This is a genomic window from Rothia sp. 88186D007BW, from assembly GCF_053544215.1.
This window is the reverse complement of the sequence record NZ_JBPPTR010000006.1, coordinates 1-57,671: the sequence shown is the minus strand read 5'-3', so window position 1 is coordinate 57,671 and position 57,671 is coordinate 1. Positions and strand designations below refer to the sequence as shown.

At 57.5% G+C, this 57,671-nt stretch carries 50 protein-coding genes and 3 tRNA genes (1 of these 53 running past the window's edge); 40 read left to right on the top strand and 13 right to left on the bottom strand.

From position 1 onward, the window contains the following. Positions 1 to 984 carry the 5' portion of an acetolactate synthase AlsS gene (gene alsS, locus ACEE09_RS04665; protein WP_449082520.1) on the bottom strand. Its footprint begins 687 nt before the window's first position, so only the first 984 of its 1,671 coding nucleotides appear in the window; its start codon is at positions 982 to 984; its stop codon lies beyond the left edge, outside the window. A 628-nt stretch (positions 985 to 1,612) separates the two neighbouring features. After that, a tRNA-Arg gene (locus ACEE09_RS04660) sits at positions 1,613 to 1,685 on the bottom strand. Positions 1,686 to 1,806: 121 nt separating this feature from the next. On the opposite strand from ACEE09_RS04660, the gene ACEE09_RS04655 reads away from it, so the two are divergent. The 9 genes from ACEE09_RS04655 to ACEE09_RS04615 all read left to right on the top strand — a co-directional run bounded on the left by ACEE09_RS04655 (position 1,807) and on the right by ACEE09_RS04615 (position 13,918). Continuing rightward, a complete protein-coding gene (locus ACEE09_RS04655) occupies positions 1,807 to 2,721 on the top strand; it encodes an alpha/beta hydrolase fold domain-containing protein (protein WP_449082518.1) in 915 nt (304 codons plus the stop codon). A 10-nt stretch (positions 2,722 to 2,731) separates the two neighbouring features. Then, positions 2,732 to 4,393: an arginine--tRNA ligase gene (gene argS, locus ACEE09_RS04650; protein ID WP_449082516.1), complete on the top strand. Its 1,662-nt coding sequence runs from the start codon at positions 2,732 to 2,734 to the stop codon at positions 4,391 to 4,393. Next, the gene (locus ACEE09_RS04645; RefSeq protein ID WP_449082514.1) at positions 4,394 to 5,878 is read left to right on the top strand and encodes a diaminopimelate decarboxylase family protein; all 1,485 of its coding nucleotides are present in this window, start codon (positions 4,394 to 4,396) and stop codon (positions 5,876 to 5,878) included. Positions 5,879 to 6,011: 133 nt separating this feature from the next. Next, positions 6,012 to 7,349, top strand: coding sequence for a homoserine dehydrogenase (locus tag ACEE09_RS04640; RefSeq protein ID WP_449082512.1), 1,338 nt, complete (start codon positions 6,012 to 6,014; stop codon positions 7,347 to 7,349). Between the two features lie 11 nt (positions 7,350 to 7,360). After that, positions 7,361 to 8,377, top strand: coding sequence for a homoserine kinase (thrB, locus tag ACEE09_RS04635; RefSeq protein ID WP_449082510.1), 1,017 nt, complete (start codon positions 7,361 to 7,363; stop codon positions 8,375 to 8,377). A gap of 310 nt (positions 8,378 to 8,687) precedes the next feature. Continuing rightward, positions 8,688 to 10,820, top strand: coding sequence for a transcription termination factor Rho (gene rho / locus ACEE09_RS04630; protein ID WP_449082508.1), 2,133 nt, complete (start codon positions 8,688 to 8,690; stop codon positions 10,818 to 10,820). Between the two features lie 15 nt (positions 10,821 to 10,835). Next, complete coding sequence (gene prfA, locus ACEE09_RS04625) at positions 10,836 to 11,918, top strand: peptide chain release factor 1 (protein WP_449082507.1); 1,083 nt, start codon at positions 10,836 to 10,838, stop codon at positions 11,916 to 11,918. Between the two features lie 2 nt (positions 11,919 to 11,920). Continuing rightward, a complete protein-coding gene (gene prmC, locus ACEE09_RS04620) occupies positions 11,921 to 12,844 on the top strand; it encodes a peptide chain release factor N(5)-glutamine methyltransferase (protein ID WP_449082505.1) in 924 nt (307 codons plus the stop codon). A gap of 21 nt (positions 12,845 to 12,865) precedes the next feature. Further along, positions 12,866 to 13,918 carry an L-threonylcarbamoyladenylate synthase gene (locus ACEE09_RS04615; RefSeq protein ID WP_449082503.1) on the top strand — a complete coding sequence of 351 codons (1,053 nt, stop codon included), beginning with the start codon at positions 12,866 to 12,868 and terminating at the stop codon, positions 13,916 to 13,918. Positions 13,919 to 13,923: 5 nt separating this feature from the next. On the opposite strand, the gene ACEE09_RS04610 is transcribed toward ACEE09_RS04615, so the two are convergent. Then, on the bottom strand, positions 13,924 to 14,997 hold the full coding sequence (locus tag ACEE09_RS04610) for an NAD-dependent epimerase/dehydratase family protein (protein WP_449082501.1): 1,074 nt from the start codon (positions 14,995 to 14,997) through the stop codon (positions 13,924 to 13,926). A gap of 250 nt (positions 14,998 to 15,247) precedes the next feature. Here ACEE09_RS04610 and ACEE09_RS04605 point away from each other — a divergent pair, with 250 nt between their 5' ends. From ACEE09_RS04605 to ACEE09_RS04545, 13 genes are all read left to right on the top strand, one after another. Beyond that, positions 15,248 to 17,098, top strand: a complete 1,851-nt coding sequence (locus tag ACEE09_RS04605; RefSeq protein ID WP_449082499.1) for a glycosyltransferase — start codon at positions 15,248 to 15,250, stop codon at positions 17,096 to 17,098. Beyond that, positions 17,091 to 18,953, top strand: coding sequence for a polysaccharide biosynthesis protein (locus tag ACEE09_RS04600; protein WP_449082497.1), 1,863 nt, complete (start codon positions 17,091 to 17,093; stop codon positions 18,951 to 18,953). Before ACEE09_RS04605 ends, ACEE09_RS04600 begins: the two co-directional genes overlap by 8 nt. Next, positions 18,953 to 19,981, top strand: a complete 1,029-nt coding sequence (locus tag ACEE09_RS04595; protein WP_449082496.1) for an MraY family glycosyltransferase — start codon at positions 18,953 to 18,955, stop codon at positions 19,979 to 19,981. The genes ACEE09_RS04600 and ACEE09_RS04595 overlap by 1 nt, the downstream gene beginning before the upstream one ends. A gap of 4 nt (positions 19,982 to 19,985) precedes the next feature. Continuing rightward, positions 19,986 to 20,393 carry a hypothetical protein gene (locus tag ACEE09_RS04590; RefSeq protein WP_449082494.1) on the top strand — a complete coding sequence of 136 codons (408 nt, stop codon included), beginning with the start codon at positions 19,986 to 19,988 and terminating at the stop codon, positions 20,391 to 20,393. A gap of 6 nt (positions 20,394 to 20,399) precedes the next feature. Continuing rightward, positions 20,400 to 20,672 (top strand): hypothetical protein, encoded by a 273-nt coding sequence (locus tag ACEE09_RS04585; RefSeq protein WP_449082492.1) that lies wholly within the window; start codon positions 20,400 to 20,402, stop codon positions 20,670 to 20,672. 99 nt (positions 20,673 to 20,771) lie between these two features. After that, the gene (gene atpB, locus ACEE09_RS04580) at positions 20,772 to 21,575 is read left to right on the top strand and encodes a F0F1 ATP synthase subunit A (protein WP_449082491.1); all 804 of its coding nucleotides are present in this window, start codon (positions 20,772 to 20,774) and stop codon (positions 21,573 to 21,575) included. Between the two features lie 135 nt (positions 21,576 to 21,710). After that, positions 21,711 to 21,920, top strand: coding sequence for an ATP synthase F0 subunit C (gene atpE / locus ACEE09_RS04575; RefSeq protein WP_135011536.1), 210 nt, complete (start codon positions 21,711 to 21,713; stop codon positions 21,918 to 21,920). Between the two features lie 51 nt (positions 21,921 to 21,971). After that, positions 21,972 to 22,517, top strand: a complete 546-nt coding sequence (locus ACEE09_RS04570; protein WP_449082489.1) for a F0F1 ATP synthase subunit B — start codon at positions 21,972 to 21,974, stop codon at positions 22,515 to 22,517. After that, the gene (locus ACEE09_RS04565) at positions 22,517 to 23,329 is read left to right on the top strand and encodes a F0F1 ATP synthase subunit delta (RefSeq protein ID WP_449082487.1); all 813 of its coding nucleotides are present in this window, start codon (positions 22,517 to 22,519) and stop codon (positions 23,327 to 23,329) included. Before ACEE09_RS04570 ends, ACEE09_RS04565 begins: the two co-directional genes overlap by 1 nt. A 156-nt stretch (positions 23,330 to 23,485) precedes the next feature. Then, positions 23,486 to 25,111, top strand: a complete 1,626-nt coding sequence (gene atpA / locus ACEE09_RS04560) for a F0F1 ATP synthase subunit alpha (RefSeq protein WP_449082485.1) — start codon at positions 23,486 to 23,488, stop codon at positions 25,109 to 25,111. 79 nt (positions 25,112 to 25,190) lie between these two features. After that, positions 25,191 to 26,111: a F0F1 ATP synthase subunit gamma gene (locus ACEE09_RS04555; RefSeq protein WP_449082483.1), complete on the top strand. Its 921-nt coding sequence runs from the start codon at positions 25,191 to 25,193 to the stop codon at positions 26,109 to 26,111. 44 nt (positions 26,112 to 26,155) lie between these two features. Further along, positions 26,156 to 27,619 carry a F0F1 ATP synthase subunit beta gene (atpD, locus tag ACEE09_RS04550; RefSeq protein ID WP_449082481.1) on the top strand — a complete coding sequence of 488 codons (1,464 nt, stop codon included), beginning with the start codon at positions 26,156 to 26,158 and terminating at the stop codon, positions 27,617 to 27,619. Between the two features lie 2 nt (positions 27,620 to 27,621). Further along, a complete protein-coding gene (locus ACEE09_RS04545) occupies positions 27,622 to 27,879 on the top strand; it encodes a F0F1 ATP synthase subunit epsilon (protein WP_449082480.1) in 258 nt (85 codons plus the stop codon). A 68-nt stretch (positions 27,880 to 27,947) separates the two neighbouring features. On the opposite strand, the gene nucS is transcribed toward ACEE09_RS04545, so the two are convergent. After that, complete coding sequence (nucS, locus tag ACEE09_RS04540) at positions 27,948 to 28,664, bottom strand: endonuclease NucS (RefSeq protein WP_449082478.1); 717 nt, start codon at positions 28,662 to 28,664, stop codon at positions 27,948 to 27,950. 57 nt (positions 28,665 to 28,721) lie between these two features. On the opposite strand from nucS, the gene ACEE09_RS04535 reads away from it, so the two are divergent. After that, positions 28,722 to 29,063: an ATP/GTP-binding protein gene (locus ACEE09_RS04535; RefSeq protein WP_449082476.1), complete on the top strand. Its 342-nt coding sequence runs from the start codon at positions 28,722 to 28,724 to the stop codon at positions 29,061 to 29,063. A gap of 90 nt (positions 29,064 to 29,153) precedes the next feature. On the opposite strand, the gene ACEE09_RS04530 is transcribed toward ACEE09_RS04535, so the two are convergent. Next, entirely contained in the window at positions 29,154 to 30,440 is a 1,287-nt protein-coding gene (locus tag ACEE09_RS04530; RefSeq protein WP_449082474.1) for an AI-2E family transporter, read from the bottom strand. 149 nt (positions 30,441 to 30,589) lie between these two features. On the opposite strand from ACEE09_RS04530, the gene ACEE09_RS04525 reads away from it, so the two are divergent. The 5 genes from ACEE09_RS04525 (at position 30,590) to ACEE09_RS04505 (ending at position 36,412) form a co-directional block, all read left to right on the top strand. Next, positions 30,590 to 31,534 (top strand): co-chaperone YbbN, encoded by a 945-nt coding sequence (locus ACEE09_RS04525; protein ID WP_449082472.1) that lies wholly within the window; start codon positions 30,590 to 30,592, stop codon positions 31,532 to 31,534. A 53-nt stretch (positions 31,535 to 31,587) separates the two neighbouring features. After that, the gene (locus ACEE09_RS04520) at positions 31,588 to 32,499 is read left to right on the top strand and encodes an ABC transporter ATP-binding protein (protein WP_449082470.1); all 912 of its coding nucleotides are present in this window, start codon (positions 31,588 to 31,590) and stop codon (positions 32,497 to 32,499) included. Next, the gene (locus ACEE09_RS04515; RefSeq protein ID WP_449082468.1) at positions 32,481 to 34,100 is read left to right on the top strand and encodes a hypothetical protein; all 1,620 of its coding nucleotides are present in this window, start codon (positions 32,481 to 32,483) and stop codon (positions 34,098 to 34,100) included. The genes ACEE09_RS04520 and ACEE09_RS04515 overlap by 19 nt, the downstream gene beginning before the upstream one ends. 140 nt (positions 34,101 to 34,240) lie before the next feature. Beyond that, positions 34,241 to 34,528 (top strand): DUF3039 domain-containing protein, encoded by a 288-nt coding sequence (locus ACEE09_RS04510; RefSeq protein ID WP_185174469.1) that lies wholly within the window; start codon positions 34,241 to 34,243, stop codon positions 34,526 to 34,528. A gap of 96 nt (positions 34,529 to 34,624) precedes the next feature. Then, positions 34,625 to 36,412, top strand: coding sequence for a DEAD/DEAH box helicase (locus ACEE09_RS04505; RefSeq protein ID WP_449082466.1), 1,788 nt, complete (start codon positions 34,625 to 34,627; stop codon positions 36,410 to 36,412). A gap of 136 nt (positions 36,413 to 36,548) precedes the next feature. Here ACEE09_RS04505 and ACEE09_RS04500 read toward each other — a convergent pair whose 3' ends face one another. Both ACEE09_RS04500 and ACEE09_RS04495 read right to left on the bottom strand, forming a co-directional pair. Beyond that, complete coding sequence (locus tag ACEE09_RS04500) at positions 36,549 to 37,175, bottom strand: isochorismatase family protein (protein WP_449082464.1); 627 nt, start codon at positions 37,173 to 37,175, stop codon at positions 36,549 to 36,551. Positions 37,176 to 37,186: 11 nt separating this feature from the next. Then, positions 37,187 to 38,497 (bottom strand): nicotinate phosphoribosyltransferase, encoded by a 1,311-nt coding sequence (locus tag ACEE09_RS04495; protein ID WP_449082462.1) that lies wholly within the window; start codon positions 38,495 to 38,497, stop codon positions 37,187 to 37,189. A gap of 122 nt (positions 38,498 to 38,619) precedes the next feature. Between ACEE09_RS04495 and clpS the strand changes: the two genes are divergently transcribed. The 7 genes from clpS (at position 38,620) to ACEE09_RS04460 (ending at position 43,930) form a co-directional block, all read left to right on the top strand. Then, positions 38,620 to 38,934 carry an ATP-dependent Clp protease adapter ClpS gene (gene clpS, locus ACEE09_RS04490; RefSeq protein ID WP_449082461.1) on the top strand — a complete coding sequence of 105 codons (315 nt, stop codon included), beginning with the start codon at positions 38,620 to 38,622 and terminating at the stop codon, positions 38,932 to 38,934. Positions 38,935 to 38,939: 5 nt separating this feature from the next. Further along, positions 38,940 to 39,506 (top strand): DUF2017 domain-containing protein, encoded by a 567-nt coding sequence (locus ACEE09_RS04485; RefSeq protein WP_449082459.1) that lies wholly within the window; start codon positions 38,940 to 38,942, stop codon positions 39,504 to 39,506. Between the two features lie 139 nt (positions 39,507 to 39,645). Beyond that, entirely contained in the window at positions 39,646 to 40,599 is a 954-nt protein-coding gene (gene murI, locus ACEE09_RS04480; protein ID WP_449082457.1) for a glutamate racemase, read from the top strand. A gap of 32 nt (positions 40,600 to 40,631) precedes the next feature. Further along, entirely contained in the window at positions 40,632 to 41,495 is an 864-nt protein-coding gene (locus ACEE09_RS04475) for an MBL fold metallo-hydrolase (RefSeq protein ID WP_449082455.1), read from the top strand. Positions 41,496 to 41,645: 150 nt separating this feature from the next. After that, complete coding sequence (rph, locus tag ACEE09_RS04470) at positions 41,646 to 42,395, top strand: ribonuclease PH (RefSeq protein ID WP_449082454.1); 750 nt, start codon at positions 41,646 to 41,648, stop codon at positions 42,393 to 42,395. Beyond that, on the top strand, positions 42,395 to 43,027 hold the full coding sequence (gene rdgB / locus ACEE09_RS04465) for an RdgB/HAM1 family non-canonical purine NTP pyrophosphatase (RefSeq protein WP_449082452.1): 633 nt from the start codon (positions 42,395 to 42,397) through the stop codon (positions 43,025 to 43,027). Before rph ends, rdgB begins: the two co-directional genes overlap by 1 nt. 21 nt (positions 43,028 to 43,048) lie before the next feature. Then, positions 43,049 to 43,930 carry a phosphotransferase gene (locus ACEE09_RS04460; RefSeq protein ID WP_449082450.1) on the top strand — a complete coding sequence of 294 codons (882 nt, stop codon included), beginning with the start codon at positions 43,049 to 43,051 and terminating at the stop codon, positions 43,928 to 43,930. Positions 43,931 to 43,975: 45 nt separating this feature from the next. Here ACEE09_RS04460 and ACEE09_RS04455 read toward each other — a convergent pair whose 3' ends face one another. Further along, positions 43,976 to 45,127, bottom strand: a complete 1,152-nt coding sequence (locus tag ACEE09_RS04455) for an ADP-ribosylglycohydrolase family protein (protein ID WP_449082448.1) — start codon at positions 45,125 to 45,127, stop codon at positions 43,976 to 43,978. Here ACEE09_RS04455 and ACEE09_RS04450 point away from each other — a divergent pair. From ACEE09_RS04450 to ACEE09_RS04440, 3 genes are read left to right on the top strand one after another with little or no spacing between them, the layout of a single operon-like run. Beyond that, complete coding sequence (locus ACEE09_RS04450) at positions 45,126 to 46,322, top strand: exonuclease SbcCD subunit D (RefSeq protein WP_449082446.1); 1,197 nt, start codon at positions 45,126 to 45,128, stop codon at positions 46,320 to 46,322. The two genes, ACEE09_RS04455 and ACEE09_RS04450, sit on opposite strands and share 2 nt — an antisense overlap. After that, positions 46,323 to 49,487 (top strand): AAA family ATPase, encoded by a 3,165-nt coding sequence (locus tag ACEE09_RS04445; RefSeq protein ID WP_449082444.1) that lies wholly within the window; start codon positions 46,323 to 46,325, stop codon positions 49,485 to 49,487. It begins immediately after the preceding gene. Next, positions 49,484 to 50,872, top strand: a complete 1,389-nt coding sequence (locus ACEE09_RS04440) for an MFS transporter (RefSeq protein ID WP_449082442.1) — start codon at positions 49,484 to 49,486, stop codon at positions 50,870 to 50,872. Before ACEE09_RS04445 ends, ACEE09_RS04440 begins: the two co-directional genes overlap by 4 nt. Before the next feature lie 178 nt (positions 50,873 to 51,050). On the opposite strand, the gene ACEE09_RS04435 is transcribed toward ACEE09_RS04440, so the two are convergent. From ACEE09_RS04435 to bcp, 5 genes are all read right to left on the bottom strand, one after another. Then, the gene (locus ACEE09_RS04435; protein WP_449082440.1) at positions 51,051 to 52,169 is read right to left on the bottom strand and encodes a YihY/virulence factor BrkB family protein; all 1,119 of its coding nucleotides are present in this window, start codon (positions 52,167 to 52,169) and stop codon (positions 51,051 to 51,053) included. Positions 52,170 to 52,342: 173 nt separating this feature from the next. Then, positions 52,343 to 53,821 carry a malate:quinone oxidoreductase gene (locus tag ACEE09_RS04430; protein WP_449082438.1) on the bottom strand — a complete coding sequence of 493 codons (1,479 nt, stop codon included), beginning with the start codon at positions 53,819 to 53,821 and terminating at the stop codon, positions 52,343 to 52,345. Between the two features lie 191 nt (positions 53,822 to 54,012). Then, on the bottom strand, positions 54,013 to 55,743 hold the full coding sequence (locus ACEE09_RS04425) for an ABC transporter substrate-binding protein (RefSeq protein ID WP_449082436.1): 1,731 nt from the start codon (positions 55,741 to 55,743) through the stop codon (positions 54,013 to 54,015). Positions 55,744 to 55,878: 135 nt separating this feature from the next. Beyond that, positions 55,879 to 55,960, bottom strand: a tRNA-Leu gene (locus tag ACEE09_RS04420). Positions 55,961 to 56,033: 73 nt separating this feature from the next. Further along, on the bottom strand, positions 56,034 to 56,504 hold the full coding sequence (bcp, locus tag ACEE09_RS04415) for a thioredoxin-dependent thiol peroxidase (protein WP_449082434.1): 471 nt from the start codon (positions 56,502 to 56,504) through the stop codon (positions 56,034 to 56,036). Between the two features lie 138 nt (positions 56,505 to 56,642). Between bcp and ACEE09_RS04410 the strand changes: the two genes are divergently transcribed. Further along, positions 56,643 to 57,257: a MarR family winged helix-turn-helix transcriptional regulator gene (locus ACEE09_RS04410; protein WP_449082432.1), complete on the top strand. Its 615-nt coding sequence runs from the start codon at positions 56,643 to 56,645 to the stop codon at positions 57,255 to 57,257. A gap of 169 nt (positions 57,258 to 57,426) precedes the next feature. Continuing rightward, positions 57,427 to 57,499: transfer RNA gene (locus ACEE09_RS04405), tRNA-Lys, on the top strand. Positions 57,500 to 57,671 lie beyond the last annotated feature (172 nt).

Below are 57,671 nucleotides of genomic sequence, written 5' to 3'. Positions count from 1 at the left end.
GGCGCGGACGGTTGCGGGGATGTCACCGCGCAGTTCCAGCTCAGGCTGGAAAGCGTCGTCCATGTCGTCGCTGATCTCGTCAATGGAGATGATGCGGCGCTGGTCATCGGTGTTCCACAGGCGTGCATCGTATTCAATCTGGTTGTAACCAATGGTGACAACCAGGTCAGCCTGGTGCAGAGCAATATCGCCAGGCTGGTTGCGGAAGAGACCAACACGGCCCAGGAAGTGGTCTTCCAGGTTGCGACCGATCATACCGGCAGCCTGGAAGGTTTCTACAACGCGCAGGTCAGTTGCTGCCAGCAGTTCCTGCAGGGCGTCGGTGCCTTCGCTGCATGATGCGCGCATACCAACGAGCAGTACGGGGAAGCGGGCAGCCTTAATAGCAGCAGCAGCTTCTTCAATGGAGGCCTGAGGTGCCTGGCCCAGCTGGGGGTCGGTCAGCTTGGTGGTGATGGAACGAGTGGTCTCTTCGGTCAGCACATCGCTGGGGAAAACAACGGCAGTTGCACCGCGGGGCATCATTTCAGCGCGGCGGAAAGCGTTAACCATGGTGGAGGCAACGTTGTCAGCAGCGTTAACTTCACCGGCGAACTTGGTGACGGTGGAAAGGAAGGACGCTGCATCCAGGGACTGGTGGGTGAGCTTCAGGCGGTCTGCACGCTGCACAGCACCACAGATGGCGACCATGGGGTCACCCTCAGCAGTTGCGGTCAGCAGACCGGTGGCCAGGTTGGTGACGCCGGGGCCGGAAGTTACGATGGCAACACCGGGGGTGCCGGTCAGACGGCCAACAGCAGCAGCCATGAAAGCTGCGTTCTGCTCGTGGCGGCAGACAACCATGTCCATATCGCTATCTACAAGCGCGTCAAAAACGGGGTCAATCTTAGCGCCGGGAACACCGAAGATGGTCTTGACACCCTGGGCTTCGAGAACTTCTACAACGCGCTCGGCGCTACGACGAGAATCTGACTGAGTTGACAAGGTAAACATATCCTTCTGTTAGGGGAAAGGGCTCTGGAAACGAAAAGACTATACGAGACGATGAGTCATTTTCTTTACCAGAAATAACTGGACATGCAACGAAATGCTTTGAAGCTATGGCAGTCCGTGGTGGATAGTGCTCTTGCCGTGATGCCACTGTGAGTATGTAACCGAAAAAGGTTTACTCGCAATGACCCAGCTTGCTGCACTATCGGCCTCTCTGTCATGGGCGGTGCAGTTCTGCAATGTTCATGTTTCTAACTCTATTCGGTCAATCCTCAAGCGCATACACCATCCCCTGTGATTACACTAACCAAGGCATGTGACGCGGGACGGAAGAGGGTAGGGGCAGAGTCACAAAACCCTAGAAAAAGCACTGCACAAGAAGGACAAAGACAAAAAGAAGAGGAGACAAAGGCTTCCCTTGCCTTCCGCATTTATTCTGTTTTAGCCGCAACTAGTTGCGGGACTTTCAGAATAAATGCGGCGAGGACGGCGATGCGGGTGTGGCTTAGAATTTCTTTACTACGGACGTCCGCGGCCTCCACTAAGGCATTTCCTGACGCCGGGCACACAAAAAAGAAGGTAGGCCAGCGCTTTACGCATGCTGGCCTACCTTCTTTGTGTGTGCCCTCGAAAGGATTCGAACCTTCGACACCCAGCTCCGGAAACTGGTGCTCTATCCACTGAGCTACGAGGGCAACTCTGAAACGCTCACTTCACGGAGCGAAACTCAGACCTGATTACTCTACCAGAAACTCAGCCCCAGACCACAAACCCGTTACAGTAGAACAAACACCAGCGCACCGAAGGGCTGAATCAATGACCACACTCACCGGCAACTATGCGGGAAGCAGTCACCCCTCCCACACCTTTGACTTCTACCCGCCCAACGCCCCTACCGGTGAGAACCACCCCGCACCCCTTCTCATCTACGTCCACGGCGGAGCCTGGCGCTACGGCGACAAATCCTCCTTCCTGCTGGCCAATAACGGCCTACACCGTGTGCGCGAGCGATTCTCCCGCGCAGGTTTCGCCACAGCTTCCATCAACTACCGGCTCAGCCACGAAGCTCTCTTTCCTGCCCAAATCAACGACCTCAAAACAGCGATCCGCTACTTCAAAACCAAGGCCCAAGAATTTGGTATCGACCCGCAGCGCATCGTCCTTGCTGGCGGGTCAGCAGGCGGGCACCTGGTTCAACTCGCTGCGGCAACCGGTCATTTGAACGAGCCCTACCTTGAAGGGCTGACTGCCACCACGCTCGCTACCCGCGCTATGGCAGGGCAAGCAGACTCCTCCGTTTGCTGCGCTGTTTCTATCTACGGAGTGAGCGACCTGCGAACTATTTTTGAAGATCGCCTCACCTGGGGGTTCCCCTATGACCACCCCGAAGACGACGGGGCAGAATGGCGGTTGCTCGGCTCCACCTACCCGCCAGAGGCTGGTACCCCCGCAGAAATCAACTGGGCCAAGGCTCACCCCGTCGACTATGCCCGTGCCGCCCAGCGCACCGGGGAAAGAACCCACGCCCCGGTCTACTACCTTCACGGCACCGGTGATACCTGTGTGCCACCTAGCCAATCAATTGAGGTTCACCGCAGACTTTCAGCAGCCGGTGTAGCCACCGAACTGGCCCTCATCGGGGGAGCGGAGCACTCTGACCCAGCTATCTACGCCAGCGAGAGCACCTGGGAACACATCATCCGCTGGGTAGGTCTACAGCTGACCCTGTAGACTTGACCCTATGACTCCCGAAGAACTCTCAAGTGCAATTGACGGCGCGCTGACTGAAGCGTTTGAAGCCGGTGAACTGACCCTCAACGACGGCGAAACCGCCCCCGCTGTGCGCGTAGAGCGCCCCAAGAATCGCGACCACGGCGACTGGGCCACCAACATCGCCCTGCAGATTTCTAAAAAGGTGGGCAAGAACCCCCGCGAGGTAGCCCAAATCCTAGCTACCCGAATCAGCGACATTGCCGGTGTGGCAAGCATTGATATTGCAGGCCCCGGCTTCCTTAACATCACTCTAGATGCCGCAGCGGCAGGCGAACTTGCTAAGACCATCGTGGAGCAGGGTGCAGCTTTCGGTACCAGCCAGACCCTGGCTGGTCAGACCATCAATCTTGAGTTCGTCTCAGCTAACCCCACCGGCCCTATTCACCTGGGTGGCACCCGCTGGGCAGCTGTCGGTGACTCTCTGGCCCGTATCTTTATCTCCCAGGGCGCTCAGGTTGTGCGCGAGTACTACTTCAATGACCACGGCAACCAGATTGACCGTTTTGCCCGCTCCTTGCTGGCCCGTGCCAAGGGTGAAGAAGCCCCTGAGGATGGCTACGGTGGCGAGTACATCACCGATATTGCCAACCGTGTGCTAGAGGTTCGCCCTGATGCCCTGGAATCCGAAGACCCCCAGGAAGTCTTCCGCGCCACCGGTGTTGAGTTCATGTTCGAAGACATCAAGGCCTCCTTGCATGACTTCAAGGTAGATTTTGATGTCTACTTCCATGAGAATTCTCTCTTTGAAAACGGCAAGGTAGATGAACTTCTTGAGAAGCTCAAGGAGTCTGAGAACCTCTACTTTAAGGACGGCGCCTGGTGGCTTAAATCCACCGATTTTGGTGATGATAAGGACCGCGTTGTTATCAAGTCTGATGGCAATGCAGCCTACATCGCTGGGGACATCGCCTACTTCCAGGACAAGACCAAGCGTGCTGAGAACCCCGCTGACCTAGCTATCTACATGCTGGGTGCTGACCACCACGGCTATGTTGCCCGCCTCAAGGCTGCTGCTGCTGCCCTGGGTGATGACCCTGAGATGGTTGAGGTCATGATCGGCCAGATGGTCAACCTGGTTAAGGACGGCAAGCCTGTGCGTATGTCAAAGCGTGCCGGTACCGTCGTCACCCTTGAGGACCTGGTCGAGATTGTGGGTGTGGACGCAGCCCGCTACTCCCTGACCCGCTACTCGGTAGACTCCAACATCGATATTGACCTGGATCTGCTCACCAAGCAGTCCAACGAGAACCCGGTTTTCTACGTGCAGTACGCCCACGCCCGCACCTGCGCTATTGCCCGCAATGCTGAGGCTGCTGGCGTCACCACTGACTCTGTTGATACCTCCTTGCTGAACTCTGAGGCAGACTCAGCCCTACTAGCTTCCCTGGGCCAGTTCGTGGGAGCTGTCAAGGAGGCCGCTGACTTCCGTGAACCTCACCGCGTGGCCCGCTACCTCGAAACCCTAGCCGGTGCCTACCACCGCTGGTACGGTGTCTCCCATGTTGCCCCCAAGGGTGATGAGGAGGTTACCGATTTGCACCGCACCCGCCTGCTGTTGAACCAGGCAACCCGTCAGGTGTTGGCCAATGGCCTGGGCCTGCTGGGTGTTACCGCACCGGAGAAGATGTAAATGGGAGCAGAAGCCGCACTCTTTAAGCCTGACTGGCTGACCTACCCCTCCGCCCCGGCTGACCTTGACCCCACCATCTGGGCCCCTTCTTTCACCCGGGCACAATCTGGGGAACTAGAGGTCGATGGTATTCCCGTCAGCCGTTTGGTGGCTGATTTTGGTACTCCTGAGTACGTCTTTTCTGAGACGACTTTCCGCGCTCGTGCTGCTGAGTTCCGCTCAGCTTTTGAGACTGCTTTTGAGAAGCATGGGGCGCAGGTTTCGGTTTACTATGCAGGTAAGTCCTTTTTGGCGACTGCTGTAGCCAAGTGGGCTGAGGAAGAGGGCCTGTGCCTGGATACCGCTAGTGGCGGTGAGCTGGCGATTGCTATGCGCGCTGGTGTGCCCGGGGCCAAAATTGCCCTGCATGGAAATAACAAGTCGGCAGAGGAGATCGCCCGGGCTCTTTCTTACGGGGTAGGACGCCTGGTGGCTGACTCCGTGCCTGAGGTGCAGCTTATCGGGCAGGTAGCAGCTAAGCTGGGCGTGACTGCCCCGGTGATGCTACGTGTGACCCCCGGTGTGCACGCCTCTACCCACGACTATATTGCTACGGCCCATGAGGATCAGAAGTTTGGTCAGTCTCTGGCACCGGGGACCGCACCGCTAGCTGGCCTGCCTTTAGATGAGTTGGCTGAGCTGGGGATTACCGCTGATGATGCTTACGCTACTGTGGCAGCAGCCCTGGCTCTGGCTAGTGAGCACATTGATTTACGCGGTTTGCACTGCCATATTGGTTCTCAGATTTTTGAGGCTGATGGGTTTGGTAAGGCTGCGGAGAAGGTGCTGACCTACATGCAGCAGCTTAACGAGCGTTTTGGCGTGGTACTGCCCGAGATTGATTTGGGTGGCGGTTACGGTATTGGCTATACCGAGCAGGATGCCCCGCGTAGCTCAGCTGATATCGCAACTGAACTCGCTGATATGGTCTCTAAGACCTGCGCTAATGTTGGTATGGCTATTCCTCATCTTTCCTTTGAGCCGGGCCGTTCTATTTCTGGGCCCTCAGGTATCACCCTCTACACGGTGGGTACCATTAAGGATGTCGCTATTGAAGATGAACATGGTGATACCCGTGTACGCCGTTATGTCTCGGTAGATGGGGGTATGAGCGATAACCCCCGCCCGGTGCTCTATGAGTCAGACTATGCGGTCACCTTAGCTAACCGTGCCCCGGAAGGGGAGCAGGTACTTTCTCGTGTGGTGGGTAAGCACTGCGAATCTGGTGATATTGTGATTCGCTACTGCTACCTGCCTGCTGACCTAACAGCGGGGGATATTCTTGCTGTTCCGGCTACCGGTGCCTATAACCATGTGATGGCTTCCAACTATAATTACCTGACCCGCCCGCCGGTGATTGCTACGGCTCAGGGGCAGGTTGCGCGCGCTATTATTCGCCGCGAAACTGAAGAAGATATGCTGGCCCGCGACCTGGGTCTGGTGTAGGTTTCTTCGCGAGGACGCCGCCGCTCACTTTTCTTGCCGTCGGGCAGGGAGCGTGGTGGGTGGCGTCCTGTAATCAATCACTCCGTGAGAAAATAGAGTTCATACTCCGGGGTGTGCCGTTTTACCGGTTAGTATGGTGAGCGGAACGCTGAACAACATTCCTCATCTACGTCAGGAGACGCTCTTGGGCAAGACCACCATCAAAGTAGCACTATTGGGTGCCGGCAATGTCGGCTCACAGGTAGCTCGTATGCTCACCGAGGATGCCCAGTCCCTGCAGGATCGTATTGGCGCGCCGGTTGAGCTGATTGGTATTGCTGTTCGCAATACCTCAGCCAAGCGTCATTATGAGGCTGCACCCGAGCTGTACACCACCGATGCTCAGGCGCTGATTGAGCGCGCCGATGTGGTGATTGAGCTTACCGGTGGTATTGAGCCTGCCCGTACCCGTATCTTAGATGCCTTGAGCGCAGGTAAGTCGGTGGTGTCAGGTAATAAGGCTTTGTTGGCTAAGCATGGTGCTGAGTTGGCTGCTGCTGCTGCTAAGAGCGGTGCCCAGCTCTCTTATGAGGCCGCTGTGGCTGGTGCTATCCCTATTCTGCGCCCCTTGCGCGATTCCTTGGCTGGTGACCAGATTACCCGTGTGCTGGGTATTATGAACGGCACTACCAACTACATTCTGGATCAGATGGATACCACCGGTGCCCAGTTCGCTGATGCCCTGGCTGAGGCCCAGCGCCTGGGCTATGCTGAGGCTGACCCTACCGCTGATATTGAGGGCCATGATGCTGCCTCTAAGGCCGCTATTGTTGCTTCTTTGGCTTTCCATTCTGATTTCACTATTGATGATGTTCACTGTGAAGGTATTACTTCTGTCACCGCTGATGATGTAGCGGCAGCGGCTGCTGATGGTTACGTTATCAAGCTCTTGGCGGTCTGTGAGAAGGACGGGGCGGGTGTCAATATTCGTGTTAATCCCACTTTGGTTCCTCGTCAGCACCCGCTGGCTTCTGTGCACGGGGCTTTCAACGCTGTCTTTGTGCAGGCAGAAAATGCTGGTGAGCTCATGTTCTATGGCCCTGGTGCTGGTGGTGCCCCTACCGCTTCTGCTGTGCTCGGTGACTTTGTTTCTCTTGCCCGCCGCCTGGTGCTGGGTGGGCCCGGTGTGCCTGAGTCTTCTTTTGCCAAGCTGGCCGCTACCCCCATGAATGATGTGATTTCCCGGTATTCTGTGGGTCTTCTCGTGGAGGATAAGCTGGGTGTTCTGGCAAATATTGCCCGTATCTTTGCTGACCACGGTGTTTCTATCGACACCATGCGCCAGACTAAGGGCGCAGGCGATGGCACCAGCGCTTCGATCCGTATCGTCACCCACCGCACCACTGACGCTAACCTGCGTAAGACCATGGCCGTGGTGGGTGCCCTTGATACCCTCCGTGAGATCACCTCCGTTATCAGCGTAGAAGGCTAACACCGATTCTTATGTCACTTCCCATGATTGACGGCTCAAACGAGCCTCTTATCCAGCCCCATGACATTCCTGTAGGTGCGCGGGTGACCGTGAAGGTCCCCGCTTCCTCAGCCAACCTGGGCCCCGGTTATGATTCCTTGGGGCTGGCCCTGGCCTACTACGATGATTTGACGGTCACTCGTATACCCGGGGTGGGGGAGCTGACCTTTGATCTTACGGGGGAGGGTGCACACGAGGTCCCCCAGGATGCCAGCCACCTGGTGGTACGAGCGATGGTGGAGGCCTGGAAGGCTGCTGGTCTTCTAGAGCTACCTTCCTTGCATATTCAGGCCCACAACCGTATCCCGCATTCTCGCGGCATGGGCTCATCGGCCTCAGCTATTGTTGCGGGTGTCAGCGCAGCGAATGGCCTCTTGCCTGCTGCCCGCCAGCTCGATGCGAAGGCTGTGTTACAGGTGTGTTCAGGTTTGGAGGGGCACCCCGATAACGTGGCACCCTCTCTCTACGGGCAGGTAGTCATCTCTTATGGGGACGAATCTGGTTGGCATTCTCTGCCTGTACCTGCCCACCCGGAGGTCCTGCCGGTTATCGCTATTCCCGACTATGAGGTGCCCACTAAGGTGGCTCGTGAGCTTATCCCGCAGACTGTTTCTCACCGGGATGCTGCCGCTAACTCAGGGCGGGCTGCGCTGCTGACCCAAGCCCTGGCGTCCTACCCTGAATATTTGCTGCCTGCTACCAGCGACCTTTTGCACCAGCCCTACCGGGCAGTTGCTATGAAGCCCTCTGCCTCCCTGGTAGCTTATCTGCGCGACCAGGGTTTTGCCGCGGTCATTTCGGGGGCCGGGCCCACCGTCATGGCCCTAGCTAAGGGGGCGGACGAACGCGCCCGAGTTCGCCAGGCCATTGAGGCCTTCGCCACTGAAAGAGAACCTAATCAGCACGAGAACCGACCTGTCAGCTGGCGAGTGCTTGATATCGACATCGATACTAAAGGTGTTATGCTTACCTATGAGGAAACCGCCTAACCTTGCCTGGCATCTTGTGCCTGGGCTTGCTTGAGTCGGCCTCATCTCACGGTTTAACTGGTCTGTAGAAGCCTCAGGATGTTTAACCGTTCACTTTTCGCCTGGCCTAGGTGTGCTAAGGCGTCCCTAGCAAAGAGCACCACCTACCTATATGAAGGTGGGGCACTGGCACTGGCCACCCGCTTCTTTCGCCACACGGCGAACGGGGCACCTGGCCCCCTGAACCAATACTCGCCCGCTCTGGGCATGGCGCATCTGTTGCGCCAGAACAATCCGCGAAATCAACGATATTTCGAGAGAAGGAACCTTCGTGGCAGAAAAAACCGACCTGACCGCAGGTACGGAGGCCGCAGCAGCGGCTGAACAGAAGTCCCCTAGCCTGAGCAGCCTCAAACTTGCTCAGCTTCAATCCCTAGCCTCCCAGCTAGGTATCACCGGCGCCCGCCGTCTGCGCAAATCAGATTTGGTGGAAGCTATTTCAGCCCACCAACGCGGTTCTGCTGTAGCCGATCGTCCTGCTGAGACTGGTGAGCAGGCAGAGAAGCCCAAGCGCACCCGTACCCGTAAGACCGCAGCTGAGAAGGCTGCTGAATCAGAAGCCCCCACAGAGGCTCAGGCTGAGGCAGAGAAGCCTAAGCGCACTCGCACCCGTAAGACCGCAGCCGAGAAATCCGCTGAAGCTGAAGAAGCTAAGGGGCAGGAAGCTACTGAGGCTCAGTCTGAGACTGCACCTGAGAAGCCGGCGACCGAGCGCCGCGGTAACCGTCGCGCAAGCAGTGCAACTGTGGCTGCTGAACCCCAGGGTGAGAACAAGCCCGACACCTCAGCCCTTGAAGCAGTCGAAGCTGCCCTAGATGGTCTGGAGTCGCAGAAGGCTGCCCGCAGTGACCAGAATGAGGGCGAAGAGGGTAACAAGCGCACCCGTACTCGCACCCGCACCGACCGCCGCCGCAAGAACGAGGGCGAGAACACCGAGTCTGCTGAGCAGGGCGAGAACTCATCTGAAAACGGTGAGAAGAACGACCGCTTTGAGCGTAAGAACCGCCGTGACCGCAACGACCGCGATAACCGTCAGGACCGCGATAACCGTCAGGACCGCGGCGATAAGCAAGAACGCGATACCCGCGACCGCGGTGGCAAGAACGAGCGCGATAACCGTAGCGAGCGCAACGACCGCCAGCACAACAACGGCCCCGACGAGGACCGCCGCAATAACCGCAAGAACCGCCGCGACCGTCAGGCTGAGCGCCGCGAACGCCGTAACAACCGCCGTGACGACTACGAGCCTGAGATCAGCGAAGATGATGTGCTGATCCCTGTAGCTGGTGTGCTCGATGTGCTAGATAACTACGCTTTTGTGCGTACCTCTGGCTACCTGCCCGGCACCAACGATGTGTATGTTTCTCTGGCTCAGGTCAAGCGTTATGGTCTGCGGAAGGGCGATGCCATTGTTGGTACTATCCGCGCACCCCGCGAAGGCGATAACAACAACCGCCAGAAGTTCAACGCCCTGGTACAGCTCACTTCTATCAACGGTCTGACCTCTGAAGAGTCTAAGGGCCGCCGTGAGTTTAATAAGCTCACCCCGCTCTACCCCAAGGAGCGTCTGCGCCTGGAGACTGAGCCCAAGAAGCTGGGCACCCGCGTTATTGACTTGATTGCTCCTATCGGTAAGGGCCAGCGTGGCCTGATTGTGGCGCCTCCCAAGGCCGGTAAGACCCTGATGTTGCAGTCCATCGCTAACGCCATTACCACCAATAACCCTGAGGTTCACCTCATGATGGTCCTGGTTGATGAGCGCCCCGAAGAAGTGACCGATATGCAGCGCACCGTCAATGGTGAGGTAATTGCCTCTACCTTTGACCGTCCGGCAGATGATCACACCACTGTCGCTGAGCTTGCCATTGAGCGTGCTAAGCGTCTGGTGGAGCAGGGCCGTGACGTCGTTGTGCTGCTGGACTCCATGACCCGCCTGGGCCGTGCCTACAACCTGGCAGCACCTGCTTCAGGCCGTATTCTCTCCGGTGGTGTAGATGCAGCAGCCCTCTACCCGCCCAAGAAGTTCTTTGGTGCCGCCCGTAACATTGAAGAGGGTGGCTCACTGACCATTCTGGCTACTGCCCTGGTTGAGACTGGCTCCAAGATGGATGAGGTGATCTTTGAAGAGTTCAAGGGCACCGGCAACATGGAGCTGCGCCTTTCACGCCAGTTAGCTGATAAGCGCATCTTCCCCGCGATTGATCTCAACGCATCTTCTACCCGCCGTGAAGAGGCCCTGCTCTCACCTGATGAGGTCAAGATTATGTGGCGTCTGCGCCGCGTCCTAGCTGGTATGGATCAGGAGCAGTCCCTGTCTGTTCTGCTCTCTAAGCTGCGCGAGACCCAGTCCAACGTCGAATTCCTGCTCACCGTTGCTAAGAGCGGCTTGGGCCACGGCGAATAAGGAAAGGACATCACCATGATTGAATCTATCCAGGGTCTGCTCGATGAGCACGCAGACCTGCAAAAGCAGCTAGCTGACCCGGCCGTCCACGCTGACCAGGGCAAGGCCCGTAAGCTGGGCCGCCGCTACTCAGAGCTCAACGGTATCGTTGAGGCCTACAATCGTGTCAATACTCTGCGTGATGATATTGAAGCTGCTCGTGAGATGGCAGCTGAAGACCCTGACTTTGCTGAAGAGGTCAAGGAACTTGAGGCTCAGCTGCCTGCGGCTGAAGAGAAGCTACGTCGTCTGTTGATTCCTCGTGACCCGGACGATGGCCGCAACGTCATTCTTGAAGTCAAGGGTGGTGAAGGTGGCGATGAGGCTTCCCTCTTTGCTGCAGACCTGCTGCGTATGTACACCCGTTACGCTGAGTCTAAGGGCTGGAAGACTGAGATGATTTCCTCTCAGACGACCGATGTGGGCGGTTACAAGGACGCCCAGGTGGCTATCAAGGGCAACTCGAACGATCCCGCTGAGGGTGTTTGGGCCCACCTCAAGTACGAGGGTGGTGTGCACCGCGTCCAGCGTGTCCCGGCGACCGAGTCCCAGGGCCGTATCCACACTTCAGCAGCTGGTGTGCTGGTTTTCCCTGAGGTTGATGAGCCTGAGGAAATCGAGATTAACCAGAACGATTTGAAGATTGACGTCTACCGTTCGTCTGGTCCTGGCGGTCAGTCCGTGAACACCACTGACTCTGCTGTGCGTATTACCCACCTGCCCACCGGCATCGTGGTTGCTATGCAGAATGAGAAGTCTCAGATTCAGAACCGTGAAGCTGCGATGCGCGTGCTGCGTGCCCGTCTGTTGGCTTGGCAGCAGGAGCAGATTGATGCTGAGAACGCTGAGAAGCGTCACTCCCAGGTGCGCACCATGGACCGTTCTGAGCGTATCCGCACCTATAACTTCCCTGAAAACCGTATTGCCGATCACCGTACTGGCTATAAGGCCTACAACTTGGAGGCTGTGCTCAACGGTGACCTTGAGGCTGTGGTGCAGTCTGCTATTGAGATGGACGAGGCCGCCCGCCTTGAGAAGCTCGGTCAGGAAGACAAATAAGCGTGGCTGATTTTAGCCTGCAGCCCGGTGAAGAGCTCGATTCGGCCCTTCGCCGGGCTGCGCTCTATCTTGGTGCAGCCGGTATTGAGTCGGCTGCCGCTGACGCCCAGCTACTTGCCGCCTACTTGTTAGAGAAGGACGCCGGTGAGCCGGTCTCGCGGGGGCGGGTGCAGTCTTTGGCCTTGCTGGGTTACCCGGTACCGGAGGGCTTTGAGCAGCTGGTTAACCTGCGTGCTGAACGCCTTCCTCTACAGCATTTGACCGGTCAGGCCTTTTTCCGGGGCTTGACCTTGTCGGTGGGCCCTGGGGTTTTTGTACCCCGCCCAGAGACGGAGTTGTTGGTGGAGCATGCCCTGGCTGCTTACCGCAGGATGGGGCAGGTGCTGCCCGGCCGGCCGGTGGTGGTTGATTTGTGTACTGGCTCAGGTGCTATTGCAGCATCTTTGGCTACTGAACTTGCTGCTGATGGGCAGGTGCCAACCCCGCGCGTCCTTGCTGTTGAGCTTTCTACTGAGGCTGCTGCCTGGGCTGAGCGTAACCTGGGCCCGGCCGGGGTGGAGCTAGTAACCGGGGATGCCCGTACTGCCTTACCCGGCTATGAGGGTACTGTGAGTATGGTTGTTTCTAACCCGCCTTATATTCCTGCTGGTGCGATCCCTAAAGACCCCGAGGTGCGAGATCACGACCCTGACCTGGCCCTGTATGGTGGGGGAGAGGACGGCATGGAACTGCCCAGGGCAATTGCAGACCGGGCCTATGCCCTTTTGGCCCCCGGTGGTTATTTGATCATGGAACATGCTGAGACTCAGCGGGAGCTGATGCGCCAAGTGCTGGGGGCTGCTGGGTTTGAGCGTATTGACTCTATTGATGATTTTGCAGGTAAACCCCGTCACACCTCTGGCTTTAAACCGCTACCAGGTATCTAAGAATGTGAAAGAATGATGAGTGTGAAAGCAACCATTGTTAGTGCAACCGACTCCGCGACCCTTGGCGATGCGATTGAAACCGCCAACGCGGCAATCGGCGAGGCCAAAACTATCGTGATTCCTACCGATACTGTCTACGGTATCGCTACTGATGCCTTTTCGGTGGAGGGTGTGGGTAACCTGCTGGCAGCTAAGGGCCGCACCCGGCAGATGCCCCCGCCGGTGCTGATTTATGACCAGTCTGTTCTTCCGGGGCTGGCTGATGAGATTTCTGAGGATGCCCGCGCCCTGGCAACCGAATTCTGGCCGGGTGCTCTGACCCTGATTTTTTACTCTCAGCCCTCCTTGAACTGGGATTTGGGTCAGACCCAGGGCACTGTTGCTTTGCGCGTACCCAATGATCCGGTGGCTATCGAACTCTTGAAGAACCTGGGGCCTTTGGCTGTTTCTTCGGCTAATAAGACGGGTCGGCCGGCAGCTACGACCGCCCAGGAAGCCATGGCCCAGTTGGGTGATGAGGTGGCTCTTATTTTTGATGGTGGCCCGCGCCCTGAGAACCGCCCTGAGGGTTTTGAAGCTAAGGACGCCCTGCCCTCAACTATCGTGGACTGTACCTCTAACCGCCTGGTGGTGGTGCGTGAGGGGGCTATTTCTGTTGAGCGCCTGCGCGAGGTGGTGCCCGGTGTGCTGACCCGTGCTGAGTTTGAAGCCCAGGAACAGGCCCGCCGTGAGGCTGAAACCGCCCTGGCCGCTACTTCAGAGGCCATGGAAGATACCGAGGTTTCGCCCCGATCTGTAGCGGATTCTGAGCTAGATGAAACTGAGACTGGGCGTCAGGCTGCTGCTCCTGCTGCTGGCTCACTGGCAGCAGACCTCATCGCTGATGCTCGCCAAACGGTGGTAGCCGTTGACCAGCGCCGCACCGCAAACGCCCATACTCCGGCAATCCGCCTAGTGAAAGATAATACTAAGCCCTACTCGGTAGCTCATGCCCGTTCGCTGGTCTTCGGCACCCAGAGCAGTGCCCCCGCCGAACCGTTACTTGATACGGACGACGAGGGCACCAAGAACTAGGCAGTTTAGTTCTTAAAGCGACGATCTTTGGCCAATCCCAGTGCACTATGGGCGGTCCGTAGCACCTCACTGACCCGAGCCTGGGGCACGAGGCCATTCTCTCGTGCCCAGGAATCGTCAATATCCTGCCCAAACCACATCACCTCTACCCGGCGCACCGGCCCGGTGAGCCGGTCACCCAGTAGCTCAGAAACCTTATAACCGGTAGCAACCAGAGCGCGGCAAAGAGGGGCCGGTAAGTGCAGGGGGTAGCGGCGTCCTGCATCGATAAGAACAGACTCAGTCGTTGCCCCCTCCCAGGGCTGCATGACAATAGCCGGTAGAGAGCCTGTGAAGCTAGCAACCTGATAAACAAATTCTGCTAGGGCAAAGTTAGAGGAGACCGGGGTCCGGCGCGGGGTACGCCCTGCAACAGAGGCCAAGGCAGATGAAGCAATCTTTGCAAAAGCCTCAGTGGTGCGCCGTCCGCGGCCCTGCACACTGGTGGCTCGAATAATGCAGATTTCAACGGCATGATCCTGGGCAACCTCAACGGGGTTATGGGAGGGCGCTGCCGGGAACTCTGAATCTTCAGACCCCGGCGCCTGGCCCCGTGCCGCTGTTTCTTCAATGAAGGAGCGCAGCTTCAGGAGCACTTCTTCGCCCAGAGCTTTGGAGAAAGAATAGGCCGAGAAAGGCTGGGTCTCTTCGCTCGGCGTGAGCGTAGCAACCTGCCCTAGCACGGCAGCGGAGCTGAGGTGGATAACCCTACTGACGCCGGTACGCTGAGCTGCAATGGCGATAACAGCAGGAAGTAAGGCGTTGCCCCCCAGCAGGGGCACTAAATCTTCTTGGTCAGGTGCTGCCAAACCTGAAGCATTAATGACGACATCACACCCGGCAAAAGACTCAGCTAGGGAATCGATAATGCCTTCTAACTGCCGGGCTTCCTCAATGAGCTGGTTTGCCTCAGCGGTGCGTGTGAGTAAGCGGGGAGCTTCCACAGCATCGACCCGAATACCTTCAGCAGCTAGCCGGGCTACAATTGATGAGCCTACAAAACCGCTTGCCCCAATTACTTTCCACGTGGTCTTTACCATGCCTCTACTCCCTCTATGCGGTGGTGACTGGTGGGCCGTCTATGACCCTACCCCTAGGGTGTCATAGGCTGGGCAGAATTACACGTAGGCCATGCCACGATGAGCTAAGGTTTGGTGGTTGGGTAGCAGGTGATGGGCTAATCTCCAGGTGAGTTCGGTAAACTTGAGTAGAATTGTGTGCACTGCGCCCTGATAGCGGGGTAAATGCATGTATGCAGGTGGCCTCACCCACGAAAGGACCTGTCTGCCCATGGTATCTGTCCCAACGCCCCAGCCGCGCCCTCAGGAGCGCATTGTTGCTGTAGTGGTGACCTATAACCGCCGTGAACTTTTGGCGCAGACCCTGGCAGGAATAGAGGACGGGGCGCTAACACCCGATACGGTCATCATTGTCAATAATGCTTCTACTGACGGCACTGAAGAGTTTCTAAGAAACTATCAGAGCTCTCTGGCGACCGATATTGTGAACCTTCCCCAGAACGTCGGCGGGGCAGGGGGCTTTACTGTAGGTATCGACCGGGCCCTGAGCCGACACGCAGCAGACTTAGTCTGGGTCATGGACGATGACACCGAACCCACCGAAACAACCCTCTCAGAGGCCTACCGGGCCTGGGCCGATTACTCCCAGGTACGGGCAGAACGCCCCGCGGTGGTGGCCTCAAAAGTAGTGTGGACCAACGGCCAAGACCACCCCATGAACACTATGCGCACCATGTTCGCCGCCGGGCCTGAACGTACCGCCCGAGCCGCCGCAGTAGGTGCCCGGCCCATCCGCTCAGCCTCCTTTGTCTCCATCATGATGGACGCTGCGGCCATGCGAGCCACCGATTTGCCACTGGCAGATTTCTTCATCTGGAACGACGACTTCGAATACACCACCCGCCTGATTCACCACAGCAACGGTATCGCCACCGACCGCTCAGTCGCTTACCACCACACCAAGACCTTCGGCACCACCGATACCAAACCCGGCCCTCGTTTCTACAACGATGTGCGCAACAAACTCTGGGTTTTTTGCGCTCGCCGCACCCTCACTCCGCTTGAAAAGCTACTGTACGGTGGATCAACGGCGCGGCTGTGGCTGAACACCCTAGTGCATACTGATGAGAAGAAGACCTATGCCGGTTATTTCTTCCAGGGTGTTAAGGACGCGGCGGCTGGCTACCGCCCCAATAGTGAGGTACTCGATGGGGTGTACCAGCTTGAGACACCCCAGGTAGCGCACAAGGTACGGGCTAAGTACAGTACAGATACCGCCTTTTCCTTGCTGATGAGCGTCTATGCAAACGACCAGCCAGAGCATGTGCGCCTGGCACTAGCCTCTAATACCCAGGAACAGACCCTCAGCCCTCATCAGGTGGTCTTGGTAGAAGATGGGCCTTTGAGCCCTGCCCTTTCTCAGGTGATTGCTGACTTTAAAGAGCAGAGCAAGCTGCCGGTGACGGTGATATCCCTTGAACGGAATCATGGGTTAGCTGCTGCTTTGCGGGAGGGGCTACGCGCCTGCACCTACGATATTGTTGCCCGGGCCGATGCAGATGATATCTCCACCCCTGAGCGATTCGCCCAGCAGATACCTCTGGTTGCTAGCGGGCAGTATGACGTCTTGGGTAGCGCCATGTATGAGTTCACGGACGACCCCGCCCACCCCGAAACTGAACGGAAAGCAGTTACCGGTGAGCAGGCTATCTGCGATACCTTACCCAAACGCAACCCCATGTTGCACCCCACCGCGGTCTTCCGCAAGAGTGCTGTAGACGCTGTGGGTAGTTATGTGGAAGTTCCGGGGGCCGAAGACTACTGGCTCTGGGCGCGGATGAGCCGGGCCGGGTTCGTCCTGGGGAATCTGGCTCAGCCTCTGGTGAGCTACCGGGTAGCTAGCGCCTACACCCGCCGCGGTGGGGTAGCGGCCCTGCGCAAAGATTTACAGGTTCAGCGTAGGCTCTATACAGGGGAGGTTCTGAGCCCTCTCCGTTGCGTGCAGAACCTTGCCGTGCGTGCTCTTTACCGCCTGGCACCAGAAGCAGTGCGTACGAAGGCTTTTAGAGCTATGACCGGTCGCGCCCCGCAGGGGGAGAAAGAGAAGGGCAATAATGTCTAAAGAACCGTCCCTGCAGACCACCTCTATTCCTCTCTTGACCTCAAGCTCTGACCGGAAAGTCTGGTGGAAGTATGTGCAGATGGGTTTGGACTCATTTGCTTGGTTAGCGGCCCTCCCTGCGGCTTTCGTTCTGCGCTATGGCATGGATCTGAGCCAGATTGATACACGAGGGCTAGCTGCTGTTGTGCTAGTTATGGTGGCCCTTCACCTGGGCGGTGGCCTGATAATAGGCCTCTACCGTGGTGTTCATAGCTACGGCACCTTGCAAGAAGGCAGTAAGCTCTACCCTCTGCTGTTTACGAACCTCTGCATTATGCAGATACTGCTTCTGGCGTCCTCTCGAGCCTTTGGTGTTCCTCGTTCTGTGGTGCTGATTGCTTTCCCTATCGCTATTTTGCTGATGATGGGCTTTCGTTATAGCAAACGAATCTACGAGGAAAATACCAACCGGCCCAAGGGCGAGGACGTACAGAAGGTTATTGTCTATGGCGCCGGTTTCTTGGGGAGGAACGTGGTGTCTTCCCTGATGACAGACCCTAAGGCCAAGTATCTGCCGGTGGCGATTGTTGATGATGACCGCTCGGTACGCAATGCCCGCATTCACTCGGTCAAGGTTGAGGGCACTAGTGCTGACTTAGCTGCTTTGGTGAAGCATCACCAAGCCAGCAAGGTGCTGATTGCCATTGGCGAGGAAATCCCTGAACGGCGCCTGGTTCGCATAGCCCAGAGCATGAAAGAGCTGGACGTAGAAACCATACGTATCAACTCTGCGGTTCCTGATATGGGGCAGACCCGTAAGCGTAGCGATGAAAATAATGAACGTGAGCTTCTTGAGAAGATTCGCGGAAAGATAGATTACAAGATCGATCACGAGTTGATTCGTAGCTATGTGCAGGGCCGCCGTGTGCTGGTCACCGGTGCTGGCGGGTCGATTGGGTCAGAGCTGTGCCGCCAGATTTCAGCCTATAGCCCTGCTGAACTGATGATGCTAGATCACGATGAGTCCTTGCTCATGGATACCCGCTATTCGTTGACGGGTTTGTCGAGCCTGGATGATCCCAGTGTGATTCTGGCAGATGTGCGAGATGCGGAGGCTCTCGAGGCAGTTTTTGTTGAACGTAAACCTGAAGTTGTATTTCACGCGGCTGCTCTCAAGCATGTCTCTGCCCTAGAGGCCTACCCCAAGGAAGCCTACAAAACCAATACCCTGGGGACCGCTAACGTCCTCAAGGCTTCAGCTGAGGTTGATGTTCAAGTTTTTGTGAATATCTCTACCGATAAGGCAGCTGACCCCACCACCGCACTAGGCCAATCCAAGCGGAGCGCCGAAATGCTGACCAGCTGGTACGGCCAGCAGACCGGGCGTAGCTATGTTTCGGTACGATTTGGCAACGTCTTTGGTTCACGAGGGTCCATCAAACCCCTCTTTACCAAGCAGATTCTAGACGGCGGCCCCCTGACCGTCACCGACCGCAACGCAACCCGCTACTTCATGCTCATTCCCGACGCCTGCCTGCTAGTCATGCTAGCTGGAGCTATCGGCCACAGTGGTGAGGTGATGGTCCTTGATATGGGTGAACCCGTGAAGATTCTCAAGGTCGCTGAACACATGAGAAGTCTCTATGAGCGCTTTGACGTAGCGATTGAAGTGATTGGTTTACGCGCCGGTGAAAAGCGTGATGAAGTACTCTTTGGCCAGGACGAGGTGCACCAACGCTGCCACGAAAACGAAAATATTATGAGGGCTCAAGCCCCCACCTTTGACCCTGCTGAACTGAACTACGCTGGGTGGCTGGAGAACTACCGGAGCCACCGTGGCTATGACCGCACCGAACACCCTGGGCAGGAGGCCTAATGACTACCTCAGAACTGCTCACCCTCCTTGTGGTTCCTGCCACCCTTGCTTTTCTTGCAGGTCTGCTCTTACCCCTTGCTGTGCGTCCGCTGCTTCACCGCTGGAACTTAGTTGATATCCCCACGGCACGCTCTTCCCATAGTTCCCCGGTCTTCCGAGGCATGGGGCTGGCAACCGCACTGGCCGCCACGCTGGGGTATCTGGTGGCCCTGATCGACGGGCAGATTTTTACTGATCGTTCTATCGCCCTCTTCGTGCTCTTTGGCATGGTTACATCAGGTGCTTTGGGGTGGGCAGAGGACTACCGCGGGGTTTCCATTAAGGTTCGTTTTGCAACTCAGCTACTCATTGGTCTTATCGTCACCTTGGGCATGACTGCCATGCTAGGAACCTCCATCTTCTGGGTTCCCTTGGGTATCTTCGCGATTGTCGCCTATATCAACGTGGTGAACTTTATGGACGGCATCAACGGTATTTCTGGGTTGCACGGCCTTGCGGTGGGGGCCACCTACGCCTATGCAGGCTGGGTTAACCAGATGCCTTGGCTACTTGCTGGGGGAGCGGCTGTGGCAGCAGCCTACCTGGCCTTCTTACCTTGGAATGTGCGTACCGGCAAAAATGTTTTCCTGGGGGACGCCGGTTCCTACTTCCTGGGAGGTGCTATTGCTTCCATGGCGGTAGGGGCCTTCCTCTCCGGGGTCTATGTGGAGTACATTCTGGCCCCTCTGCTGGTTTATCTGGCAGATACTGGAACTACCCTCTTACGTCGTATCGTGCGCGGAGAGAAGTGGTATACCCCCCACCGGACCCATGTTTATCAGCGCCTGACAGACCAGGGTCTAAGCCACCTGGGCAGTGCAGTTCTGGTGACAGTGACGACAGGTACGGTAACGGTAGTGACCGTACTAACCCTACCCTTTGAAACCCAGAACGCTATCTGGTCCGCTGTGCTTGTTGCCTTGATGGTGGCTCTTTATCTTCTTTTGCCGACTCTGCTAGGGAAGGTGCGGCAGCGTGATGGGAAGTAAACCCATGGGCATCAATGAGATGCCTTGGCTCAAAATTTTCCAGCGCGTCTGCTGTGCTTTGGCTATTGTGGCCCTGGTCGGTACGATGGTGGGTGTACTTACCGTAGGTAAATCCGCTGCGGGTGGATTCCTGACCGGGCTTGCTCTGGTTTATCTCAGTTTCCTAGTCGGAATCATGGTTGTGATACTGGCTGAGAAGAGGTCGATGAAAAGCGCGGCAGTAGCTCTTTTGGCCATGTACCCCATCAAGATGATGATGTTTACCGGCCTTTTAGTGTTAGCTCCAATACCGCAAGATTTTCGTAACGGCTGGTTTCTGGCGGGAGCTTCTCTGGCGCTACTGGTTCAGCTCACTATCGAAACAAGAGTTATTTCCCAACAGAGGATTCTCTATTTCGATTCGGTAGGATGACATCAGGTGAAGGAGCATATGCCCTTGGGCAAGACAGACGATAAATGGTACAAGCAAGATAAGCAGTTACGTTCTGCTGGCGACCTAGTAGCTGGTGGCGGAACGGCTGGGGCCTTTATGACGCTTATCTATGTCATGATAGGCATTGGTATCTGGAGTTTGGTAGGCTATGGTCTAGACCACTTACTAGGTACAACCTGGATTGCTTGGGTAGGCGGATTCGTTGGCGCCTTTGGGGGTATCTACTTGGTATTTATCCATATGCAGCAGCGTAAATAAGACCAACTAGAACCGGTTGGCGCACATATAATTTTGATTCTTTAAACCTCTGAGGTTGCTGGAGCCAGCGGCCAATACGAAGCAATGAAAGGACTTGCCTTGATATCAAACGGGCTAGTTGTCGCAGCGGGAGAGCAACAAGGCTACGTTCCGCCCACTATCGATGAGATGCACCTACCTGCAATCTTCACGATCGGTGATTTTGAGTTCAGCAAGCAGATGCTGCTGGTTCTCCTATCGGTAGTTATCGTTGCTGGCTTCTTCCTCTTCGCTGCCCGCAAGCGGGCCGTGGTTCCCTCACGCACCCAGTTTGTTGGCGAAATGGGCTACGGGCTGGTCCGCAACAGCCTAGGTAAAGAGCTGATTGGCGCCCACCACTACAAGCCTTTTGTGCCCCTGCTCTTTACCGCTTTCTTCTTTATCCTGGTCAATAACCTCTATGGCTCAATCCCCGTTGTGCAGCTACCGACTATGTCTCACGTAGGTTCTGCCTATGCGCTAGCTGCCATTGCTTACCTGACCTGGGTTGGCGTAGGTATCAAGCGTAAGGGTCTAGGTAAGTTCTTCAAAGATATGACCATGCCCTCCGGTGTTCCCCCGCTGGTCTACGTCATTCTCATTCCCATTGAGTTCATATCTAACATGCTCATCCGCCCCGCCACTCACGCCCTGCGTCTTTTTGCGACCATGTTCGGTGGCCACCTGGCCATTATGGTTGCTGCCTCACTGACCCAGTACCTGATTATTGAAGCCGGTGGTATCGCCGCTGTCGCATCGCTTGGTTCAGGTGCCTTGGGTATCTTCCTCTACTTCCTGGAACTGATGATTCAGGTAATTCAGGCCTACGTCTTTACCCTGCTCCTTGCGGTCTACCTGCAAGGTTCGGTTTCTGAAGGCCACTAACACTATAGATTTTCTCCGTTGATACCTCAGCGGACGAGAAAAGCAACCCGCTTTAGCGGGGAGTGCCCACATCAAAACTCTGCCCCTTACACAAGACACAAACCGCAAGGGGCACTGTGAAAGGAAACAAACATTATGGAACTCACCGGTTCACTTACCGCAGTTGGTTACGGTCTGTCAGCTATCGGCGGTGGCATCGGCGTAGGTCTGATTTTCGCAGCCTACATGACCTCCGTTGCCCGTCAGCCTGAGTCACAGCGCACCCTGCAGCCCATGCTCTTCCTGGGCTTCGCACTGGTTGAAGCACTGGCAGTTCTCGGCCTGGTTCTTGCGTTTATCAAGTAATTTTTGGCCCCGCCGAAAGATTGACCAAACTATAGAACAGGAAAACCCCCTATGTCTCATTTAATGGCAGCAGCAGAGGGCGCGAACCCTCTGATCCCCAATGTCTGGGAAATCGCCATTACCGCCATCGGGTTCCTGCTCCTGCTCTTCATCGTCACTAAGTACGTTGTCCCGGCATTCGAAAAGATTTACCAGGACCGTAAAGAGGCAATTGAAGGTGGTCTAGCCAAGGCTGAGAAGGCTCAGGCAGAGGCCGCAGCAGCACGCGAAGAGTACGGCCAGCAGCTCGAAAGCGCTCGTCTGGAAGCTCAGAAGATTCGCGAGGAAGCACGCGCTGAAGGCGACGCCATCGTGGCAGAAGCTAAGGAGCGCGCAAACGCTGAGGCAGCTCGTATCACCGAAAACGCCCAGAAGACTATTGCAGCAGAACGTGCATCTGCCGCAGCATCACTTCGTGCCGAAGTTGGCGCTCTGGCAACCTCACTGGCTGGCAAGATTGTGGGCGAATCCCTCAATGACGATGAGCGATCCGCACGTGTTGTCGATCGTTTCCTCGCTGACCTTGACGCACAGCAGCAGGCAGGTGTAGCCCGCTAATGTCAGCAGTATCGACTGAATCACTGAACAAGGTGGAACAGGTTCTGGTGGCCCAGCCTACCGACAACCCGACCCACCTCGCAGAAGAACTCTTCGCTGTTGTCGATGCTATTGACAACAACGGCGGGTTCCGGCGAGGTCTAACCGATCCTTCCCGCGAAGCAGCGCAGCGAGCAGGTATCGCCCGCTCCGTTTTGGGCGGCAAGATTTCCGACGCCGCTCTGGCTATCGTTTCTGCAGCAGCAGAAGCCCGCTGGAGCGAAGAACGCGATCTAGCTGATGCCCTTGAAAAAACCGCTGTTACCTCAGTAGCGCTTTCTGCTGAACAGCGCGGAGGTGTCGACGCACTAGAGCAGACCGTCAACGAACTGCTGACCTTCATCAACACCGTTGATGCCTCAGCAGAAGCACAGGACGCTCTTGCCGATACCAGGGCAAGCAAGGAAGCACTCAAGAAGCTAGCTATCAGTCTCGGTGGCCATGTAGCCACCGCTGAAGGCAAGCTTCTGCTCGAACGAGTTGCCACTGCGGCCCGCGGAACCACCGCAGCCCAACTGGCCAACGAATTCGTAGAAATCATCGTCAAGCGTCAAAACCGTTGGATCGCACGAGTAACCTCAGCAACTGCGCTCACTGCAGAGCAGATTGCAAAGTTGCAAGGGTCACTCAACAAGACCTACGGCAAGGAGCTGAAGCTCGACATCACCGTAGACCCCGCCCTACTGGGAGGTCTGCGTGTGCAGGTAGGGGACGAAGTCATCGATGGCTCACTATCCACCCGACTATCAGAACTTAGCCGCGCTTTCGCATAGGCGATTTCCACAGTCGAGACCTCGACGGTGATTGAGAAGATACACAGGCGATAATGGGCCAGCCTCAGGGCATAACCCAAGCACGTCACATAAGTTTCGGTAGGCCTGTCGCACTCCGGCAGGCACACCAACAAATTAGGAGAGCAGGGACATAAGATGGCCGATTTGACCATCAACGCCGATGATGTCCGTAAGGCGCTGAATGAATTTGCAGCGTCTTACGAACCCGGCAATGTAGAGCGCGTAGAGGTGGGTCGAGTTGCATCAGCATCCGACGGCATCGCACGCGTTGAGGGTCTTCCCTCAGTAATGGCTAACGAGCTACTTCGCTTTGAAGATGGCACCCTTGGCCTGGCACAGAACCTCGATACCCGCGACATCGGTGTCATCGTCCTCGGTGACTTCACCGGCATCGAAGAAGGCCAGGAAGTACACCGTACCGGCGAGGTTCTCTCAGTACCGGTCGGTGACGCCTACCTAGGGCGAGTCGTTGACCCCTTGGGTAACCCCATTGACGACCTAGGAGATATTGAAGCTGAAGGCCGCCGCGCCCTCGAACTTCAGGCCCCCGGCGTCACCCAGCGTAAGTCCGTTCACGAGCCCCTCCAGACCGGTCTCAAGGCCATCGACGCCATGATTCCCATTGGTCGCGGCCAGCGTCAGCTCATCATTGGTGACCGTCAGACCGGTAAGACCGCTATCGCAGTCGATACCATCTTGAACCAGAAGGACAACTGGGCAAGCGGCGACCCCAACAAGCAGGTCCGCTGTGTCTACGTTGCTATCGGTCAGAAGGCCTCAACCATCGCCGCAGTACGCGAAACCCTCAAGCAGAAGGGCGCCCTGGAGTACACCACCATCGTGGCTTCTCCCGCCTCAGACGCAGCAGGCTTCAAGTACCTGGCACCCTACACCGGTAGCGCCATCGGCCAGCACTGGATGTACGGCGGCAAGCACGTTCTCATCATCTTCGATGACCTCTCCAAGCAGGCAGAAGCCTACCGTGCAGTATCACTGCTGCTCCGCCGTCCCCCGGGCCGCGAAGCATACCCCGGCGATGTCTTCTACCTCCACTCCCGCCTCCTAGAGCGCTGTGCAAAGCTCTCTGACGAGCTGGGCGCAGGTTCAATGACCGGCTTCCCCATCATTGAAACCAAAGCAAACGACGTTTCCGCCTTCATCCCCACCAACGTCATCTCCATCACCGACGGCCAGATTTTCTTGCAGTCCGACCTCTTCAACGCTAACCAGCGCCCCGCGGTCGATGTAGGTATCTCTGTCTCCCGTGTCGGTGGTGCAGCGCAGACCAAGGCTATGAAGAAGGTCTCCGGTACTCTCAAGCTCGACCTTGCCCAGTACCGTGCAATGGAAGCCTTCGCCATGTTCGCCTCTGACCTCGATGATGCTTCAAAGGCTCAGCTGACCCGTGGTGCTCGCCTAACCGAGCTGCTGCGTCAGCCCCAGTACACTCCTTACGCAGTTGAGGACCAGGTTGTTGCAATCTGGGCAGGTACTAACGGCTACCTCGATGACGTTGAAGTTTCAGACGTTCTACGTTTTGAAGCAGAGTTCCTCGACCACCTACGCCGCACCACCTCAGTACTGCAGGACATCGCAGCATCAGGCAAGCTCGAAGACGAAAACGTAGCAGCACTCAAGACTGCCATCGCCGACTTCAAGCAGGGCTTCCGCTCAGAGGGCACTAGCCACCTCGTTGACGCTGGCCACGAAGAGCACAAGCCCCTGTCAGACACCGAAGTATCCCAGGAAACCATCGGTTAGCGATTTTCCTAGTAGGTGAGAAGCCCCTCCAACAGAACCTGGGGGAGGGGCCCCCGCCCTAGGAGTGAAAGGAATCTCTATGGGAGCCCAAATCAGGGTTTACCGCCAAAAGATTACTTCAACATCGTCTATGAAGAAAATCTTCAAGGCGATGGAGATGATCGCAACCTCACGCATTAACAAGGCACGTAAAAGCGCAGAGGCAGCTAGCCCCTACGCAAATGCGCTGACTAAGGCCGTCACTGCCATTGCGACCCAGCACCACATTGAGCACCCCCTGCTCAATGCACGCTCAAAGGCAAAAACCGGTCGCTCTGCAGTTCTCGTCCTCACCAGTGACCGTGGCCTTGCGGGCTCATACTCCTCATCCATCCTCAAAAAAACCGAGGGTCTTATTGAGAAGCTCCGCGGTGAGGGGCGCGATGCCAAGCTCTATCTCATCGGTCGTAAAGCCAAGTCTTACTTTGACTTCCGTGAACGTGACTATGAGCAGGCTTGGGAAGGCAACACCGACAACCCCAACGTCGAGATGGCCGTTGAAGCACGAGACGCCATCCTGGCAGCCTACGAAAACGGCGAAGTAGATGACCTTTACATCATCTACACCGAATTCATTTCCATGGTCACCCAGGAAACCTGCGTTCTGCGCCTGCTACCGATTGAGGTAGCAGAAGCACGTGAACTCGGCGCAGACATCCTGCCCGGCGAACGTCTTGAAGATGACCAGTTCCAGCAGAACTCAGTCTTCGAATTTGAACCTAGCCCCAAGGAAGTTCTCGATGAGTTACTGCCCCGCTACATCGCTTCGCGTATCTATGCGTGCCTGCTTGAAGCAGCGGCCTCCGAGCTGGCCTCCCGCCAGCGCGCGATGAAGTCCGCAGGTGATAACGCTGACGAGCTCATCAAGAAGTACACCCGCCTGATGAACAATGCTCGCCAGGCAGAAATTACTCAGGAGCTCAGCGAAATTGTTGGCGGCGCCGACGCACTCGCCTCCTAATCCACCAGACAACTTTCCACTCTCTACATAGGTAAGTGAGAACAATGACTGCCACTCTGAACGAATCGGCTACCGCGCCGGCTCAGGGCGCAACTGGTCGTATTGCTCGCGTTATCGGCCCTGTCGTTGACGTTGAGTTCCCTGCCGGCCAGGTACCTGACATCTACAACGCGCTGACCGCTGATCTGACCCTCAACGGCACTACCCGCACAATCACCTTCGAGACTGCCCAGCACCTGGGCGACTCGCTGGTACGCGCGATCTCCCTACAGCAGACCGACGGCCTTGTCCGCGGCCAGGCTGTAGTAGATAGCGGCGCCCCCATTTCCGTGCCCGTCGGCGACGGCGTCAAGGGCCACATCTTCAACGTCCTGGGCGATGCACTGGACGTTCCCAATGACCAGATTAAGGCTGACACCTACTGGCCTATCCACCGCGCAGCCCCCGGCTTCGCAGACCTTGAAGGTTCGACCGAGATGCTGGAAACCGGCATCAAGTCCATCGACCTTCTCACCCCCTACATCAAGGGCGGTAAGATCGGTCTCTTCGGTGGTGCAGGTGTGGGTAAGACCGTTCTGATTCAGGAAATGATTACCCGTGTTGCCCGTAACTTCGGTGGTACCTCCGTATTCACCGGCGTTGGCGAGCGCACCCGTGAAGGTAACGACCTCTGGGTTGAAATGGAAGAAGCTGGCGTTCTCAAGGACACCGCCCTAGTGTTCGGCCAGATGGACGAACCGCCTGGAACCCGTCTGCGTGTTGCTCTGACCGGTCTGACCATGGCCGAATACTTCCGTGACGTTCAGAACCAGGACGTTCTGCTCTTCATCGATAACATCTTCCGCTTCACCCAGGCAGGTTCTGAGGTTTCAACCCTGCTTGGTCGTATGCCCTCTGCTGTGGGTTACCAGCCCAACCTGGCTGACGAAATGGGTCTCTTGCAGGAGCGCATCACCTCAACCCGTGGTCACTCCATCACCTCCATGCAGGCAATTTACGTTCCTGCGGACGACTACACCGACCCGGCGCCTGCCACCACCTTCGCCCACCTGGATGCAACCACCGAGCTTTCCCGTGAGATTGCTTCTCGTGGTCTGTACCCTGCGATTGATCCGCTGTCTTCTACCTCCCGAATTCTGGACCCCCAGTACATCGGTCAGGAGCACTACGACACCGCAATCCAGGTCAAGGCTATCTTGCAGGAAAACAAGGAACTTCAGGACATTATCGCCATTCTTGGTGTTGATGAGCTCTCTGAAGAGCAGAAGGTTGTTGTTTCTCGTGCTCGCCGTATTGAGCAGTTCCTGTCACAGAACACCTACACTGCTAAGCAGTTCACCGGTGTTGAGGGTTCAACCGTGTCTATCAAGGACACCATCGAGTCCTTCCAGATGATCTGCCGCGGCGATGTTGACCACATCCCCGAGCAGGCCTTCTACAACATTGGTGGTATGGACGACGTCATGCGCCGTTACGAGGAAATCAAGGCACAGTCTGGAGCCAAGTAATCATGGCACTGAAAGTTGAAGTCGTATCCCGCTCGCAGATTGTGTGGGTTGGTGAGGCCAAGTATGTGCGTGCTCGCACCGTGGAGGGCGATTTGGGTATTATGCCCGGTCACATTCCCACTATGGCCCTTCTGGCTGAAGATGGTGAGCTTCTGATTGAAGCTACCAACGGTGAGAAGAAGACCACCCGCCTGCACGAAGGTTTCTTGACCGTTTCGAACGATCGAGTCACTATTGCAGCTAAGCATGCCCAGGTATAGATTGGGCTAGCTGGTCAAAAGGACGCCGCCCTCCCCCTTTGCTGGGGGAGGGCGGCGTCCTTAACGTTTTAGAAGAGGCGTGATTCTACGTCATCGACTCCGCGCATGGCGTCGTAGTCAAGAGCCAGGCAGCGGATACCGCGGTCTTCAGCTAGGGTGCGGGCCTGAGGCTTAATACGCTGGGCGGCGAAGACTCCCTGAACGGGGGCCAGCAGGGGGTCGCGGTTGAGCAGTTCCAGGTAGCGGGTGAGTTGTTCTACCCCGTCGATATCGCCTACGCGTTTGAGTTCAACAGCAACGGAGAGACCTCCGGCGTCCTTGGCTAGGATGTCTACCGGGCCAATGGCGGTGGGGTATTCGCGGCGTACTAGGCGGTAGCCGGCACCTAGTAGTTCAATCTGTTCAGCAAGCAGGCGTTGCAGATCGGCTTCAACGCCGTCTTTGATCAGGCCTGGGTCGATGCCTAAGTCGTGGGTGAGTTCCCCGTGGGTGCTGAAGATACGGATCATGAGTTTGTCGTCGCTTTTGGCTGCTTGGACAGTCCATAGTTCGCTCACATCGGGGTCGAGGTCTTCTGCGATGGAGGTGCCCTCAAACTCTTGACGGGGGGAGATATGGAGGCGGCAGGGAGGGCTCATCCAGTTCAGGGGCTTGTAGGAGCCACCGTCTGAGTGAATGAGTACTGAGCCGTCATTTTTGATCATGAGCAGGCGGGTGGCACGGGGTAGGTGGGCCTTGAGGCGGCCTACATAGTCTACGGAACAATCAGCTATAACTAAACGCACCGTACCACTCTAACAGGTGGCTTGGGCGGGCACACCTGTGCGTGAAAGAATGGGGGAATGCCTCGTCGTTCTTCCTCTAAGTCCCGCCGCCCTCGTTCTAATTCGGGGCCAGCCCCCAGTAAATGGCAGAAAAAGCGCCCGGTGGGGCGCGATATTTCTCGTATCCTTGACCCTGCTGCGCGGGTAGAGAGCGCTGCGGACGGTGACTGGTATGTGCAGTATATTCCTGCCATTAACGCCCTTAAAACCTATAAGTGCCCTGAATGTCTGTGTGCTATTCAACCGGGTGTGGCTCATCTGGTGGTCTGGCAGCATGATCACATGTTTGGTGCCCAGCGGGCTATTGAGGAGCGCCGTCATTGGCATGAGCGGTGCTGGAAAACCCGTAGATTCTGGTAGGGCGCTGCCAGGTTGTAGAATGCTCAGCCAGAAAACCCGGTAGCTGCCCCGCTGGGCGGGGGGGCTACCGGGTAGGGTGTGGGGTTGTTCTTAGAGCTGGTCTTGCCGGGGTACCAGGACCTCGTTGACCAGGATCAGGAGGGCTGCTGCTACGGGGATACCGATGAGGGCTCCTAGAACTCCCCAGAGGGCTCCGCCGGCTGCTACCGCAATAATGGCTACAGCACCGGGGACTGCTACGGCCCTGCTCATGATGCGTGGGGAGATGAAGTATGCCTCGATTTGTAGGTAAATCAGGTAGGGGATCAGGAAGAAGAGGGCGGTCTGCCAACTATCGAGCAGGGAGACGATAGAGACGAGGGCCGCAGCCGTAACGCCACCGATCAGGGGGATAAAGGCTAGGATCAGCACAAAGAGCATGAGCAGCTGGGCGAAGGGCACCCCTACGATGAGCATGATGATAGCGGCGCAGGTGGCGTTGCAGATAGCTACGAGGGCTTGACCCATGACGTACTGGCCAACGGAGTCAGTAATTTTTTCGGTCAGGTAGCCTACGCGTTCACGCCGGGAGGCTGGGGCCAGGCGGATGAACCAGGCTTTGATAGTGGGCAGGGAGGCCAGCATGTAGATGGAGAGGAAGAGGACGATGATGGTGCCGCTGGTGATTTCTGCCAGGGCTGTACCAGCGTTCATGAGGGAATTTAAGAAGGTGCTGACCACAGAGGAATCTGAGGTGAGCTGATTAAAGAAATTTTCTACTTCTGCATCCACCGTTGAACGGATGTGGTATCGCTCATCTAGGCCTGAGAAGAAGTCAGAGTTGAGGAAATTCTCAAATTGTTGGGGGAAGCCAGTAATAAATGAGATTGCCTGGCTGGCAATCATGGGGATGACCCAGAAGATGAAGGCTGTTGCTAGACCGAGGAAGAAGAGGAATACTACAGCCACGCCTGCCCCGCGAGGCAGACCCAACTGTTCGAATTTGCGTACCGCTGGGTCTAGCCCTAGCCCGATGAAGAGGGCCCCTGTAATCCAGCCTGCCAGGGGTCCGACGTTGAGGAGAAAGTAGGAGGCCAGCCAGGCAAGGCCGACACCCAGGGCCAGCATGAAGCCAAAATGTACGGGGTTGTTGATATAGCACCCCTTGCCCGGTGCCATGGTGTGGGCTTCTGGGGGAGCGGGGGTAGCGCCGTCCTTTTTTTCTTTGAGGTGTGCCGGTTCCTCAGGTAGCTGGAAGCGGGGGCGGGGGCGGGCGCCAGGAATGGCAGGTAGGGTGAACCTGGTGGCTTGGCTACCGTTTGGTGCGGACGCTTTGGCGCCTTTGGTGCGTGAGACGAGAGAACGGATCAGTCGTGATTGTGAAGAAGATGAGGTCATGCTGGCTGTGTGGGTGGTAGGGGGTCTATTGTGTTCTACCTTATCTTGATTCTGCCCTGGGCTAGAACTGTGGCGTGCTGCCCTGTCTCAGGGGTTGCTTTTGGCACCATAGACAGTAGATGTATTTGTTGCTGTGAAAGGAAGACCCCATGGCTGGGATTGAGGATCAGAATCTACCTGCGTCGGTGCGAAACGCCCTGGATTTAGGGGCTGTCGGTAGAGAGGGTGTGGGTGAAGCTGCCGATTCCCCTGGCGTTAGTTCTGAGCGCACTGAGGCAAGTGCTACTGCTAGCTGGCGGCTAGATGTTACCGATGTTGCGCAGTTTCAGCAGCTACTGCAGGAGTCTAACCGAGGGGCCGTGATTTTTGCCCTGTGGGCGCCTCACTCACCGGCCTCGGTTCAGATGCTAGAGCAGATAGAGGCTCTGGTGAATTCTGCTGAGGGTAATCTGCTCTTGGCGGCCGTTGATATTACCAAGACTCCTGAGATTGGTCAGGCCTTCCAGATTCAGGGGGTTCCTGCTGCTATTGCTGTGCTAGCTGGCCGTCCGGCCCCGCTCTTTACCGGCCCTGTTGAGCCTCAGGCCCTAACTGAGGTGCTGGGGCAGGTGGTGCAGCTTGCAGCCCAGCAGGGGCTACCTGGCGGGTTTGAGCCGGTGTTAGCAGAGCAGGAGAAGCCCCTACATCCTTTGCACCAGGAGGCTATTGATGCTCTTGACCGGGGCGACTATCAGGGGGCTGAGGCGGCCTATCAGAAGGCCCTGAATGAGAACCCGGGGGATAAGGACGCAAAAATTGGTCTGGCTCAGGTGCACCTGCTCCATCGGGTCTCTACCATGAACCTGGTGGATGAGCGCCAGAAAGCAGCAGCTGACCCCACCGATGTGCAGGCTCAAATGAATGTTGCTGACCTGGATGTAGCCGGTGGTCATGTGGAGGACGCCTTTAACCGTCTCATTGCCCTCTTTAAGGCTGTCGATGCAGAGAGTAAAACGTCAGTCCGGGAGCGTCTGCTAGAACTTTTTGAGGTGGTCGGTGCCTCTGATCCGCGCGTTATTAAGGCCCGTTCAGCCCTGATGATGGCTCTTTTCTAAAGAATCATCCCAGTGGGGTAGGGAAAATGCCCATAACTGGTTACAGTGGAAGTATGGCACATGAAAACCTTCCCCCGCAGAACGATAGTTACGGCCAGACCCCGCAGCGGCCTGACCCAGCCCCGCACCAGCCTGACCCAGCCCCCACTAGCACCTCTTCTGAGCCTCTTTCGGCCCCAGTGGAGGCTGAGGTGGCTGAAACCAGCCGAGCAAGCGCCGCCCTAGAAATCACCAACCTGGTAAAAGTCTTTGGCCAGCAGGCTGCAGTCGATGGGGTTAACTTGACTGTTCCCCGCGGCTCCTTCTACGGGCTGGTGGGGCGCAACGGTGCAGGTAAGACCACTACTCTCTCCATGGCAACCGGCCTGCTTAAGCCCACCGCCGGGCAGGTGCTAGTAGGTGGGGTAGATATCTGGGCTAACCCCCTGGAGGCTAAACGCCGGGTGGGTGTGCTGCCTGATGGCGTCCGCCTTTTTGATAAGCTCACCGGCGAGCAGCTCCTGACCTACGCCGGACGCCTGCACGGGCTTGATAAGGCAACGGTGGCTGAGCGAACCCGCGACCTACTGATTGCTATGGATCTGACCGGGGCAGCTGGGCGCCAGGTTGCCGACTATTCAGCCGGTATGACCAAGAAAATTGCCCTAGCCTGCGCCATGATTCATGCCCCTTCCCTGCTGGTGCTCGATGAGCCCTTTGAGGCGGTGGACCCGGTCTCTGCCTCCAACATTCAGGATATTCTCAAGGCCTATGTGGCAGGCGGGGGAACCGTCATCATCTCATCTCACGTGATGGACCTAGTGCAGCGTTTGTGCGACCACGTTGCCATTATGAACGCTGGCCGTCTTCTGGCCTCTGGCACCGTAGAAGAGGTGCGCGGCGGCGTAACCCTAGAAGAGCGGTTTGTTGAGCTGGTGGGCGGACGCGTTGTATCGGAGGGAATCTCATGGTTGCAGTCCTCCTAAAACTCAAGCTTGACCATTTCTTGGCGATTTTCCGTAAGGGCAACGCCTGGTCCATTGTGGGCCTGGTCTTTGGTCTGCTCTACGGGCTGGGCCTGGTTGTGGGGCTTTTTGCTTTTGGTTTGGCCCTGCAGAACCCGGCAGACTCCCTGCTGATTCTGGGGGTGGGCGGTGCCCTGCTGACCCTGGCCTGGTGGCTCATTCCCCTGGTCGCGGCAGGAGCTGACCCCACCCTTGACCCGGAGCGCCTGGCACCCTACCCCATTACCGTCCGCCAGCTCATGGGCGGCCAAGCCCTGGGCGCTTTCATTGGCCTACCGGGCATCTTGACCCTCCTGTCATCTCTTGCCCTGATAACCTCAAACTTCTATTCTCTACCGGCTACCCTGGCCTTTATCCCCGCTTCTGCGCTGGGAGTAGCCCTTGCTATTCTGGGCGGACGCCTGATGGCAGTAGCCTCTATTCCCCTCCGATCCCGGCGGGCTGTGAGCAACACACTGACTATTCTTGCCTTCATAGCCCTAGTTTTTACCGGGCCACTGATCATGGCAGCTACTACCGCCCTTGCCCGTAACCTGGACCAGCTTCATCAGGTTCTCACCTACCTGCAATGGACCCCCTTAGCCTCAGCCTGGGCTATTGCCCCACAGGTAGGGGCAGGGAACTACGGGCTTGCCGCCACCCTGACAGTGCTCACCCTGGCCTACTGTGCCCTGACCTGGCTTATCTGGCAGTTCTTTGCCGCTAAAACCATGGCCAGTGTGGGAGATTCCACCGGGGTACATGATGAAGGTAAAACCGTGGCCCAAGGTGAGCTGGGGCTACTAGGGCGGTTCCCTGCCACCGTGCGCGGGGCTATCGCTGCCCGCACCCTCGCCATGATGTTCAAGGACTCCCGGGCCAACCTCAACGTGCTCATGGTGCCGCTCATGTATATCTTGATGATCATACTTTCAGGTTCATTCGCTTTCGCCCTCAACGGGGAGGCAGAGACGGTGGCCAACCCTATGCCGCTGATCGCGGTGGTCGCCTTCATACCGGCTATGGCAGGCTGCTCCCAGACCAATCTGGCCTCATTGGAAGGCTCTGCCTTCTCCCTGCACGCTACGGCACCCCTGCGCGGCATAGATGACAGGCTGGGGCGGGCCTACGCCATGATGCTGATCTACCTGCCCCAGATTGTACTAGGAACCCTGGCCTTCGCCTTCCTGACCGGCCACACCACCTGGGCCCTGCCCCTGATGGTCAGTGCCCTAGGAACCTACTTCATCGCCAACGGCATGGCCAACTACCTGGATACCACCTTCAATGCACCGGTAGTACCACCGGGAACCAGCCCCTGGAAAACCCCGGAACAGCCCGATGGTATGGCCAAGACCATGGCACGTGGCTTCCTGCTCTTCATCCCCATGGCTCTCTCACTACCGGCCCTGATCGGTATGGCTGCCACCTCCCTTGTCGGCGGTATGATCTGGTTCTGGCTGGGGGCTATCGTCACCGCCCTCATCGGGGCGCTGGCCTTCTATCTCGGCGTCCGTGCCGGAGCCAAAAACTACGAACGGCACGTAGCAGATATCTACCAACGAGTAGCCCGCTACAGCTAAGCCATCTCTCGGCCTGCTAGAAGCAGGCAAGCCCCCACCAGCGTCCACCCCCTGCTTCATAGCAAGGGGTGGGCGCCGTCTTGACGGGGGCACTACACTGGTAGTCAAGACCACATGCCTTGAGATAAGGAGAAAACGGTATGTCATCAATCCCCGGCATTGAAGACCCCTTCCCCGAAACCGCCCACTCCGGTGGCACCGCCCTACTAGAACGCGAAGAAGTACAGAACGTCGAACCCGGCGACCACGAACGCTTCGCCCACTACGTGCGCAAAGAAAAAATCATGGAGTCAGCCCTCACCGGCAAGCCCGTGCGCGCCCTCTGCGGCAAAAAATGGACCCCCGGCCGCGACCCCGAAAAATTCCCCGTCTGCCCCGAATGCAAGGAAATCTACGAAGGCCTAGCCCCCGGCAACGATGAGAACTAGAGCTAGCTCATAGCCCCATTCCCCAAGGAATGGGGCTAAACTTTTGTGGTGCCCACAAAGCAGCAAGGGCACGCCAGCGGGAAGGGAAAACACACCATGAACGACAGCCAACTACCACTCTTCGGCGAAGGATCCAACCCGCCCCTGCCCCCAGCCTACCCCGATAGAGCAGCCTGGGGAACCGCCCCCAAACTCCGCGCCTGGCAGGCCGAAGCCATGACAAAATACTTCACCGAAAACCCCCGCGACTTCATGGCCGTGGCAACCCCCGGCGCAGGTAAAACCACCTTCGCCCTCACCGTCGCCAAAGAACTCTTCAACCGCGGCACCATCAACCGTATGACCGTCGTAGCTCCCACAGACCACCTCAAACGGCAGTGGGCCGATGCCGCCGCCCGCGTCGGCATCTCCATCGACCCCAACTTCAAAAACTCAGACGGCACCACAGGGCGCGGCTACCAAGGCGTTGCCCTCACCTACGCCCAGGTCGCCAACAAACCCATGCTGCACCGAGCCCGCACCGAAAACGGCCGCACCCTGGTCATCATGGACGAAATCCACCACGCCGGTGACGCCCTCTCCTGGGGCGATGGCCTACGCGAAGCCTTCGAACCAGCCACCCGCCGCCTCGCCCTCACCGGCACCCCCTTCCGCTCCGACACCGCAGCCATCCCCTTCGTCCACTACGAAGAGGACGCCGACGGAATCCGCCGCTCCCAATCTGACTACTCCTACGGCTACGGGCCCGCCCTCAAAGACCACGTCGTGCGCCCAGTCATCTTCATGGCCTACTCCGGGCAAATGCGCTGGCGCACCTCCGCCGGCGAAGAAATGGCCGCCAACCTAGGGGAAGGCTTCACCAAAGACGTCACCGCCCAAGCCTGGCGCACCGCCCTCAACCCCGACGGCGAATGGATCCCCACCGTACTCGCAGCAGCCGACAAACGCCTGACCGAAGTACGCCGCACCGTCCCCGACGCCGGTGGGCTAGTCATCGCCACCGACCACGCCGACGCCCGCGCCTACGCCAACCAGCTACAAAAAATCACCGGCGAAAAACCGGCCCTCATTCTCTCTGACGACAAAGAAGCCTCCAACAACATCGAAGAATTCTCCGCAGGCCTTGCTCGCTGGATGGTAGCAGTACGCATGGTCTCTGAAGGGGTGGACGTGCCCCGCCTAGCAGTGGGCGTCTACGCCACCTCAACCTCAACCCCCCTCTTCTTCGCCCAAGCCATCGGCCGTTTCGTGCGCTCACGCAAACGCGGAGAAACCGCCTCCGTCTTCCTCCCCTCCGTACCCCAGCTCATGCTACTAGCTAACGAAATGGAAGCTGAACGCGACCACGCCCTCGACCGCAAAGGAACCAGCGAAGAAAATATCGACCCCCTCAAGGAGGGGTTGGACGATCACCTCATCGAAGAAGCCAACAAAGAAGAAGTCGCCAGTGACCAGCTCACCCGCGGCAAATTTGAAGCCATCGGTTCCCAAGCCTCCTTCCACGGCGTCCTCTTTGACGGGGCCGAATTCTCCACCGGCGGCCTGGAAGTCGGCTCCGAAGAAGAACAAGACTTCCTAGGTATCCCCGGCCTACTAGACGCTGACCAGGTAGGCACCCTACTGCGGGCCCGCCAAAAAGACCACGCCTCCCGCCGGCCCGCGTCCGCCACCGCACAGGTTGTAGACCACCGTCAACTCAAAGACCTACGCAACAAACTCGCCAAGAATGTGGCGGCCTGGGCTGCCCGCACCGGCAAACCCCACGGCTCCATTCACAATGAGCTACGCCGTATCTGCGGTGGGCCCGCTGTTGCCCAAGCCTCAGCCGACCAGCTCCAAGCCCGCCTCGATAAGCTCCAAGACTGGTTCGTAGGCCGCAAGTAGGAACTCTTTGCCTACCCCCTTGCGGTTGTGGTGCCAGCAGGCACCCGTAAACGCCAGCAGGCACCCGTAAACGCCAGCCCCGAGTCAGCTTGCTGGCACCACAACCACCAGCCACTAGAACATCACATTCCCTGGGCTACAGCACCTCGGTGACCTCCACCCCAGCGTCCTCCAGTTCACCGCGCACATCATCAAGGGAACCCCCATCAACCGGGGCCGTCAAATCAAGCAGCACACGAGTCTCATAGCCAGCATCCACCGCGTCTAGGGCAGTAGCTTTCACGCAGTAGTCGGTAGCAATACCCACCACATCAACATCGCTGATTCCACGCTCAGCAAGCCAATCATCCAGAGAAACCTTAGGGGTATCAGGCTGCACCGGGGCCCCGGCCTCGCGCTCGCCGGTCATGACTGAATCTTCAGGCGCTAGTAGCCCCTCGAACCCGGAGTAAGCAGCCTCAAACTCGCCCTTGCGGAAATAGGCCTCGATGTAGTCGGTATCAAGGTTTTCGTGTAGGTCAGCGCCCCGGCTTTCAGCCTTACAGTGCACAGGCCAGGAGTCTTTAAAGTCGGGATTCTCAGAGAAATGTGTGCCGGGGTCAACATGCCAGTCTTGGGTGGCAACGATGGCCTCGTAGTCACCGTGGTGGTTCTCTACATATTCGCTAATGAGCGCGGCAACCTCTGCACCTTGCTCGGTAGCTAGTGAGCCGCCGTCGCAAAAATCGTTCTGAACATCAACAATAATGAGTGCTTTTGACATAGGGGTGTCCTTTACTGTGAGGAGACAAATTCTGTGGGGATGACCGGGTCGCCAGGGGAGAGACGGGCCGCTGACGCCGGTAGCTCGGCGAGGGAGAGGGCATGACGTTCAGTGGCGCGGTGTACGCCCTGCGCCCCGGTCAAGCCGGGCTGGGCCTGCCCGTCTACCACTAAATCAATCATGAGGGGCCGGTCATTAGAGTCGGCAGGTGCTTCAATATCGAGCCCTACCACTTCGGCTGTTGCAATACCGGAAGCATTGAGACGGCGCACCGCAGTTTTCTTACCGCCTACTGATGCCTTGCCGGAGGAGGCCTTAGCAACAGGTTCCATGACGCCCTGCGAGTTTTCTCGCAAGACCACCTTATAGACCATAGAAGAGGTGGGTACCCCGGAACCGGTAACCAGCTTGGTACCTACACCGTAGGCGTTGACAGGCGCGGCTGCCAAAGAAGCAATGGCGTATTCATCTAGGTCACTGGTGACGGTTATTTTAGTGGCGGTATTGCCCAAGGCATCGAGCTGTTCGCGCACCTTTTGGGCTTGGGCTACCAGGTCGCCAGAATCTAGGCGGACGGCTCCCAGATCTTTTCCTGCTAGCTCAACTGCCAGGTTCACGGCTTGTTCCACATCGTAGGTATCGACCAGCAAGGTGGTGTCTAGGCCTAGGGAGGCCAGTTGGGCTTGGAAGGCTTGGCGCTCTGAATCATGGAGTAAGGTGAAGGCGTGGGCGCTGGTGCCTAGGGTGTGCAGGCCGTAGCGGCGGCCAGCTTCAAGGTTAGAGGTGGCGGTGAAACCGGCAATGACCGCAGCGCGGGCCGCTGAGACGGCTGCCTGTTCGTGGGCCCGGCGAGAGCCCATTTCTAGGCAAGGACGTTTACCGGCGGCAACCGTCATGCGGGAGGCTGCGGTGGCAACGGCAGAATCAAAATTGAGGATGGAAAGAATGAAGGTTTCTAAGAGGCATGCTTCTGCGAAAGTGGCTTCAACCTGTAGGACGGGGGAGTGGGGGAAGAAAATCTCGCCCTCAGCGTAGCCGCGGATAGAGCCCGAAAAACGGAAGTTGGCCAGGTAGTCCAGGGTTTCTTGGTTGACCACCTGGCGGGAGGCTAAAAACTCTAGTTCTTCAGCGTCGAAACGGAAGTTTTCTAGCCCCTCAAGTAACCTGCCGGTGCCAGCTAATACCCCGTAGCGGCGTCCGCCTGAAAGTCTGCGGGTGAAGACTTCGAAGACGGTGCGGCGGTGGGCTGCTCCTGATGCGAGGGCAGCTTGCACCATGGTTAGCTCATAGTGGTCGGTGAGGAGGGAAGTATTTTGAGTCACGGGTATAACTTTAGCCTTTTGACTGCACCTAAGCCTAGCCCCTGGCAGTGAAGGGGTTAGAGCGCAAAGTCACGAAGAGTCCTATGATAGATAAGGTACAGCTGACCTAAGGAGTGCGCCCGATGCCTTCGGCTACCTTATCCACCAACACGCTGATGGACGCTGAGCTTGATATAGCTTTTAGCGACCAGATTCAGCCCAATCTGCCCTGGGTCGTCATCGTCTGGGATGACCCCGTTAACCTGATGAGCTTTGTGACCTATGTGCTGCGCACCCAGTTTGGTTACAGCACCGAAAAGGCCCACCAGCTGATGATGCAGGTTCACACTGAAGGTAAAGCCACCGTCTTTAGCGGCTCCAAAGAAGAGGCCGAACGGCACACCACTGCCCTGCACACCTGGGGCTTGTGGGCAACTATCGAGCAGGCAGGTGCATAAATCCTATGGCAGAACCCTTTACCCCTACCTCCCGGGGAATTACCGCCCGCTTTACCCCTGAAGAAGTGCAGGTACTGACCCGCCTCTTTGAGGACGTCGCCCTTGCCTTAGAGCCAGAAGAAGACCCTAACTCTGACCCTCTGGCGGCCCTGGTGGGTATTGCACCGACGGCACAGGTGCCGAGTGACCCGGCGGTGGCCCGTATGCTGCCGGTAGCTAGCGATGACCCTGAAGTTGCCGATGAATACCGCCGCTTCACCGACCTCTCCTTGCGCCGAGCCAAGATTGAGCACCTGACCCAGGCCTCTATGGATCTACAGGCTGGGGTGGTGCGCTTAGATACTGAAAGGGCCAATAGTTGGGCTGCTGCCCTTAACGATGTGCGCCTGACCTTGAGTACCCGTTTGGGTATTACCAGCGCAGAAGATGCTGAGCGTATTGGTCAGCACACTGACTGGGGTAGTGTTGAGAGCACTGAGGACTATATGGCCTTGCTCTATAACTTTGTGACCTGGTTGCAAGAAAGCCTCATGGAGAGCCTCATCTTAGGGTTGGAGGATTCTGGGGCGTGAGCCCTGGCCCTGCACCTTTCTTTCGTGACTGATTATGACGCCCGGGGCGGCAGCGGCGGCGTGATAGTCCACTCAAAAGCCGGTTGGTGCGACGGCCATCCTATAGTTTTCTACAACCTTTAGATAGGGTCAGTCTGTAATGAGCGAAATCAACCCGAAACTCGTCACCCCTTGGGGCAGTCAGGTGCTTGCCGAACCTACCGCAAGCGCCCCCATCGGTGTCTTCGATTCGGGGGTGGGCGGCCTCACCGTTGCCCGCGCCATCATGGATCAGCTACCGCACGAGTCAGTGATCTATGTGGGTGATACCGCCCACGGCCCTTACGGCCCCTTGACCATTGCCCAGGTGCGGGCTCACGCCCTACACATTATGGATGAGCTGGTGGATTCTGGGGTGAAACTGTTGGTCATTGCCTGCAATACTGCCTCGGCTGCGGTTCTTCGGGACGCCCGCGAACGCTACACCCGCAAGTACGGCATCCAGGTAGTAGAGGTTATTCAGCCCGCTGCCCGCAGGGCGGTGGCAGCAACCCGCAACCGCAAAATTGGTGTGATAGCCACTGAGGCCACCGTGACCTCCCGGGCCTATGAAGATACCTTCTCGGTCATGAGTGATCTTGAGATTTACTCGGTGCCCTGCCCCCGGTTCGTAGAATTCGTGGAAAAGGGTATTACCAGTGGCCCCGAACTGCTAGAAACCGCCGAAGAATACCTGGCCCCTCTCAAAAAGGCCGGGGTCGATACCCTGGTGCTGGGCTGCACCCACTACCCCCTGCTCACCGGCGTCATCTCCTACATTATGGGCGATAACGTCACCTTAGTATCTTCCTCTGAGGAATCAGCTAAGGACGTCTACAAGGCCCTGCTGAGGGGCGGGCTAGAACGCCCAGCCCTGCTAGCTCCCTCCCATGAGTTCCTGGCAACGGGTGAAACGGAAACCTTTGAGCACCTGGCCCGGCGTTTTCTAGGCCCGGAGGTGGCCCAGGTACGGCACACCAACTCTGTTGCAGAGCGATTCCCCACCGGTTCCTTAGCCATTGTTCCCCCTGAGCTGGTTGCCCCGCGCATTACCGTCACCACCCCCACCCCCTAATACAGATTTATAGAAGGAGGTAGACCCCCTTTATGCGATTGACCGTCATAGGCTGCACCGGCTCCTTCCCCGGGCCTAACGCGGCGGCCAGCTGCTACATGGTCTCGGCCATTGATGACCTGGGCAAGACCTGGCGCATAATCCTTGATATGGGTAATGGTGCGCTAGGTACCTTACAGACCCATATCAACCTTGAAGATATTGACGCTATTCTTATCTCTCACCTGCACCCTGATCACTGTATCGACCTTTCGGGCCTGCACGTGGCGGTTAAGTGGGACCCTAACGGCTGGTCTAAGGGGCCTATCCCTCTTTACGGGCCTAGCGATACTCACCAGTATTTGGTCAATACTCAGGGTCTGCCTATTGAGCCCGGTATGCACACTGAGTTTCAGTTCAATGTCTGGAGCAATCACGCCCCGGTCACCATCGGCCCCTTTACTGTCACCCCCCACACGGTGGTTCACCCCACCAAAGAACCTTATGCCCTGCGGATTGAGTGCCAGACCAGTGAGGGTAAGACGGTGCTGACCTATTCAGGGGATACTGATTCTTGCCCGGGTCTGGTTGAAGCAGCCCATCAGGCTGATTTGTTCCTCTGCGAGGCTGCCTACCAGGAAGGGCGCGATGATGCCCTGCGCGGTATCCATCTGACCGGTAAACGTGCCGGTGAAGCGGCTGCTGAGGCTGGCGTCCGCAACCTGCTACTGACTCATCTGCCTATCTGGAATGACCCCGCTATTGCCTTGGCTGAGGCCCAAACGGCCTTTGATGGGCCGATTTCAGTTGCTGAGGCTTCTGCAACCTACCGGGTTAACCCCCGTCGTAGCTCTCAAGAGTATGAGAGTAACCCGCAGACTACTACCTTGAAGGTTATTAGCCGCCAGCAAGGCTAACAGGAGTACAATCTGGGGCAGAGTATAGGGCTCAGTACACATAGAGCCCCAGAACGAACACCCCCTTATCTTTTAAGAGCACACACAACACGGGTGCAGAAAAAGGTGCCGGTTTTGTGCGCCCTGGGCTACAGGCGATAGGCTGAAAGCATGACAGAAAACATGGCAGCACCCACTGTACGCGGCGATGGCCGCACCCCCGATCAACTCCGCCCCATCACCGTCACCCGCGGCTGGTCAAAGAACGCTGAAGGTTCAGCCCTGATTGAATTCGGTAACACACGGGTGCTCTGCACCGCCTCCCTGACTGAGGGGGTGCCCCGCTGGCTCAAGGGCCAGGGCACCGGCTGGGTCACCGCAGAATACGCCATGCTACCGCGTGCCACCAACACTCGTAACTCCCGTGAATCAGTCAAGGGTAAGATTGGTGGTCGTACCCACGAGATTTCCCGGCTGATTGGCCGCTCCCTGCGCGCGGTCATTGATACCGCTGAGCTGGGGGAGAACACCATTGTGCTTGACTGCGACGTTTTACAGGCGGACGGCGGCACCCGCACCGCCGCTATCACTGGTGCTTACATTGCTCTTGCTGATGCTATTGGCTGGGCCCAGGCCCAGGGGATTATCCCGGCTAAAGCTAAGCCCCTGACTGGTTCTGTTGCCGCAATTTCTGTCGGCATTATTGATGGTGTGCCCATGCTGGATTTGCCCTATGAAGAGGACGTTCGCGCCGAGACCGACATGAACGTGGTAGTCACCGGTGAGGGGGCTTTCGTTGAGGTTCAGGGCACCGCTGAGGGTGCACCCTTTGACCGCGATGAGCTCAACTGCCTGCTCGATTTGGCCCTGCACGGTACCGCGCAGCTGGCCCAGATTCAGCGTGAGGCCCTGGAGGACTAATGCCTGCAAAGATTGTTCTTGCTACCCACAACCAGGGTAAACTGCGCGAGTTCCGTGAGATGCTTCGCGGCGCTATTGAGGGTTTGGACGTTGATACTGAGGTCATCGACGCAGGTGCCGCTGGTGCCCCTGATGTTCTTGAAGATGGGGTCACTTTTGCCCAGAATTCTCTGATTAAGGCCCGCGCGGTTGCCCAGGCTACCGGTCTCATTGCTATTGCCGATGATTCGGGGCTGTCTGTGGATGTGCTCGGTGGGGCTCCGGGTATTTTTAGTGCCCGCTGGGCTGGCCAGCATGGGGATGATGAAGCGAACCTTAACCTGCTCTTGGCCCAGCTGGCAGATATTGCTGATGAGCACCGTGGTGCCCGCTTTGTCTGCGCCGCTTCGATGGTGACCCCTGAGGGGCTAGAGGTTGTTGAAGAGGGGGAGCTGGCTGGAACTCTCTTGCGGGAGCCCCGTGGGGAGGGTGGCTTTGGGTATGACCCGATTCTGGTAGCTGACGGTTTTACCGGCCAGTACGCGGGTCTTTCCTGCGCCCAGGTGCCAGCAGAGGTCAAGAACGCTATTAGCCACCGCAGCCAGGCCCTCGCCCGGCTTCTTCCCCACCTGCAGGCTGCTCTGGCTCAGTAATAACCCGGGACGAGGTACCTTATGGTGGCGCACCTTACCGTCATCGAACAGATGAATGCTCTGCCTGTGGTCACAGCGGTGATGGACCAGGCTGGTGTGAATATTCCCCACGACCGCTGGGATGTGCGGACGACCGGCTCTGCCCACGTCATTGTTAACATGGGGGCAGAGTTGAGTGTGCGTATCGCTAAAACTCCAAAGACCGGTCACCAGGTGGCCCGGCGTACGGAGATTTTGCGGCGGCTACCGCAGGACCTCCCTTTTGCTGTGCCCCGGCCCATTACCCGAGTGATTACCCGCAACGGCTTTACAGCTGTGGGGCTGACCTGGATTAAGGGTGAGCCTCGTTTGCAGGGATCAGCCCCGCCCAAGCAGCTTGCTACCCTCATTAAGGCGATTCATTCGGTAGATTTCAGGGGCTATGGGCCCTATATGGATATGGTCCATGAGCACTGGGGTGGGCGAGATAACTGGGAGGTACTGTTACGGGAGCAGGTCGTTCCCCAGTTGCTCAGTGGCGCCCAGAAGATTGCCCATACGGCTATTGACCGGGTTCTGGCCCTTGAACCTGCCCCGCCGGTGCTGGTGCACGGCGATCTTGCAGGGCATAACATTCTGTGGAAGGGCGATAAGCTGGTGGGCGTTATCGACTGGGACCATGCCTCAGTGGGTGATGCCGCTATCGACCATGCGGCCTTAGGTAACTTCTACGGCTGGGATTCTCTGGCTAAAGTCCTCAACGATGCCCAGCTAGAACGGGCCAGAATAGTAGCCCGCCTGCTACCTCTCCAGTCACTGGCCTATATTATGCATAACGGCATGGGCGGGGCTATCCAACGCTTAGCGGTAGAGCGGGCCGATGAGTGGTACCTTGATCACCGCGCCGAGGTGCTTGCAGCATAAGGGGGGTAGGCTGGTGCTCAGTAGAGTGTCACAGCTACGAGTGCTCTAGCTAGCGGCACCAAGCTGCTTAAACCAGGCTGCCTCTACGAGCTCAAGTGCTTCTGTAGCATCGGTTGCCCTGGCTAACTCTGCCGGGAAAGCCTTCTCACCCCAGAGCGCCCCCAGTAGGGAGCCAACCAAGGCCCCCAAGGAATCTGAGTCGCCGGTAACAGCTATCGCGGCCCCTAGAGCTTCTTTCACTGCCTGGTGTTGGCTAAGTGCCCCTGCTGTCACATCTGCCTCTGCCCGCAGGGCTAAGAAGAGGGCATAGCCGAGCACATCGGGAGCTAAGAGCAAGGTGCCAAAGTGGGGGCGGGCGTCCTCACCCTCTGCCGCCTGCTGGGCCAAGCGGACGGCGGTGCCCACAGCTGCGCCGGTAAGGGCAGCATCACCGGGAAGAACCTGGCTTTGGGGGACTGTATCTAGCCAGGCCAGCACCTGCTGGGTGCAGGCCAAAAGAATACCGGAGCGGGAAACCTGCCCACCTGGTGCGCTCTGATTCCCCAAGAGGTAGCGAATCAGCAGAGCATAGGCACTAGCTGAAATAATCGCCTCAGGGTGCCCATGAGTCAGCGCTGCCGCATGGGCTGAGAGCTTGATAACGGTGGCATCATCAGCTACCGGCAGGTAGCCAAAAGGGGCAGAGCGCATGAGCGCCCCGGTACCCAACGCCTGGGGGTTAACATTCTTTGAGATAAACTGCATCTGCCCCTCCGCCAGGGCAGCTAAGGTAGCCTTGCCCGGGCCCCGCTGCTGGCGCATCACGTCTAGACTATCGAGCGGACGGGCAAGGGAGTAGGGGGCGGCCTCTGGGGCAAGGTGGCCGGTGCCGGTGTACCAGCGCAGGTAGGCCAACCAGATGCAGGCCAGCTCATCAGCTGCCTGCCCCTCATTATTCCACTCCAGCACCTCTATCAGGCCATCAAGAGTTGCCAAGGTCAGCTGAGTATCATCTGACACCAAGAGAGGGCCCTGGGCGATAGCAGCCACCAGGTCAGCTCCACTTAGCTGCCCCCAACGCTCCGTGATCTCTTCTACCGTGCTCAGCTCAAGGGGGAACCCCAGGGCATCCCCCAGCGCAGTGCCGAGCAAGGAACCGCGCACACCTAACCGGTAGGCGGGGGAGAGAGCATCAGGGGCAGGAAAAACAGAAATCATGTTCCCTATTCTAAAGCGGGGCATCAGCGCGGCTACTAAACTGGTGGATATGCGTATCTTGCACACCTCAGACTGGCACCTGGGCCGTACCTTCCACGGAACCTCCCTCTACTCCTATGCTGAGCAACTTCTCGATGAAATGCTTGCTCTGGTCACAGAAAAAAACATCGATGTAGTACTCATCAGCGGCGACGTCTACGACCAGGCTCAGCCCCGCACCGAGACCGTGCAACTCTTTGACCGCACCCTCACCCGCCTAGTGCAGGCCGGGGCACACGTCATAGTAACCAGCGGCAACCACGACTCCGCCATTCGCCTAGGGTTCGGCTCCTCTCTGCTCAGCGCCGCCGGCGTACACCTAATCACCTCACAGACCCAGGTGGGGCAGCCCGTCCTCCTCTCTGCTGGAGGTGCAGAGGTAGCTTTTTACGGCATACCCTATTTAGAACCGCGCCCCATCGCCGCCCGCTGGGGCACCGAAGCCAGCCACACCGCCGTGCTCACTGAGGCCATGCGCCGCATCCAAGAGGACGCCGCCACCCGCCAGGTGAGCGCAAAAATAGTGCTAGCCCACTGCTTTGCCACCGGCTCAGAACCCTCAGAATCAGAACGTGACATCTCAGTTGGCGGGGTACAGCAGGTGCCGGCGAGCACCTTTGCCGCTGCCAGTTACACTGCCCTAGGGCACTTGCACGGGCGGCAAAAAGTAACCGAAACCGTCCGCTACTCCGGTTCCCTGCTGGCCTACTCCTTCAGCGAGCAAAACCACCGAAAGGGTGCCTGGATCCTTGATATAGCCCCCGACGGTGCCCTTGAAGTGAGCGAACACACCTGGGCTACCCACCTCACCCTCAAAACCCTCAAAGGCAGGCTAGAAGAAATCCTCGCACCAGAAACCATCGCAGCCTACAGCCAGGCCTTCGTCAGCATCACCCTCACCGACCCCGAACGACCCGCCTCAGCCCTGGACCGCCTCAAAGCCCACTACGAGCACGTGCAAGAACTCTTCTTCACCCCCGACGGCACCCAGAACCGCCAGGAGCACAGCTACCGACGCACCCGCCAAAGCCACAGCACCCAAGCTATCTGCGCCTCCTTCTACGAACACGTGCGCAACCGAGCCCTGACCGAAACCGAAACCACCTATCTCACCAGCGTCCTAGACCAAGCCCGCACCAGGGGAGCAAGCGAATAAATGCGAATCCACCGACTAGAACTCACCGCCTACGGCCCCTTCCCCGGCACCATCACCCTGAACTTCGATGACCTAAACCGCGAAGGCATCTTCTTGCTCAACGGCCCCACCGGCTCCGGCAAATCCACCATCCTCGACGCCATCTGCTACGCCCTCTACGGCACCACCTCATCAGGGCGCACCGACCTCAAATCCCGGTTCGCTCAGCCACAGACCCAACCCAGAGTCGTCCTAGACTGCACCATCGGCACCAACCGCTACCGCATCGACCGCAGCCCAGCCTACGACCGCCCCAAAAAACGCGGCCACGGCACCCTAACCGAACCGGCTAAAACCCTGATTGAGAAGTTTGACACCGCCACCGGCACCTGGGAACCAGACCCAGCCATCACCCGCCACAAAGACGCCGGGGACTTCATGCTCTCGGTACTAGGCCTGAACGCCCAACAATTCAACCAGGTCATGCTGCTCCCGCAAGGAAAGTTCCAGCGATTCCTCACCGCCAGCTCAGGGGAACGAGAACAACTCCTCAAACAGCTCTTTGGCACCGAAGAGTTCGAAAAAGTCCAAGCCCTACTCCACGAGAAAGCCAAGGACGCCACCGCCGCAGCCGACGCCGCCCAACAAGAACTACAGGTGCTCCAGCAACGCGCAGAACGAGCCGAACACGCCGCCTGCATAGACCAGGCCCGCCAAGCCCTAGGCCAAGCGCCCACAGAAGAAACCCCCAACACCCCCACCCCCCAAGACACTACCGACAAGGGCACCCCCGAAAACACCAGAGACCTCACCGACCTCCCCCACCACCTAGAGCACCTTCTTCGCGAACTGCACACCCTCACCGAAAACCTAGAAGAAGAACGAGAAAAAAGCGCCCAAAACCTTGAAGCGCTCGCAACTGAACACCGCGCCGCTACCCAGCTCCACAAAGACTGGGCCACCTACCTCAACCTCACCAAGGAACAAGAAAACCTTGCCCACAAAGAACCCCAGATCGCTGCTAGCCGTACCCGCCTGCAAGAGCATCGCGTAGCTGCCGATATTCTGCCCCGAGTACAAGCAGCCGAACAGGCTAGCACCGCCTATCACCAGGCCCAAGGCCGGGCAGAAACCCAGCTCAACAGCACCCAGGTACTGCTTATTTCCGCCCAAGAAAAGCTGACCGAAACCGCCCTCGAACATAGCCTTCTCACCCGCGCCCACAGCCTGCTCAAGCAGGCCCTGAAGGAGACTGACAGCCAACAGCTGGGTGAAGAGATGAGCGCCCACATCGAAGGCCTGACCCGCTACCAGCAGGTAGAAAAAGACATGGCTGCCCTAGCCCGCCAAGAACAAGCCAGCGCCACCGTCTTAGCCAACCTCACCGACCGCCGTACCCACCTCACCCAAGACCTGGAGACAGCCCAGAAGAACCTCACCCAGCTACGCAAAGACTACGCCCAGACCGAAGAAGCCCCAGCTCAGGAAGAAGCAGCCCGCACCCGCCTCACCCAGGCCCGCGACAAGGTGACCTCAGCCCAACAGCTCATTACCGCCCGCGCCAGCCTGGCCACCGCCCGCCAGAAATCCCAGGCAGCCGAAGAAAACCGGCGGGCAGCGTCCGCCCAGGCTGAAAATCTTCAGCGCCAACGCTTTGATGCGGCTGCCCAGATTCTGGCCGAAAATCTCACTGACGGTCAGCCCTGTAGCGTCTGTGGTTCCACCACACACCCTGCCCCCGCCAGCTATGACCAGAACACCCCACCTGTCACCCAAGAAGCCCTCGCCCAGGCCAAAGACCAACGCGACCAGGCAGAAGCCGCAGCCCAAGAGGCTCTTGCAGCTCTCAGCGCAGCCCAGAGCACCCTGGACCAGCTAGTAAAACAGGGCACCCCCGAACCAGAGGAAGCCCACACCGCTCTTGCCGCTGCCCAAGAAAGCCTTAGCCAAGCTCAGGCGCAGGTAGCCCACCGCAAGGCCCTGGCCCGGCGCATCACCACAGCCGAGCAAGCCCTCGACGCTAGCCGTAACGAACTGGCTGAGGCTGAACGCCAACACACCAGCGAAGAAGCTAAAATACAGCAGCTCAGCAGCCAACGAGAGAACCTGAAAGCTGAGTTAGAACCCCACCAGCAAGGCCCTAGCCTGGCTGACCGTATTGCCACCCTCAATCAACTAGCCCGGCAGATTCCCGCCCTCGGTGCCGCCCAAGCTGAGCAGGAACGTCACCGGCAGGCCCAGGTACAGGCCCAAGAAGAGCTGGACCGTGCCCTGGAAGAAGCCCAGCTGACAGATGCCCAGCAGGTTAAAGCACAGCTCCTATCTAAGGCTCAGGTCAGCCAGCTAGAAGAGCAGGTTACCGCCCACCGCGACCGCACCCTGGCAGTCACAGCCCAGTTAGAGAGCCCCACCTTAGCTCATATCGCCCAGCTGCAAGCAGCCGGTAAGCAGCCACCAGCTCCTGAAGAAGTAGCCCAGCTTAAAGCGCACATCACCCAGCTTCGCGCCCACAACGAAGAGCTCATACGCCACACCACCCGCCTAACCGGTGCTAGCACCGAGCTGGGGGAGGTGCTGAACCTGCTTGAAGCTGCCCTTGCTCAGAGCCGCCTACTGCTAGAAGATGCCCATCTCAAAGGCGAACTTGCGGCCACAGCAACAGCAGCGCCCGGCAGCGACAACCGCCTACGCATGACCCTAACCACCTATGTGCTGGCCTACCAGCTCACCGAGGTAGCGGACGCCGCCAGCGAGCACCTAGAAAAAATGACCCACGGCCGTTACCGCCTCGAACACACCGACCGGGCCGAGGGGCGGGGTAAGAAATCAGGCCTGGCTCTAGATATTTTTGATGCCTGGCACAACGCCCGCCGATCCCCTGAAACTCTTTCAGGCGGTGAAACGTTCATGGCTTCCCTGGCCCTGGCCCTGGGCTTAGCTGATGTAGTGCAACAGGCTAATGGTGGCATCGACATCGATACCCTTTTCGTGGACGAGGGGTTCGGTTCCCTTGATGACCAGGCCCTAGAAGAGGTGATGACCACCATCGACTCCCTGCGTGAGCGTGGGCGCGTCATCGGCCTGATCTCTCATGTGGCTGAGATGAAGAACCGTATTAGCAAGCACATCGTCCTTACAAGCTCGCCCCAGGGTTCTTCCCTGGTCACAGAGGCAGGAGTAGCGTGAGCCCTCACCGTAACCCCAAGAAACGTAGCTCATCGCCTCGAACAGGTCTGGGCTACCAGCGTGACCACCAGCTGACCACTAGCCCTCAGCTGGGCAGTAACCTACGCCAGAGCGTTGAACGGCTGGGGGTATCTGCCCAGTATGCTCGTACCCGTATCAGCGATTTGTTGTTGGCGCACGGGTGGCGGTTTCTTTTCTTCTCGCTGCTGATGCGTCTGCCTGCTGCCATGGTCATGCTAGCTGTGATGATGATGCTGGCCGTCCAGAATAATGAGGCCACCCTTGGGGGGTATGCTGCCGGTACAGTGGGGTTAAGCGCAGCCCTGATGGTGCCGATCTACCGGTCAATTTCTGAGCGTTTAGGGCAGCGGAGAATCTTTTTTGCTCTGACGGTACTCAACATTTTGGCTTTGATTTGGCTGATGATTGAGTCTTTGCGGTTTGCTGAAACTAGTAGTGGCTCTATCAGTAGGTTTCTTACAGCCTGTGCAGTTACGGGGGTGACGACCGTGCCGCTGGGGGCCATGATGCGAAGCTACTGGAGCGCCCGGTACCTTACTACGCAAGACCGCCGTCAGCTTAATGCCTCTATTTCGCTAGAAACCATGTTTGATGTGATTGCTCTTCCTGCGGGGGCGGTTATTGCGGGTATGACTACGGTCTTCTTAACCGCCCAGTCGGCCCTCTTTGCTGTGATGGTGCTTGATATGTTGGGCCTGATCATGCTTTTGTGGCGGCCTGAGAACCTGCCGGTAGAGACTCGAGACGTGAGTGAGGGGAACCGGCGTAAGCCCTTGCGGGGGGTGAGCCGCTCCTTGCTGTGGATACCGCAGTTGGGCACTATTTGTTTAGGCCTGTCTTTGGGCTCGACCCAGGCCGCTATTGTGGCCTACGCTATTTCAACTGATCAGGTTGGTTTGACTGGTTTTTTGATTGCTCTCTTAGGTCTGTGTGCGGTCATTTCTGCTTTGTTTGTGCTCTTTGAGCGTCTGCCCATGTTTAGGTGGGGGGCTTGGTTGGTGAGTGGGTCTGGGCTGACCTTGACTGCTATGACCCTGTCTTTGCCGACGTCGGCTCTGGGTATGATCTTGCCTCTGGTGGGGGTGGGCCTTGCCTATGGTATTTGTTTGGTGACGATGGACTCGGTGGCTACCAGCCTGTCGGTGCGGAAGAACCTAGATCTTGCGCTTTCTACTTTGCAGGCTTGTTTCTTGGGCGGAGTTGCGGTGGGTTTCGTCTGGGCAGGTGATGTGAGTGGTTCCTATAGTTACCAGGCTGCTCTGATTATTCCTTTGGTGGCTGCTGCGGTTTATTTCTGTTTAGGTCACCTCTACGGTTTCTTATGGCGTCGCACCTACGAAGAGCGTCTGGCGCTCTTGCCCTAACCCTTATGAGGCTTGCACCGCCACTACCTGCTGGTTTTCAAGGAGCCGGGGTGAGGCGTGTGGATTGGCAGGCGGGGCATCATAAGTCTCGATTGAAAGGTAGGGCTTGCTCATACCTCTATGCATAAGACCCCGGCCCCTCACAGTGGAGGGGCCGGGGCGTAAATGTCTGAGAGGCTTACAGGCTCTTAGATGAGTTGGAGTCCTTTTCCTGATCTTTAGCTATCTGCTTAAAATCAACCCCACTGTGGGACAGGCGAATCTTGCGGCCCTCTTCAATCAGGTTTTCTTTCTTCTCCTGCTGTTTGATAGCCATGGTGTCATCGCGAGGGGGTAGCTGTAGTTCCTCTTCAGCTTTGATACCGGCCTGTAGCTCGCGCCCACGCTGGATTTCAGCGTCGATCTGGGCGCCGAGCAGCAGTACGTTGTTCATAATCCAGATGAAGAGCAGCATCACGATAACACCACCGATTAGGCCATAGGTAGCGTTGTAGGAGCCAAAGTTTGATACGTAGAAGCTGAAACCTAGAGCCGAAATAGCCATAACTACCAGGGCGATAGCGGCGCCGGGGGTGAGGAAACGGAACTTAGGCTGCTTGATGTTGGGTGTTGCGTAATAGAGCAAGCTGATGAGAATAACAGCCAGAATTACCATGATGGGGTAGCGCAGCCACATCCAGATAGTGATGAAGCTACCTAGCTCCACGCCGGGGATTGCATCTTGGACGGTGGTCAGTACGTCCTCTGAGGAGAGCAGAACCAGCATCATGGAGACGACAATCAGCACCATTGTTGCGGTGACCAACATGTTGAAGGGGCGTAGCTTCCAGATGGGGCGCCCTTCTACTACACCGTAAATCTTGTTCATGGAGCGGCCAAAGGCACCGACGTAGCCGGAGGCAGTCCACAGGGCACCGACCACACCGGTTACCAGGGCCAGCCCTGCAGTATTTGAGCTGGTGAGCTGGGTGATGGGGTCTTCGAGCAGAGAGAGCATCTCAGCCGGCGCGTAGTCCTGTAAGAAGTTCAGTATCGCGTTGGTGGTCTGTTGGCCCTGCCCAAAGACACCTAGTAGTGACACCACTGCTAGTAGGCCGGGGAAGATGGAGAGCACCGTGAAGTAGGTGAGGGATGCTGCCAGGTCGATGCAACCGTCATTGGTGAATTCGCTCAGGGCGCGTTTGAAAATGTACTTCCAGTTGGAGCCGCGCATATCTGAGAGCTTGCCTGGCTTAGGTGCTTTCTCGTGTGCGTCCTCTGTAGCGGACCGGCTGATAGTTTGTTCTTCGAGAGCCATGGGGTCGTCCTTTGGGCATGCGGTGATTAATCAGTAAACATCTTATCAGTAGCATGATGAGATTTTTGAGCTGGCTAGGCGCTGTCTTTGATGTGAAAAGAAGCTGCCCCAACACCAAGGTGCCAGGGCAACGTGGAAGATGATTGCCTGCTGAGCAGGCGGACGCCGGTGGGCTAGTTGTTCAGGCCTAGCACCTGGGCGGTGTGGGCAAAGAGTTCGTCGGCTAGCTGGTGGTTGTCATTGAGTTTGACGCCGTAGCCGGGCACGAGCTCCTTGATGCGGGTCTCCCACTGATTCATCTTGGAGGGGAAGCAGCGGGCCAGGAGGGTGAGCATAATGGGGGCGGCAGTTGATGCACCGGGGGAGGCACCTAAGAGGGCCGCAATGGAGCCGTCACCTGAGGCGATGAGTTCGGTGCCGAATTGGAGCACGCCGCCTTTCTTGGCGTCCTTTTTAATAACCTGTACGCGCTGCCCGGCGGTGATGAGCTCCCATTCATCTGCTACTGCGGTGGGGTAGTACTGGCGGAGGGCATCTACGCGCTTATCGATTTTCTGTACTACCTCACCGACCAGGTACTTGGTCAGGTCAAGGTTATCGAGGCCGGCCCGGACCATGGGGATGAGGTTATCTGGGCGCAGTGAGAGCGGCAGATCAAGGAGGGAACCATTCTTGAGGAAGTTGGTTCTAAACCCGGCGTAGGGGCCAAAGAGTAAGGAGCGTTGCCCGTTGACGTAGCGGGTGTCGAGGTGGGGCACAGACATGGGTGGGGCACCGACGGAGGCTTGGCCGTAGACTTTGGCATTGTGTTTGAGCGCGGTTTCTTCGTTGGTGTTGCGGAAGAAAAGGCCTGAGACGGGGAAGCCACCGAAGCCTTTACCTTCTTTGATACCTGACTTTTGAAGGAGGGGCAGGGCACCACCGCCGGCACCTAGGAAGACGAACTTGGCGCGAATCTTCTGGCCTTGTTTGGAGGCAAGGCGGTCTGTCACATCAATGAGCCAGCTTCCGTCACTTTGCTGCTTGAGGTTGGTGACTTGCTGGCCGTACTGGACTGTTACGCCCTGTTCTGCCAGGTAGTTGACCATCTGTTCGGTGAGGTTGCCGAAGTCTACGTCAGTTCCTTCGGGTGACCAGGTGGCGGCAATCTTCTGAGCGGGGTCACGACCTTCAACAGCTAGTGGCGCCCATTGGCGAATCTGGTCAAGGTCGGTAGAGAATTTCATGCGTTCAAAGAGCTTGTGGCTTTCAAGCGCTTCGAAGCGTTTGCCCAGGTAGTTGACGTGGTCTTCACCGAAGACCAGGGACATGTGGGGGACGGGGTTGATGAAGTTGGCGTCCTTGATTTTGCCTTCTTCAAGGAGGGAGGCCCAGAGCTGACGGGAGATTTGGAATTGTTCGTTGATGCTCAGGGCTTTTGTGGGGTCTACGTTGCCGTCGGGGCCAGCCGGTGCATAGTTGAGTTCGCAGAGTGCTGAGTGGCCGGTGCCTGCATTGTTCCAGGGGTTGGAGGCTTCTTGGCCTACCTGGCCTAGACGCTCTAGCAGGGTGATGTTCCAGGTGGGCTCTACTTCTTTGAGTAGTACGCCCAGGGTTGCGCTCATGATACCGCCGCCCACTAGGACGACATCGGTCTTGACTTCCTGTGCCATGTGCTTGACGCTCCCTCACTCTAAGGCTGCGGTGCCCGATAGCGGGCACCAGCTGGGTGGGGGCAGCTTGGCCCCCTTTTTCTTTTCTTTAGAGTAGTACAGATAGAGCGACCTACCTAACATGTGCAGCTCTTTGACCTACTTTTGCAGTGAGCTGTGTGCATGTGCATGTGCATGTGCGTGGGAGAGAGCTAGCTGTCGATGCGGATGGTGGAGAAATCGTCGATGCAGGTGGCGCTGACCGTATAGCTATCTACCCGCTGCCCTTGGGTAAGGCCGGAGACCGGGTAGGCCAGCGGAAGGGCAGAGAGCAGGTTAGCTATCTGTTGGTTGATGTTCTGGTAGGCCTCGCGCCACTGGTCGATGTCGGTGTGAGTATCGGCTTGGTTGATTGCTTGGTGGATGGTGGTGTAGGTGGCGGTAACTGTGGTGGGTTCTGGTACCGCCGCTGAGGGGGTAGGTGAAGTAGTAGTGGCGCTAGGGCTAGCGTTTGGGCTGGGGGTGCTCTGGGGTGCTGGTGCGGACGCTGCTGGGGTCAGCACGTGCCCTAAGAATGCTGTGGGGTCGCGGAAGGCTCCGATATAACCGGTGAGTTCAAGGCCGTAGTTGGGGTGGATGGTGGGCACATCTTCACTGCCGGGTTCTGACCAGCGGTAGGGTTTGGGCACGATGTTGAAGCCAGCTTCTATGAGGTTGGCTGAGATGAGGGAGTAGATGCCTTCTGGGGAGGGCAGAGAGGGCAGGGAGAGGTTGATGGGGTAGTAGAAGTCAATGGCCTGGTTGGTGTAGGTGCTGGCTTTGAGGAGTTCTTTGGCCAGGGTGGGGTTGTAGGTGTAGGCCTGCCCTGTGTCGTCTTTTTTTATTTGGAAGAGGGCTGGAATAAAGTCTGGTGCGGTGTGGGTGCCTTGGGGGTAATAGGCCTCGATGAGGGCGTCGCGGTCGATGGCGTGGGCCAGGGCCTGGCGGGTTGCGATGTCGGTGAAGGCAGGGTGTGAGAGGTTGATGCCGATGTAAGTGATGGCGTAGGGGTCTCGTGATTGAACTGGGTAACCTTCAAGGGCTAGGGGTACGTAGTCTTTGAGGGCTACCTGGTCGTAGGCATCTATGGTGCCTTCAAGTAGATGGTAGTAGCGTTTTTCGGCATCGGGGATGGTGGTGAATTCGATACTGCCCAGGCTAGGGGGTGCGCCACGGTAGGAGCTGTTGCGGGTCAGTGTGGCTGTGGTGCCGTCCCAGGAGGTGAGGGTGAAGGCTCCGGTGCCTACCGGCTGGCTGGTGAGGTAGCCGTCTGGCCCGATGCTGCTGGGGGTGACTAGACCGTAGGCTGGTTGGGTGAGGGCTTTGAGAAAGCTGTGGGAGGGGCGGCTGAGTGTGAGGGTGAGGCTGGTTTCACTGGTTTCTGTCCAGCTAGTAACGAGGGGCTCTTCGGGGCTTCCGTTTGCTGTGGTGATGCTGCCAAAGAGTTGGTGGAAGGGCTGGGTGATGCGGGTGAGGGGGGCTTTGCCCAGGCGGGACCAGCGCTCGATGTTGGCTTTTACGGCCTGTGCTGTTAGTTTGAGGCCGTCGCTGAAGGTGGTGTTTTCAGCGAGGTGAAAGGTGTAGGTGAGGCCGTCTTCACTGCTGTGCCAGCTTGTGGCTAGGCAGGGGGCTGGTTGGCCGGTGTTGATGTCAGCTCGTACCAGGGGCTCTAGTATTTGTGCGCTGATGCGGTGGCTTTCGAGGCGGTAGGTGGCTGCCGGGTCGAGGGTGAGCACCTGGGCGCCTTGGGCAAAGCGGAAGGTAGGGCCTGCCTCTTCGGTGGGGGAGGCGGACGCTGCTGGTTCAGTCTCGGTGGAGGAGCTACAGGCGGTGAGGGCTAAGCCTGCGGTGAGCAGGGAACCGTAGTGAAGCAGGGCACGGCGGGTAAGGGCTGGTGTTGCCATGAGAGAATCCCCTTCCTTCTAAAGGCTCATTGACCATTGTGGTGAAGTGGTCAAGGCGTATAAGGGCTAGAATCTGGCTATCAAAAAACCCGTCCAGCCGTGGGATAACAGGGCTGAACGGGTCTTTCGTCAGTGTGCGCGAGGAGGGACTTGAACCCTCACGCCGTAAGGCACAGGAACCTAAATCCTGCGTGTCTGCCAATTTCACCACTCGCGCATTGCGGTGCTGTCAGCACAACAGTGTCTATAGTACAACACCTTGGGCGGTTTTGCTAAATGAGGGTTTCTTTTTAGGAATCAATGCCTAAATCTCGGCGGAGTTTGGCCACATGTCCCTTGGCGCGGACGTTGTACTGGGCTATCTCAATCATGCCTTTTTCATTGATGACAAAGGTTGAACGAATTAGCCCCACATAGGTTTTGCCGTAGTTTTTCTTTTCGCCCCAGGCCCCGTAGGCCTCTGCGACTGCGTGGTCTTGGTCAGAGAGTAGGGGGAAGGTGAGCTGCTGGTTTTGGGTGAAGGTATTGAGAGCCTTGACGCTATCGGGTGAGATACCTAGGACGGCATACCCCTGTGAGGTGAGTGAGGTTAGGTTGTCTCTAAAGTCACAGGCTTGGGTGGTGCAGCCGGGGGTAGAAGCCTTGGGGTAGAAGTAGACGATGACTTTTTGCCCTGCGTAGTCAGCTAAAGAGATGGTGTCTCCACCTGCGGCGGGCAGGGTGAATTCGGGGGCAGGGGTTCCGGGTGTAAGGCCTTCCACGGGCGTCCTTTCATAGGGGGTCGATAAGAGGGTGTGGCCGACTGGGGTGTGTGCTTCTTGTCAGCTTATCAGGGCTGGTAATGTCATCTACCTGTCATGTCTAGGCAGATAAGTGGTGAGTATGCTTATAATGTTGCCATGCCACAAATTCGTAATTGGTCGATTAATCGACTCCTCTCAACTGCAGCACGCATGCTGGAATACAGCTGGAATGACCAGCTCAAGTCACTTGGGCTTACTCATGCTGGTGTGACGGCGCTGGGTATCATTGCCCGTGAAGGAATGATTTCTCAGGTTAAGGTCGCTTCCCTGGTGGGCGTGCAGGCTCAGACCATGGGTAAAACTCTTGCTCGCCTGGAGTCCTATGGGTATGTTTTCCGTACCCGAAACACCATTGATCGCCGTAGCTACCTTCTGGGTATTACTGAAGAGGGTAGGCGAGTCCTTGCTGAGGCGGAGAATATTGACCGCAAACTTGGGTCTGCCGGTGAACTCTCTAACCCTGAATTCCGCGAAGCCCTTATCAACATCATTGAAAGCCTGAATGAGAACCACGCAGGCAGTAAAGTGCTAGATGATGTTACGGACGAACAGGCCGCCCAGATTGGTGTTATCTCTCAGTCGCTAGCAGAACCTCCTGCTGGTGAGGCTGAAGTTTCTGAAGCTAATGTCGCTACACCTGCTAGTGAGCGTGTTAACACTGCTGTTATGGACGTCATTACCCCCGAAATGATTGCCGAATACCGCAAGTAGTGCCTGGGCTCTTATCTGCTTGTGGGGTAGATGGGGTCTACATTGGCAGACTAACAAGGCCCTTGTGTGAAGGTGCTTACAAAAGGCTGTTTTGGTTTGCGTGAGCCGCAAAAGGTGCGTATAGTAGAACCCGTTGCTGAGGCAGGTTCTCAGTCTGACAAGTAAATATGCGCCTCTAGCTCAATTGGCAGAGCAATTGACTCTTAATCAATGGGTTCTGGGTTCAAGTCCCAGGGGGCGCACAATATAAGATGCCCGACCGGTTAGCCGGTCGGGTATTTTTGTGTACTGAGACTTTTTAGGCCTGCTGGAGCGGTCAAGGTATCTAAATATCTCTCCTTGTGTGAAGGTGCTTACAAAAGGCTGTTTTGGTTTGCGTGAGCCGCAAAAGGTGCGTATAGTAGAACCCGTTGC

Bases quoted from the DNA above. Each gene is read 5' to 3' on its own strand.
- rph (WP_449082454.1), top strand. From the start codon at position 41,646: ATGACAGAAAACATGGCAGCACCCACTGTACGCGGCGATGGCCGCACC.
- ACEE09_RS04510 (WP_185174469.1), top strand. From the start codon at position 34,241: ATGTCATCAATCCCCGGCATTGAAGACCCCTTCCCCGAAACCGCCCAC.
- ACEE09_RS04455 (WP_449082448.1), bottom strand. From the start codon at position 45,127: ATGATTTCTGTTTTTCCTGCCCCTGATGCTCTCTCCCCCGCCTACCGG.
- ACEE09_RS04605 (WP_449082499.1), top strand. From the start codon at position 15,248: ATGGTATCTGTCCCAACGCCCCAGCCGCGCCCTCAGGAGCGCATTGTT.
- ACEE09_RS04430 (WP_449082438.1), bottom strand. From the start codon at position 53,821: ATGGCACAGGAAGTCAAGACCGATGTCGTCCTAGTGGGCGGCGGTATC.
- ACEE09_RS04500 (WP_449082464.1), bottom strand. From the start codon at position 37,175: ATGTCAAAAGCACTCATTATTGTTGATGTTCAGAACGATTTTTGCGAC.
- ACEE09_RS04505 (WP_449082466.1), top strand. From the start codon at position 34,625: ATGAACGACAGCCAACTACCACTCTTCGGCGAAGGATCCAACCCGCCC.
- ACEE09_RS04655 (WP_449082518.1), top strand. From the start codon at position 1,807: ATGACCACACTCACCGGCAACTATGCGGGAAGCAGTCACCCCTCCCAC.
- rdgB (WP_449082452.1), top strand. From the start codon at position 42,395: ATGCCTGCAAAGATTGTTCTTGCTACCCACAACCAGGGTAAACTGCGC.
- ACEE09_RS04640 (WP_449082512.1), top strand. From the start codon at position 6,012: ATGGTGAGCGGAACGCTGAACAACATTCCTCATCTACGTCAGGAGACG.
- ACEE09_RS04610 (WP_449082501.1), bottom strand. From the start codon at position 14,997: ATGGTAAAGACCACGTGGAAAGTAATTGGGGCAAGCGGTTTTGTAGGC.
- ACEE09_RS04570 (WP_449082489.1), top strand. From the start codon at position 21,972: ATGTCTCATTTAATGGCAGCAGCAGAGGGCGCGAACCCTCTGATCCCC.
- ACEE09_RS04485 (WP_449082459.1), top strand. From the start codon at position 38,940: ATGGCAGAACCCTTTACCCCTACCTCCCGGGGAATTACCGCCCGCTTT.
- ACEE09_RS04530 (WP_449082474.1), bottom strand. From the start codon at position 30,440: ATGACCTCATCTTCTTCACAATCACGACTGATCCGTTCTCTCGTCTCA.
- atpA (WP_449082485.1), top strand. From the start codon at position 23,486: ATGGCCGATTTGACCATCAACGCCGATGATGTCCGTAAGGCGCTGAAT.
- ACEE09_RS04600 (WP_449082497.1), top strand. From the start codon at position 17,091: ATGTCTAAAGAACCGTCCCTGCAGACCACCTCTATTCCTCTCTTGACC.
- atpD (WP_449082481.1), top strand. From the start codon at position 26,156: ATGACTGCCACTCTGAACGAATCGGCTACCGCGCCGGCTCAGGGCGCA.
- ACEE09_RS04520 (WP_449082470.1), top strand. From the start codon at position 31,588: ATGGCACATGAAAACCTTCCCCCGCAGAACGATAGTTACGGCCAGACC.
- ACEE09_RS04645 (WP_449082514.1), top strand. From the start codon at position 4,394: ATGGGAGCAGAAGCCGCACTCTTTAAGCCTGACTGGCTGACCTACCCC.
- ACEE09_RS04450 (WP_449082446.1), top strand. From the start codon at position 45,126: ATGTTCCCTATTCTAAAGCGGGGCATCAGCGCGGCTACTAAACTGGTG.
- ACEE09_RS04595 (WP_449082496.1), top strand. From the start codon at position 18,953: ATGACTACCTCAGAACTGCTCACCCTCCTTGTGGTTCCTGCCACCCTT.
- ACEE09_RS04435 (WP_449082440.1), bottom strand. From the start codon at position 52,169: ATGGCTCTCGAAGAACAAACTATCAGCCGGTCCGCTACAGAGGACGCA.
- thrB (WP_449082510.1), top strand. From the start codon at position 7,361: ATGTCACTTCCCATGATTGACGGCTCAAACGAGCCTCTTATCCAGCCC.
- ACEE09_RS04475 (WP_449082455.1), top strand. From the start codon at position 40,632: ATGCGATTGACCGTCATAGGCTGCACCGGCTCCTTCCCCGGGCCTAAC.
- argS (WP_449082516.1), top strand. From the start codon at position 2,732: ATGACTCCCGAAGAACTCTCAAGTGCAATTGACGGCGCGCTGACTGAA.
- ACEE09_RS04525 (WP_449082472.1), top strand. From the start codon at position 30,590: ATGGCTGGGATTGAGGATCAGAATCTACCTGCGTCGGTGCGAAACGCC.
- ACEE09_RS04535 (WP_449082476.1), top strand. From the start codon at position 28,722: ATGCCTCGTCGTTCTTCCTCTAAGTCCCGCCGCCCTCGTTCTAATTCG.
- ACEE09_RS04460 (WP_449082450.1), top strand. From the start codon at position 43,049: ATGGTGGCGCACCTTACCGTCATCGAACAGATGAATGCTCTGCCTGTG.
- ACEE09_RS04590 (WP_449082494.1), top strand. From the start codon at position 19,986: ATGGGCATCAATGAGATGCCTTGGCTCAAAATTTTCCAGCGCGTCTGC.
- clpS (WP_449082461.1), top strand. From the start codon at position 38,620: ATGCCTTCGGCTACCTTATCCACCAACACGCTGATGGACGCTGAGCTT.
- atpE (WP_135011536.1), top strand. From the start codon at position 21,711: ATGGAACTCACCGGTTCACTTACCGCAGTTGGTTACGGTCTGTCAGCT.
- ACEE09_RS04545 (WP_449082480.1), top strand. From the start codon at position 27,622: ATGGCACTGAAAGTTGAAGTCGTATCCCGCTCGCAGATTGTGTGGGTT.
- ACEE09_RS04425 (WP_449082436.1), bottom strand. From the start codon at position 55,743: ATGGCAACACCAGCCCTTACCCGCCGTGCCCTGCTTCACTACGGTTCC.
- ACEE09_RS04515 (WP_449082468.1), top strand. From the start codon at position 32,481: ATGGTTGCAGTCCTCCTAAAACTCAAGCTTGACCATTTCTTGGCGATT.
- ACEE09_RS04410 (WP_449082432.1), top strand. From the start codon at position 56,643: ATGCCACAAATTCGTAATTGGTCGATTAATCGACTCCTCTCAACTGCA.
- murI (WP_449082457.1), top strand. From the start codon at position 39,646: ATGAGCGAAATCAACCCGAAACTCGTCACCCCTTGGGGCAGTCAGGTG.
- ACEE09_RS04445 (WP_449082444.1), top strand. From the start codon at position 46,323: ATGCGAATCCACCGACTAGAACTCACCGCCTACGGCCCCTTCCCCGGC.
- prfA (WP_449082507.1), top strand. From the start codon at position 10,836: ATGATTGAATCTATCCAGGGTCTGCTCGATGAGCACGCAGACCTGCAA.
- ACEE09_RS04565 (WP_449082487.1), top strand. From the start codon at position 22,517: ATGTCAGCAGTATCGACTGAATCACTGAACAAGGTGGAACAGGTTCTG.
- ACEE09_RS04555 (WP_449082483.1), top strand. From the start codon at position 25,191: ATGGGAGCCCAAATCAGGGTTTACCGCCAAAAGATTACTTCAACATCG.